A 57671-nucleotide genomic window follows, 5' to 3' on the forward strand; every position below is an offset into this window, starting at 1 on the left:
GACCAGGGCAGTGACGGCCACGTAGTGGACGGGCAACAACGGATGCGAAGCACCAAGCAAAGACCCCGGCCCCGGAGGGGACGTGCAACGACGAGGCGGTGACAGCCGCCACGACCCGGCCCCGCCGACCAGACCCAGGACCAACCACCCACCAGCCCAACAGCACGACGCCCACCGGCCACCGGCCACCCCCACGACCCCGCCCCGCCGACCTGACCCAGGACCAACCCCACACCAACCCCACACCACCACGCCAAGCGGCCAACCACCCCCACCCCGCACCCCACCCCGCACCCCACCCCGCCCCCACCCCACACCCCCGCCGCCCCCACCCGCGGCGCCGCCTTCCGCGTGCATCGAAGCCTTGGGGAATCCTCGGTACGGATCGAGTGATTGGCCGGGTTGTGACATGGGGCCGGCGCAATTGGCCGCCGGGTGCGGCGTTCGGTTCGTACCATGTGGCGCGCGGGGTCCTTCGAACCGCTCCCGGACCGGCGCCGGGGAATCGGTTGTCGCGAAGACGACAGCAGGAGGGGGGTCCGTCACATGGTGGTCCGGGTGCGTGTTCTCGGCCATGTCTGCGTGGACGGCCCCGCGGGCCGCGCCGCGGAGGATCTCCTGGGCGGACCGCAGGCCCAACTCGTCTTCGCGGCGCTCGCGCTCGGTCGCCGGCATCCGGTGCCGCGCGAGGAGTTGGCCGCGTTGTTGTGGCCCGAGCAGGCGCCCAAGTCGTGGGAGGGCGCGCTGCGCGGCGTACTCAGCCGGGTGCGCGGGTTCCTGGGGCAGGCCGGCTACGACGCGTCGTCGGTGTTGCGGCATCGGGCCGGCTGTTACGTACTGTCCCTGCCCGAAGGCACCGAGGTCGACGTCGAGGCGGCGGAGAGCGCGCTGATCGAGGCCGAGGCGCTGGCCGTGCACGGCGAGTTCGCGCAGGCCCGGACCCGGGCGCACGACGCGCACGAGATTCTCGCGCTGCCGTTCCTGCCCGGACTGGACGGCGACTGGGTCAACGAACGGCGTACCCGCTGGCGCTCGGCCCGACTGCGCGCCCTCGCGGTGAGCGTGACCACCGAGCTGCACCTGGGTCGGGCCGACGCGGCGGTGACCCGCGCCGCGCAACTGGTCGACCTGGACCCGTTCCGGGAGAGCAGCCACCGACTGCTGATGACCGCGCACGCCGCCGGCGGCGACCGGGCGGCGGCACTGCGGGCCTATGAGCGATGTCGACGGCTGCTCAACTCCGAGTTGGGGGTGGGCCCGTCGCCGGAGACCGAGTCGGCCTTCCTGCGCCTGCTCGGCGACGCCACCCCGCAGCCGCTGCCGGTGCCCGCCCCCGCCGCCCGGTTCGCCTCGCCCACGCCCGGCCGCGACGCGCCGCCCGCGCCGGTGCCCACCCGCTCGGCGCACGACGTGTTCCCGCACGGCGCGCCGGGCCCGATCGTGGGCCGCTCGGCCGAGTTGCGCCTGTTGGAGGAGTCCACCCGGGCCGAGGTCGGTTCGCGGGTGATCCTGGTCAGCGGCGATGCCGGGATCGGCAAGTCGTTCCTGCTCAGCGAGTTCGCCACCCGCGCCGGCCCCGACGCGCTGGTGCTGACCGGGCGCAGCGACGAGGGCGTGGCCGCGCCGTTCCAGCCGTTCGTGACCATGCTGCGCGCGCACCTGGGCGACGTGGCGGCCGAGGAGTTGCGCGAGCGAGTCGGCGATCTGGGCGGCGAGTTGCACCGGTTGCTCCCGGAACTTCCGCTGGAGCCGGCTGGCTTGACGCAGCCTCAGGGACCGCCGGACTCGGACACCGAGCGCTACCGGCTGTTCGAGGCGGTGGCCGGGGTATTTCGGCACGCGGCGACCAAGCGCGATCTGGTGCTGCTCCTGGACGACGTGCACTGGTCGTCCACGTCGACCATGCTGATGCTGCGTCATGTCGCGCGCGCGTTGGTGGGGACGCGGGCGGTGTTGGTGATCGCCTACCGGGACACCGGACTCGGTTCGGTACACCCGATGACCAAGCTGATCGCCGACCTGTACCGCGACCTGCACCCCCTGCACCTCCCGCTCGGCGGCCTGGACGTGGCCGCCCTGGTCGAACTCGCCCATGTACTGGCCGGTCCGCTGCCGCCGCGCGCCGAGGGCGTGCGGGCGCACGTCCTGCGCGAACTCAGCGACGGCAACCCACTGCTCGCCACCGAACTGCTGCGCCAGTGGGCCGATGTCAGCGACTGGTCCGCGCTGGGGAAGAGCGTGCCCGCCGACGTCCCGCGCCGGGTGCGCAATGTGCTGCGCCAGCGGCTCCTGGGCCTGCCGCAGTCCACCCTGGAGGCACTCACCGTGGCTGCCGTGGTCGGCCCGGCGTTCGACATCGACCTGGTCGCGGCCGTGCATCCGGGCGGCTTCGACACCGTCGTGGACGCGCTCGACGACGCCGAACGGGCCCACGTGGTGCGCGCCGAGGAGACCGACCGCCCGGGCCGGTTCACCTTCGTCCACGCGCTGGTCCGCTCCACGCTCTACCAGGAGCTGCCCACCGCGCGCCGCCTGCAACTGCACCGCAAGGTCGGCCTGGCCCTGGAGGCGCGCGGCGACCGGGACGCGCATCTGCCCGAGCTGGCCCACCACTTCCGGCTCGCCTGCCGGTTCGGCGAGGCCCGTCGGGCGCTGGACTACGCCTGGCGGGCGGGGGACGAGGCGCGCGACGGCGGCGCGTTCGAGGTCGCCGCCGAGCACTACCGGCAGGCGCTCGAGGTGCTGCCGATGGTCACCGACCCGGCCCCGGAGACCCGTTGCGATCTGCTGCTCTCGCGCGGCGCCGCGCTGGATCGGTGCGGCGACCGGCGCTGCCGCGAGGTGTTGCGCCGAGCCGCCGAGGAGGCCCGCGCGCTGGCCGATCCCCGCCGGCTGGGCCGGGTCGTGCTGGCCATGGTCCGGCTCGGGCAGGTCTATCAGGTGGGCGTGGACCTGGAGTTGGTGGCGCTGCTCAAGGAGGCGCTGGCCGCGTTGCCGATCGCCTCCGGGCTGCCCGCGGACATCGCGCTGCGGTCGTTGCTCCTTGCCGCGCTCGCGGTGGCGTTGACCTTCGGGCACGACCGCGAGGCCCGGCTGACCATGCTCTACGAAGCGCTCGACGCGGCCCGCGAATCGGGCTCGCACGATGCGCTGGCCCAGGGCCTGGAGGCACACCATCTGGCCGCGTCCGGGCCGGATCTGGTCGAGGAGCGGCTGCGGATGAGCAGCGAGCTGACCGTGCTCTCCGGGCTGACCGGGGATCAGGAGTCGCTGTTTCGCAGCCACTTGAACCAGGCGTACGACCTGGTGGTGCGCGGCGCGATACCGGCCGCCGAACGCGAGTACGCGCAGGCCCAGCGAGTCGCCCGGCGGCTGCGCCACCCATGGTTCACGTGGGAGGTACTGATCTACCGCTGCGGCCTGGAACTGCTGCGCGGGCGCACCGCGCGCGCCGCCGACGTGCTGGCCGACGCGCTGCGTCTGGCCCGGCGTTCGGGCCTGCCGGGCGAGGCGGTGCGCTCGTTCAACCTGTCCCAGATCCTCGCGGTGCGCTGGGAGCAGGGACGCCTGGGCATGATGGCGCGCCGCGCCGGGGTGGCGGCGGGCTGGTCGCGGGAGTTGTCCTGGTGGCGGGTGCAGGCCTGCTGGGCGGCGTCCGCGTCGGCCGATCCGAAGTCCGCGCGCGAGGAGTTCCACGCGTTGTGCGTGCCGGGTTTCGCGACGATCCCGGTGGACCTGCTGTGGACCGGGTCGCTGATGCGACTGGGCGAGGTGGCGATCGAACTGGGCGACGTCGAGCGCGGGTTGTTGGTCGCCGAGGCACTCGCGCCGTACGCGGACCATCTGGACTGGACCGGTTCCTCGCTCGGGCCGGTCCGCCGGGTGCTCGGTGGGTTGGCCGCGATCCTGGGCGAACAGGCTCAGGCCCGGGCGCACTTCGACGCCGCGTACGCGCGCTGTATGGAACTGGGCCTGCCCGGACACGCTGAGCGTACGCTCGGAGACGCGGTGCGATGGCTCGACGATCCGCCCGCCGCCGGCGCGGTCCGGCCGGGCTGACTGGCTGTCACCTTGCGCTTTCGCGCTGCTCTGACGCTGTTCTGACGCTGTTTGCCTACCGTTGGTGACGACCCGGTCGGCGTGCCGGGTGCACGACGGGGAGGACGGGGCAATGGGGATATCGGGCGCCGGATCGACGGTGGCGCACGACGCCGATCGTGGCACGTTCAGTGTGCTGGGTTGGCCGGTGGTGTGCTTCGAATCATTCCATCGGGTGGAGCTGCCGCGGCGGTTGGCGGGTGGACTGGGTGAGCGCGTCGCGTGGGACGTGGCCGGGAAGGCGCCGATCGCCCTGTGTATGCCGGACGGTTCGGCGTACAGCTATGTCGAGGACCGGGGCGAGGTGCGGATCGTGCCGGGGGTGAGTGCGGACGCCGAGCTGGTGGTCGAACTCGAATCCGGCGCGTGGCAGGACTACCTCTACGAACTGCGCACCAGCCACGGCCTGGTCGAGTCGAACGCGGTGCGCTTCGTGCGCGGCGGGTTCGCCGACTGGGACACCTGGGAGCCGGCGATCCGCTGCATGTACTCGGGCACCCCCATCTACCGCCCGCAGACGCTCGACCTGCGCGATCTGGCCGATCGGCCGATCGATCTGCATCGCGACTTCACCACCCACGACGAGCCCGACGACATGGCGCATTTCCTGCGTACCACCGGCTATCTGGTGGTACGTCAGGTCTTCGACGCGGACCGGGTCGAGGAGTTGGCGGGCGAGGTGGACCGGATCCGCGGCCTGTGCCGCGAGGGGGACCGGGGTTCGTTGTGGGCCGAGGGGCCGGGCGGGCGGCGTTCGCCGTACCGGTTGACGTACCTGGGCATGCGCTCGCCGCGGATCGCGGCGCTTGCGGACGACCCCACCGTACGGATGTTGTGCGGCCTGGCCGGGCAGGACGTGGTCGCGGTCACCGACCGCGACTCCGGACAGATCGCCGTGCTCAAGGAGTTCGGCACCGCACCCGAACCGCTGTCCATCCCGGACCTGCCCTGGCACAAGGACTGCGCGCTGGGCGGCTGTCCGATCACGTGCCCGCGCGTACACGTCGGCATCCGGCTCGACGCGGTCACCCAGGACAGCTCGCAACTGTACGCGCTGGCCGGCTCCTGGGGCACGGTCGCCCACGAACGCTTCACCCCGGCCGAGTGGGCGGACCTGCCGGTGGTCGGCCTCACCACCGAACCGGGCGACGTCACGGTCCACATGGGCTGCGGAATGCACGCAGGCCCGGCAGCCACGGGCACCGCCCGCCGCCGAACGCTCTACGTCCAGTTCGACAACCCAAGAATCTTCGACGTCACCAACCCATACGAAACCTACGAAAGCATCATCCCCGGCTTCGGCAGCGGAGATCTGGTGACGATGTCCCGCATCTGAGCGGCTCGTGGCGTGGGGTTGGTGTGTCGGGAGGCTCCGACGTCGGATCGGCTGCGGTGTGCACGGGAGGCTTGTTCCGTCGCTGGGCGCTCCGGGCTCGTTGCGTTCGGGTACGCCCGTTCACAACACCGCGCCCGCCGCCGTCAGGGCCTCCGTTGCCCTTGGTACGTGGGCCAGGCGCGCGGCGAAGGCGCGGTAGGCGGCGGCCAAGGCTTCGGTGGGGACTCGGCGGTGGGCGAGGACTTCGGCGAACCAGCGGGTGAAGTCGACGAACAGGGTGTGGTCGTCGAGGAAGAGGGAGACCGCCAGTGCGTCGACGGCGGTGACCAGGCCGTCGCGCATGGTGGTGTCGCTGCGTTCGCCCTCGATCGGGACCAGGGCCGCCATTCCCGCCGCGACCAGCGGGGCCCGGAGCAGGCCGACGCCGTCGTGCGCGGCGTCCGGGAGGTGGCGCAGCCGAGGGGCCGGCGTGCTGACCGCCGGCCAGTCCGGGCCGGTCAAGGTGCCGGCGGCCTGCTCGGCGTCCGCCGCCCAGCCGTTCGCGCCGACCACGCGCGCCCAGCGGCCGTCCGGGCCGAAGCCGGGCCCGCCGACCAGGACCGGTACGCCCACCCGCCGAGCCACCTCCACCATCGCCCGCGCGCCCGGCAGCGCGGTGGAGACCGTACAGCTCAGCGCGACCGAGGTGGCACCCGAATCGGGCAGCACGCGAGCCAGTTCGCCCGCACCCGTACCCGGCGGCAGCACCATCGTGTCGATCCCGCGCAGCCGCAACAGCGCGGCCAGGATCGTCGAGGCCAGCCCGTGCCAGTCGCCCTGCGCGCAACACACCACGATCCGGGTCGCGGAGCGGGCCGGCCGCGGCGTCGCGTCCGCGACCAGGTGCACCACCCGTCCGGTGACATGCGACGCGGCGTGCTCGCGCGCCACCGTCCACTCGCCGGTGGCCCAGCGCTCGCCCACCACCCGCAGCGCCGGCAGTACCAGGTCGGTCAACACCTGCTCGCCCGGCACCCCCTTGGCCAGCAGATTGCGGACCAGGGTCAGCGCCTCGACCTCGTCCGCACGGCCCAAATGCACAAGGAACAGGTCGAGTTCGTCGGAGACCAGGTGCGTCATGCGCCGTCCGGAGGCTCGTCGGATGCCGGGCGACCCGGCTCGGTCAGGAACGGCAGCGTCTCGCTGTCGTCCCGATAGGGGATGTGGATGGCGAGCAGTACCACGTCGTCCACGACCGGCGCATCGCCCAGATGGGTAAGCAGGCGCTGCTCCAGGCGGGCCACCAGCGCGTCCACCGGCATGCCCGCGCAGGACGCCAGGTCGTGCCGCAACGCCCGTACGCCGTAGGCGTCTCCGTACGTGTCGCGCGCCTCGGTCACCGCGTCGCTGTACAGGAGCAGCGTCGAACCCGGCGGCAGCGCCAACGAGCGCTCGGTGAACACGGTGCCCGGGATGCCCGCGACCAGTGGATCGCCGAACTCCAACACCTGCACCCGACCGGCCGGATCCATCCACAGCGGCGGCGGATGCCCGGCGCAGGTCATCCGCACCCGGGCGGACCCGTCGGGCCGCACCGAGCAGTCCCCGGTGATCGCGGTCAGCACCAACGACGGGTCGCCCAGCGTCAGTTCCGCGTCCAACAGGCCCATCCGCCGGGCCGGTGGGCAACCGGCGCTCGCCGCGGTGCGCAGGATCAGCAGCGAGCGGGAGCTGAACATGCCCACCGGGGTGCCGCGTCCGCATACGTCGCCGACCGAGAAGGCCCATGTGCCGTCGACGGGGGTGGGATGTACGGCGTAGAAGTCGCCGCCCAGGCCGTCGGTCATCGAGACCGGTCGATAGCGCGCGGCGATCCGCGCGCCGGGTACCTCCGGCAGCGGCCCCGGCACCAACGCCTGGGACAGCAACATCGTGCGCCGATCCTGCTCGACGTAGATCCGCGACGTGCGCAGCGCCACGCCCACCCGCTCGGCGTAGTCGACGATCAGCGCGATCTCCTCCTCCCGGAACGGCTCCGAGGTCGCCGAGCGCACGAACGTCAGTACGGAGGGCGCGTCGTCGTCGGTGGGCACCGGGACCACCAGGGCGCATCGGGCGTCCAGCGCGATCAGGTCCATCACCGCCTGGTCCGGGACCAGCCGGGCGAGCAGCGCGTGGTCCATCAGCGGATGCAACTCCTGCCGCCGGGTGCGCAGCACGCGGCCGACGCCGGCCGGTGCGGTCCAGGCCGCGCCCAGGCCGGTGGTCACCCGGCCGATCGGCGCGTCGGCGGCGGGCGCGTAGGTGGTGCGCAGCCGGCCGTCCTCCATGCTGGGCACGGACAGCGCGACCCAGTCCCCGAGTCCGGGCACGGGCAGGGTGGTGACCAGGTCGGTCAACCGGCTCGGGTTGGTGGTCGCGGACAATATCCGGCCCGCCTCGGCGAGGAAGACCTTGCGTCGGCGCTCGGCCAACAGCGCGTCCTCGCGCCGCCGTTCGGCGGTGGTGTCGAGCACATACCAGGCGTAGTGGCCAGCGCCGAGCAGCGCCCGTCGACCGCGCACGCGCCGATCGTCCACCTCGCCGTGCCAGTTGGTCCCGGTCGCGGGCAACGTCGGGTAGGCGGTGCCCACGGCGCAGTCGGGCAGCAGGCGCTCGGCCGCGCGGTTGACGTAGCGCACCGTGCCCTCGGGGGTGAACACCACCACGCCGGTGTCGCTTTCGTCGAGCACCTCGGCCGGAGACCACGCGGCGGGCGCGGGTTCGTCCGGCGCACGCGGCGGCTTGCAGCCGTTGGTCCGCCGCTGGGCGGCCGGCTCCTGGGTGTTGCTGCCCCACTCGTCGCCGGCGGGGCGTGCTCCGGTCATGGCTACGGAATCCCTTGCGTCCGTGCGGTTCGAGCCGGCTCGCGCCGGCGCTCGCGCAAGCTCTACGGTACGGCCGCGCAGGCTGCCGGTGTGCCGGTTACGACGGAATCACACCGATAGGGGAAGACGGTCACGAGTGACCGATCCGGCGAGTAGGGTGCCGATACGATGGTGCGTTCCGGGATGGATGCGTAGGTTCGTCCGGGGATGCGCGGATCGTACCGAGCGGTCGCGTGCTGCGCGATCGAACCGACACTTGATCAGGTGGAGTGCTCCGCATGAGCCTTGACGATCTCCCACCGGACGACGTCGATCACACATCGTTCTCGGCCAGACCCTGCGTCGTGCACACCGCGCTCGAACCCGACCTGGGCGGCACGGTATCGGTGCACGGCGACATGGACATGACGGCGGCGCCGGTGTTCCGCCAGGCGATCGACCGGCTGGTCGACGAGGGCGCGCGCAGCCTGCGGATCGACCTGTCGGGTGTGCCGTTCATCGACTCGTCCGGGCTCGGCAGCCTGGTGTACGGCTACCGCCGACTGCGCGACCGGGACGGCGACATCGTGGTCTCCGGGGTCGGTCCGCAGCCCGCGCGGGTGTTGCGAATCACCCATTTGGACCGCATCTTGAAGGTGGAACCGACGATCGTGCCGGTGGTGCGGAACCACTGAACGGGGGCCGGTGGTCGCGGGTTCGCGGCTCTCGAATATCGATAGCTCGAACGCACGTTCCCGGTGGGTGAGTTCACCGATACCCCGGCCTCGACGGCTGGTTGGCCGACACCCCGGGTGTGCCGTCGAGTTGGCCGACACCCCGGGCGCGTCGCCGAGGTCGCCGACACTCCGGGCGTGCCGCCGAGTTCGCCGCCCCCGAGGCGCGTGGCCGCCGGGTTCACCGGCCCAGGCCGGCGTCCACCTCGCCCGCGGTACGGCTGCGGATCAGGTCGTTGATCGCCTCGCCCGGTCCGACCTGCTCGAACAGGGTCGGCGGGTGGAAGGTGACGTACATCGTGCGCCGCCCGCCCACCCCGGCGGGCGCCGGCGACGCGTGCAGCACGTCGGCGACGTGCACCGTCACATCGCCCGGATCGGTGGGGACCGCGACATAGGGCACGTTCGCCAGGTCCTCGCGGGTGGGCTGCGGGCAGGTCCGGCCGTGCGAGCCGGGGATCGCCTCCAGGTAGCCGGTCTCCGCCGAGGAGCCGGTGAGTTGGATGCCGATCGCCACCGACGGGCACATGATGTGATGGCCGCCCAGGCCGCAGTCCGTATGCCAGGGGATGTTCGCCAGGCCCTTGAGCCGACCGGGTGGCTTGAGCAGTACGGAGATCCCCTCCATCCGATCGGTGGACGCCGCGAGATCGTCGTGCAGCAGCCCGGCCAGGCGGACCAGGCGCGGGTCGTGGGCCAGCGCGGCGATCGGCGCCGAGTGCTCGCTCGCGTACACCAGCCGGCACAACACCTGCTCGCCCGCCTCGTTCTCCGCCCACCAGGATCGGTCGTCGTCGGGGCGGGCGGCGGCGGCCAGTCGGTCGACCTCCGCCTCCAAGGCGGCGATCTCGGCGGCGGTGAACACCCCGCGTACCCGCATCACCCCGGTCGCCTCGAACCGGTCGGCGAGTTCGCCATCCGGGTGATCGAGCGTCAGTTCGGCCGCCGGGTCCACGAGTTCGCCGTGCCGGTCGTATACCTGAGGGCCGTGCGGGAGGTAGATCTCGATGCCCTGGTAGAGCGCGCGCAACACCGGCTCCCAGCGGAACAGGTCGGCCACGGACCCGTGTTCGGTGTGCACGTCGCCCGCGATGGCCAGTGCCGCGGCGGTCCGCAGCAGGGTGACCAGGTCGGTCCACGCGTCGGGGGACAGCCGCACCACACAGCCGGCGTCCGCGGCGATCCCCTCCTCGATCCGCAACCGGTCGCGGTGCGCGCGGTACGTCCACGCGCCCTCGCCGATCCGCAGACCGAGCGGGTCGAGCCCGGTCAGGCCCGCCTCGGCCCGGCGGCCGGGTGCGCCGATGAGCAATCCGGGGACGATGTCCCGGTGGTACGTTTCCGCGTCGATCCGGTCGTGCCCGAGCATCCTGGCGACCTCCTGCGCTGTACGATGCCGCGCAGTATGCCGGGCGAACGCGGTGGGTTACCAGAGCGTTCGGCGGATTGTCGCAATGGATCGGCGCAATCGGGGCGGAAGTTCCGCCGGTTCGTCCGTCGCCGCGCCGATCTCCTTACCCGACAAGGCTGATGACGGGTCGTCAGCTCTCCGGCGCGTCCGGCTCGGACTGCACACGGGCCACGTTCGGATAGGCGCGGCGCAGGTGTGTCGCCACCGCGTCGGCCGCCGCGTCCGGGTCGTGGGCCTCGATCGCGGCCAGGATGGCCCGGTGGTCCGCGCGCAACGCGGCGGTGTCCGGGCCCAGTTCGGCCACCGCGCGCCGCTGGTGCCGGCGTACCGTGTCGCGCAGCGCGTGCATGAACGTGGCCACCAGCGCATTGCCGGACAACTCGGCGATCGCGGTGTGGAACTCGGTGTCCTGCTCGTTGAAGCGCGCCTGCGACACGTCCGGCTCGTCCATCGCCGCCACGATCGTGCGCAGTCGGGCCAGGTCGGCTTCGCCGGCGTGGTGCGCGGCGGATCGCACCGCCCACGACTCGATCAGCAGCCGGGTCTCCACCACGTCGTCGACGGCAAAGTTGGCCAGGCCCAGATGCAGGCCCAGTACGCCGGTCAGCGCCGGACCCGCCGAGCCGGCCAGGATCGCCCCCGCCTCCGGGCCGCTGCCCGGGTTGGCGACCAGCACACCCATCGCCTCGAGGACCCGCATCGCCTCGCGCACCGACGGGCGGCTGACCCCGAGCGCACCGGCCAGCGCCCGCTCGCCCGGGAGCTTGTCGCCCGCGCGCAGCCGGCCGGACGCGATCTGCTCCTCGATCTGCGCGACGACCTCCTCGAACGCGCGTACGCGCCGGACCGGGCGCCAGTCGGGGCCGTCTGTCACCGGGGGCTCCTGGGGGTTCGGGGGTTGCGGGGGTTTCGAGTGCGGGGCGGTCCACGTCCTGTCCCGCTCTTGTGGCACAGCATGCCATGCCCTTAGCGTGTGCATGCCACAGTGTGGTCTGACCACACGATCACTCAGCCCATCGAGCCGCGAGGAGGCCGCCCGCATGCGCGTCGGGCTGTTCATCACCTGCGTGAACGACACCCTCTACCCCCGCACCGGGCAGGCCGTCGTGCGCCTCCTGGAGCGGCTCGGCTGCACCGTGGACTTCCCCGTCGAGCAGACCTGCTGCGGGCAGATGCACTGGAACACCGGCTACGGCAAGCGGATCGAGCCGATGGTCGAGCGCTTCGCGGACACCTTCGCCGGCTACGACGCGGTGGTCACCCCGTCCGGCTCGTGCGGCGCGATGATCCGGGACAACCACCCCCGCGCCGCCGCGCGCGCCACCGATCCCACCCTCGCGGCCCGGGTCGCGGCGGTGGTCCCGAAGGTGTACGACCTCACCGAGTTCATCGTCGACGTGCTCGGCCGCACGGACGTCGGCGCGTACTTCCCGCACAAGGTCGCCTACCACCCCACCTGCCACTCCCGCCGGCTGCTCGGGCTCGGCGACCGGCCGACCGCCCTGCTTCGCGAGGTGCGCGGCCTGGAACTGCTCGGCCTGCCCGGCGAGGAGGAGTGTTGCGGCTTCGGCGGCACGTTCGCCGTGAAGAACCCGGACGTGTCCACCGCGATGGGCGCCGACAAGGTCCGGCACGCGGCCGGCACCGGCGCCGAGGTGTTGTGCGCGGCGGACAATTCGTGCCTGATGCACATCGGTGGCCTGATGGACCGTCAGCGCACCGGGATGCGCGTCCTGCACCTCGCGGAAATCCTCGCCTCCACCGAGCAGGAGCCCGCATGAGCGCCCGAGAAGGAGGCTCCTTGCCCGCCGCCATACCGCCGACGAGCGCCACGTTCGTCGGGATGCCGCCGTTCCCGCAGGCCGCCGGGGCCGCCGTCGGCAATGCCCAGTTGCGGCACAACCTGCGTAAGGCCACCCATACGATCCGGGACAAGCGGGCCCTGGTGGTGGGCGAACTCGACGACTGGGCCGAGCTGCGCGCGGCCGGCGCGGCGATCAAGGACCGCACGCTGCGCCGGCTCGACGAGCACCTGCTCGCGGTCGAGGCGGCGGTCACCGCCGCCGGCGGGACGGTGCACTGGGCGGCCGACGCGGCCGAGGCGAACCGGATCGTCGCCGACCTGGTCCGGGCCACCGGCGAGACCGAGGTGGTCAAGGTCAAGTCGATGGTCACCCAGGAGATCGGGCTGAACGAGGCGCTCGCGGCCGAGGGGATCCGGGCCTACGAGACCGATCTGGCCGAGCTGATCGTGCAGTTGGGCGACGACCTGCCCTCGCACATCCTGGTCCCGGCGATCCACCGCAACCGGGCCGAGATCCGGGAGATCTTCGTCCGCGAGATGGCCGAGTGGGGCGTCCCGGCACCGGCCGGGCTGACCGACGAGCCGGCCGCGCTCGCCGAGGCCGCCCGGCGGCATCTGCGCGAGCGTTTCCTGTCCGCGAAGGTCGCGGTGTCCGGGGCGAACTTCCTGGTGGCCGAGACCGGCACGCTGGTGGTGGTCGAGTCGGAGGGCAACGGGCGGATGTGCCTGACCCTGCCGGACACGCTGATCTCGGTGGTCGGGATCGAGAAGGTGGTGCCGACCTGGGCCGACCTCGAGGTGTTCCTGCAACTGCTGCCCAGGAGTTCGACGGGCGAGCGGATGAACCCGTACACCTCGATGTGGACCGGCGTCACCCCCGGCGACGGCCCGCAGGACTTCCACCTGGTCCTGCTCGACAACGGCCGAACCGACGTGCTCGCGGATCGCACGGGTCGGCAGGCGCTGCGCTGCATCCGGTGTTCGGCCTGCCTGAACGTGTGCCCGGTGTACGAGCGCACCGGTGGGCATGCGTACGGGTCGGTGTACCCGGGCCCGATCGGCGCGATCCTGGTGCCGCAGCTCAAGGGCGTCGCGACGGGGAAGGTGGACGCGCAGACGGCCTCGCTGCCGTACGCCTCCTCCCTGTGCGGCGCGTGCTACGAGGTGTGCCCGGTCGCGATCGACATCCCCGAGGTGCTGGTACATCTGCGCGAGCAGGTGGTCGAGGGCGGCGGGCATCGGGCCGAGCGGGCCGCGATGCGCGCGGCCGAGTGGGTGCTGGACAAGCCGAAGCGGCTGCGCCGGGTGCAGCGGGTGGCGGCGCGGTCGCGGCGGCTGATGCCCAAGCGGGCGCCGGGGGTGGGGGCGGGCTGGACGGACAGCCGGTCGTTGCCACAGGTGCCGGCGGAGTCGTTTCGGGACTGGTGGGTTCGGGAGCGCGGCGGTCGGTTGGACAGGTTGGACCAGCGGGCGGGCGAGGGGGACGGGCGATGAGTTCGCGTGAGCTGATCCTGGGCCGGGTGCGGCGGGCGCTGGCGGACGTACCGCGAGACGAGGTGTTCGCGGTGCCTCGGGACTATGCGCGGGCGCATGTCACGCAGGGTGTCCTCGAGTTGTTCGTCGAGCATCTGCGTGACTATCGGGCGGTGGTGCACGAGGTTGCCCCGGGGGAGTTGGCCGGGGCGATCGCCGAGGCGGTCGAGCGGCGTGCGGCCCGGCGCGTGGTGACGCCGGCCGGGGTGCCGGCGGCGTGGACGGCCGGGCTGGGGCAGGGGGTGTGCCTCGCCGATGGCTGGTCGTACGACGTATGCGATCCGTACGACAATCCTATTAATAACAGGCCTGCGCTGACGATCGCCGAACTGGACGCCGCCGACGGCGTGCTCACCGGCTGCGCCGTCGCGATCGCCGAGACCGGCACGATCGTGCTCGACGCCGGACCGGAGCAGGGCCGGCGGGCGCTGACCCTGGTGCCGGACTGGCATCTGTGCGTGGTGCGGGCCGAGGACGTGGTCGCCTCGGTGCCGCAGGCGATCGCCCGGCTGACCCCGGGCCGACCGCTGACCTGGATCTCCGGCCCGTCCGCGACCAGCGACATCGAGCTGGACCGGGTCGAGGGGGTGCACGGGCCGAGGACGTTGGAAGTACTCGTCGTGCGCTGAACGGGCGCCGGCGGGGGCGGTGGGCGGGAGCGTTCGTGCGGTGAGCCGGCCCGGATCATTTACAGTCCATAGGCGTGGCATCCGATACGAAGGCACTCGTCCGCTCGACCAAGAACCTGATGGAGATGGTCGACCACCTGGAGAACACCAGCCCGCAGGAGGCGTACGACGCGATCGCCGAGCAACTGGCGAATACGCGTCGCCTGCTGGGGCAGTTGACCGCGCCCATGCCGACCACGCTGTGCAACGAGCATCCGTACGGTCCGGTCGACGAGGACGCCCGGGACAAGTGCCTGTTCTGCGAGAACCGGCGGCGGCGCGGCCGGGCCCGGGACGCGGCGGACGCGCGTCCGCGTTCGGCGCCGTGTCCGCGTCACCCCGAGCGTGGGCTGCTCGCGCTCGGCGAGGCGTGTCCGCTGTGCGGCGGGTCCGACGGTACGCCGACGCCGCGTGGCGCGGTGCCCGGCGTGCGCGATCCGCGGCCCGCTCCGCTGTCCGGTGTCCGGGGCGTGGACATGCGGCTGACCGTACTCACCCGGCAATTGGCCACGATGGCGGCCGAGGCCGGGCAGGATCCGCGCGGCGAGGCGCTGCTTGCGGCGGCGGCCGATGTGCTGCGGGGCGCGCAGGGGCTGATCCAGGCCGCCAACGCGTTCACCGAGGGGCGTGGCGACGAGGCGTACAACACGGCGACGCGGGTGGCGCGGGCGTTGCGCAGCACGGCCGCCGAGGTGTTGGAAGAGCTGTAGGGCGGCGGGTCGGGATGCGTGCCGGCGCGGGCCTCGGCCACCGTCGTCCGGCAGGGCCGCTCTCGGGCGCCTTGGTCAACCCTCGTACGTCGACGCGATCGGGTCGTGGCCGTTCCAGACCACGAAGACGGACGAGGTGTGGCCGTCGCTGCTGAAGTCCACCCGGATCCACTGGTCGCCGGGCCAGACCTTGACCGCCCAGCCGGAGTTGGGGGTTGCCGCGATCAGCGTCGCGGTCGTCGCCTGGTAGCGAAACGAGGCCCGCCCGCCGCGTACCTCGAAGCTTTGTACGGCGGCGGCCGGCGGATCCTCGCGCAGCTGCGCGGGCGTCGGCGGCGCCGGCGTGGTGGGCGGCTTCGGGCTCGGCGGCGCGGAGGACGCGGGCGTGGCCGGCGGCGCGGAGGTCGGCGGGAGCGTCCGGTTGGTGGCGGAGATCAGGTCCGGTGCGGCACTGGTCGGCGGCGCCGACGGCGGTGGCGAGGTCACCGGGGGCGGCGGCTGGTCGCCGGCGACCAGGGTCGGCGGCCGGGGTGGCTCGAACACGGTGTCGCGCAGCACGCTGCGTACGCCCCACCAGGACAGCGCGACGGCCACCGCGGTCACCGCGAGCCACACCGAGATCGACGTGATGGTTCTGCGCACGGGCGCCATCCTCCCGCGTTCGGGTTTCCCCTCCCGGACGGGGTGGGCCGGGGAGTACGGGTACGGTTCCGAACCATGGCACAGGTGCTCGTGGTCGAGGACGACCAATTCGTACGTTCGGCGTTGATCCGGTACCTCACCTCTTCCGCACACGCCGTACGGAGCGTGGGAACGGCCCTCGAAGCGCTGCGCGAGGTGGCCCAATATCCGTTCGATGTGGTCATCCTGGACCTCGGGTTGCCGGATTTGGACGGATCCGAGGCGTTGAAGATGTTGCGCGGCATATCCGATGTCCCGGTGATCATCGCGACCGCCCGGGACGACGAGGCCGAGGTGGTCCGGCTGTTGAACGCGGGCGCCGACGACTATGTGACCAAGCCGTTCTCCGGAGAGCATCTGGGCGCACGGTTGTCGGCGGTGTTGCGCCGGGCGCGCGGGCGCAGTACGCCGGACGTGTTCGGCATCGGCGGGCTGCGGATCGACACCCGGCGCCGCGAGGCGCACCTGGACGGGCGCGAACTGGAGCTGACCCGGCGCGAGTTCGACCTCTTGGCGTTCCTGGCCGCGCGGGCGGGCACGGTGGTGCCGAGGCGGGAGATCCTGGCCGAGGTGTGGGGGCAGGCGTACGGGGACGATCAGACGATCGACGTGCATCTGTCCTGGTTGCGGCGGAAGTTGGGGGAGAAGGCTCGGGAGCCTCGGTATCTGCATACCGTGCGCGGGGTCGGGGTGAAACTGGAGCCGCCGGCGTGAGGGTCGGCTCGGGTACGGGTGACTCGGGAAGGAGTGCGGATTCCGGGCGGACGCCGCGGGGGTTGCGCGGGACGCTGGTTCGGGTGGCGATGGCGGTGACCACGATGGTCGCGCTCGCGTTCTTGATTCCGTTGGTGTTGGTGATTCGGGAGATCGCGGCGGACCGGACCTTCACCGACGCGGAGCGCCAGGCCGCGGCTTTGCAGCCGGCGCTGGTGATCACCACCGATCGGGCCGCGTTGGAGCCGGCGATCGCGAGTGTGCCGGCCGGGTCGAGTGGGCGGATCGCGATCCATCTGCCGGACGGGTCGGTACTGGGCCGCCCGCGCGCGAGCGAGCACAGCGTGGCCACGGCACGCGAGTCGGCGCGGGCGTTTCGGGTCCGGGCGGGCGGCGGCTGGGTGCTGTTGCAACCGCTGGTGCTCGACCAGGGCCGGGTCACGGTGATCGAGGTCTATGTGCCGGACGGTGATCTCGACCATGGCGTGGGTACCGCCTGGCTGGTGCTGACCGGGGTGGCGGTGGTCCTGGTCGGCGGCTCGGTGGTGCTCGCGGACCGGCTCGGCGCGCAGGTGGTGCGGTCGGCGCGGAGCCTGGCCGCGGCGGCTCGGGCGTTGGGTACGGGGGACCTGGAGGTGCGGATCACCCCGCAGGGGCCGTCCGAACTCCAGGAGGCCGCCACGTCGTTCAACACGATGGCCGACCGGGTCGAGCAACTCCTGGCCAACGAGCGGGAGATGGCCGCGGACCTGTCGCACCGGCTGCGGACGCCGCTGACCGCGTTGCGGCTGAACGCGGCGGCGCTCGGCGACGATCCGGTGGCCGAGCAGACCCGGAACGCGGTGGCCCAGTTGGAACGTGAGGTCGACGAGCTGATCCGGACCGCCCGCCGGTCCAGTGCGAGCATCGAACGGGTGGGCTGCGACGCGGCCGAAGTGGTCCGGGAGCGGATGGCCTTCTGGTCGGCGCTGGCCGAGGACGAGGACCGGCCGTGGCAACTGGTGGGCGCGGACGGGCCGGTACGGGTGCCGGTGTCCCGGGTCGAATTGGCGGCCGGACTGGACGCGATGCTCGGCAACGTGTTCCGGCACACCGAGGAGGGTGTGCCGTTCTCGGTCACCCTGCATTCGGGACGGGACGCGGTGATCCTGCTCGTGGCCGACGGGGGAGGCGGGATCGCCGACCCGGAGACGGCGCTGCGCCGGGGGCACGGCCAGGGCGGGGACGGGTCGACGGGGCTCGGCTTGGACATCGTGCGGCGGCTCGCGGAGGCGACGGGGGGAGAGGTGGGATTGGGCCGCTCGGTGCTGGGCGGCGCGGAGGTCAGCGTGCGGTTGGGCGGCGGCCGGACGGGGGCCGGACCGGGCCGGCGGAGTCGGCGGGCGGGGAAGAGCGGCCGGGGCCGGCGGCGGATGGGGGTGTGAGCGGGATCCGAGTCGGGTCCGGGCCGGGTCCGGTCCGAGTCGGGTCCGGGCCGGGTCTTGGTCGGGCCTGCGCCGCCTTCGGGCCGCCTTCGGGCCGCGTTCGGACCGGGGATCTTCTCACCCTGAGTCACGGTGTGTGCGCCACCCGGCATCTGAACCTTGATCAACCCTTAAGAGGGCCTTAAACCCTTCCTTCCGGCCGAATCCGGATGGGTGGGAGGTGTTCTTCGGCCACGGATTTCACTAGCCTTCAGACTGACGGTCCGTTCGGAACCAACGGGACTCCCCCCTTTCCGAGCGGGCCAGGCGCAGCCCAATCCCCCCCAGGGTCTGTAGCCATTGGGGATCTCGAATCCCCAGCCGCCCGTGTCCCCACCCCCACCCGGGGCGCGGCGGCCCCCGGCCCGAGAGCCAAAGCTCTCGGGCCGGGGTTTTTCTGCTCTATTTGGGCGGCTCCGCCGCTCTCCGCGCTTCGCGCGCCAAGCGAGGGTGACTAAGCGGGGAATGGTCTGAGAGAGCCCCGCCCGGCATTGGGTGGCCGGACGGGGCGAGGGTGAGCTAGACCGCGAGGGTTACAGGCGGCAGCGGGTCACGCTCGGGCAGGAAGCGCGCGTCCGGCTGCGGAAGCGGCGGGAATGCCGGGGCGTGCTCGGTGCAGGCGTAGAGGGTCCAGCCGGAGAGGGTGGCGGATTCGAGCACGGCCACCGGTACGCACCCGTGGCGCCCCTGCTTGCAGCGGCAGCAATAGCGGTAGGCCGGGGCGGGTATCACGCCATCACCCCCGCCGCACGTGCCGCGACGGTCCAGTCACGGGCGGGTCGGGTCGTGGCGTCGGCGAGTTCGGCGAGCCGTGCTCGTGCCTGCTGCCGGGCGTACTCGGCTTCGCTGTCAGCGCGTTGCTTCTCAAGCGCTTCGAAGTGGCGTGTGACGTATGGGCGGACGGCGTCGGCGGGATCGGCGTCAATGGTGATGTCGGCCGCGTGGAACGAGCGCCACTGGGGGCGCACCTGGGGCTTCGGGTTGGTCGGTCGACTCGGCCGGGGGCGCTTCGGCTCGGCAGGGCAGGCGTGCTTTCCGGTCGACTTCGGCGGGGTGGGCAGTCCGAATGCCCACGCGATGAAGCGGGCAATAAGCTCTGTCACGTCGTCTCAGCTCCTACAGGCTGTTTCGGCGAGCCCCGGCGGACCGGTCCTAAGCGGTTCGTCGGGGCGTTGTCTTTGCATGACGGTAGACCTTGACGTCAACACACGTAAAGGCCCGTAAAGACACGTGACCTTACGTCCTCTTATGTGCGCTGATGTGACCTGCGCGCTAACGTCGTGGCGTGGAATACGACCCGGACGCAGTGATCATTCGCGACGCACCCGAAGCCCCGTTTGAACAGTTGGCGGGCATCCTGCGCGCTCGTGTTCGGCGCGGGGACTGGAAGTCCCGTCGCCCGATCCCGGCAGAGTCCCGACTGTGCGACGAGTACGAACTTTCGCGTCCGACCGTTCGCCGGGCAATTGCGGTCTTGGTGGCCGATGGAGTGCTGTTCGTCGTTCAGGGGCGCGGCACGTACGTACAGGGCGCAGAACCCACGGGTGCCGAGGTCGAAGCGTCGAAGTGACCCGTGGTTGCCGTCCCGGGCACGGCGACCACTCTTGTTGCCGTCAGAACGGGAGATCGGAAACGGGCCGGGACTCCGGGACGGGTACGACCGTCTCCAGGTATGGCACCGAGTAGACAGAGGGGTGTGCGATCCCGTGACCGTGGTGCCCGTCCTCGCCGAACGCGTCCCCATGGTCGGAGCAGACGACGACCAACCAGGGAGGATGGGCGCGCAGGCCGGCGAAGAGTCGGCCCAAGTGGGCGTCCGCGTAAGCGAGGGCCGCGAGTTGGCTTTCCCAGGTGTCGTGCCTCGGCCCGCCGTCAAGGTAGGCGTGATGGGGCACGTGCGTGGCGGACACGTTCAAGAAGAGGAACAGCGGCCGTTGCCGCGTGCGTTCGGCAACGATGCCCAGTGCGCACGCCACTTGCTGTTCTGTGCTGTCGAGATGCGCCGCTGCGAACTCGGATGACCAGTACGACTCGGTGAACAGTGACGGGAGCACTCGCCCGAGTTCGGTCTGTCCCGAGAAGAAGCCCACCCCGCCGACACATGCCGTGGCGTACCCGAGGTTCGCCAAGCCGACCACGATGTTGGGCGCGTCGAAGACGTACGTTCGATCGGTGATGGTGGTCCCGGCCCCGGGCATCGACTTGCACGCCAGTAGGCGAGGGTGTCGACCGGGGCCGGACGGGGAGGGCAGGAAGCCCGCGAACATCGCACAGTGCGAGGGGAACGTGAAGGTGCCGGCGCTGCGCCGGTCTTCCCATGTTCCCCCGCCGAGCAGACCGGCCAGGTTCGGTGTGCGCCCCGCCGCGAGTGCCGCTCGCGCGACGTCGAAGCGGAGCGAATCCAGGGTGATCAACAGGACGTGATGTGTGCCGATGATCCGGTTCGCATCGAGCATGTGCCCTCCCCGAGGGCCCGCCGTGAGGTCAGGCCCCTGTGACGCGGAATTCTGCGGACAGTTCGTATCCCTGCTCGGTCAGTTCGGTCGTCGCCTCCTTGACGTCCTTGACGGTGTCGATGCCGCGCCAATAGCCGTCGATCCGGTACGCCCTCATGCGCCCCTGCTCGGCCAGAAGCGGGAACGTCGAATCTTCGTGATCACCCTTGTCGGGAAGCATCGCCACGATGTCGGGCGCCATCGCGTAGATGCCCGAGTTGATCCAATAGGGCAGCACAGGCGACTGAACGAAGCCGCGTACGACGTCACCCTCGATGTCGACCACTCCCCAGTTCGAGCGGTAGGGCGAGAGCGCGATAGTCACACCGACGTTCGTGCGCGCGTGCTGCTCGACCAGTTCACCTAGGTCGAAGTGCGTGATGACGTCGCCGTTGAGCGCGAGGAAATGCCCCGCCGGGTCGCCGAGTTCGCGTGCCGCAAGCTTCATGCCGCCGCCACGCCCGAGCGGTTCGTCTTCGTAGGCGTACACCGCCGTCAGGCCGAATCGCGACCCATCGCCCACGTACGCGCGGATCATGTCGGCCCGGTAGCCGACGGACAACACAGCCTGCTTGACGCCGTGCCGTGCCAACCACAGGAGTTGGTACCCCAGGATCGGCGAACCGGCCACCGGCACCATGGCCTTCGGCGCGTCGTCGGTATACGGGCGCATCCGGGTTGCCTGCCCGCCTGCCAGAATCACCGCTTGCTCGATCACCACGGTTTGGCTCCCATCCTCGCGAACGTGACCCCGTTGTCACGCTGAGAAATCATGGCATCGACTCGATCCCCCCTGCCCGCGATCCCGGCTGTGGGTTGAGACCCCGCCCGGATGCGCTTCCCCGAGCATCCGGGCGGGGCGAATCTGGGGTCAGCCCGGAGGCTTGACCTTGTGAACCTCGGACGCCTTGACCATGTGCGGCACCCCGCCGGCGATGACGATCAACACCCGGTCGTTGTCGAGCCCGGCGCAGTCCTCGGCCCGTTCCACCCGGCCGGGCGGGAAGTCGTGACCTCGGCCCGGCAGCGACGCCACCCATTCACCCACGCCGATCCGCTCGGGTACTCGACGGGGTTCCTCGCGGGGCGGCACGGTGCGCGGGGCGACGACGGGAACGACCACGCCGGACGCGCTCACCACGAAGTCGGGGCGGGTCATGACGTCGTACCGGGTCGACGGGTCCGGAACCGGGTATCGGCGCGCGCCAGGTACCACCGGCGCGCCCGCCGGAGAATGACCCCACGTTGGGCAACTTCCTGCGGGGTCAGCGGCATCCGCTCGTTGCGACGCCCTGCGGTGGGAGGTTTCGGTGACATCGGATCCTTCCTCGTTGGACGTTCCACATCCCCGTGGCTCGATCGATCGGTGCCCGGCGCGGTCCGTGCCGTTGGGCACGCGTCGGCGTCGACCGAACCCACTTAGGCACCGGGCGCGACCACGAGGGTCGATCCACTCCGTGTCCACATGTTTGCGGTGTGTGGTGATTCCTCGCGGCGCCGGAAAGGGCGTCATTCCGGGGTCACAAGGGGCGTCAAATCGGTGTCGTAAGCGTGTTCGCGCGTCTACCGTGATCCGTATGACGCAACCCAACAGCACGCTGCGCGCGGTCCGTATGGGACTGCTGCTGAGTCAGGACGACATGGCCCGAGCCCTTCGCGAAGCCGGCGAACGGGCGGGGGAACCCAACGGATGCAACAAGCGGCTCGTCCAGCGCTGGGAGTCCGGCGACGTCGCGGCACCTCGGCCCGTCTATGCCCGTGCGCTGGAGTCCGTCACCGGTCTTCCCATCAGTGCGCTCGGGTTCGCGCTGCCGGTCCCGATGGCGCGCGTCGCGGAGGACGGTTCGGGCGGGCACGACGTGGAGCCGTCGATCGCCGGCGTGGGTCCGGCGCGCGGAGGTCTTGCCGCCGACCCGCGCGGGGCCGCCGGGGGGACGTACAACGGTGTCTGGCTGAGCCGCTACGAGTACTTCTCCAGCGGCCGGTCCGGCTCGTTCGTGGGGCAACACTTCGTCGTCGTGCTCCAGCACGGCAACAGGCTCACCGTGCGCAGCCTGCCCGGTTCGTCGGACTCGCCGCTGACCATGGATCTCGTCGTGGACCGCAATATCGTGACGGGCACCTGGATCGAACAGACGGCGCAGGACGGCTATTACCAGGGAGCCCGCTACCACGGGGCGATCCAACTACTGATCGAACCCACCGGGCGTCGCATGTCCGGGAAGTGGGTCGGGTTCGGCAAGGAGTTCGACGTGAACACCGGACCGTGGGAACTCGTCTTCAAGGACGCGTCCACAACCAGGGCGACACTGGCGCAGTACAACCGACGACCCTGACACGGCATCGATGTCCGAGAACGCCAAAGAGCCCCGACCCGCCGGCGGGTGGCCAACGAGTCGGGGCGGGTGTTCAGTCCCAGATATCGGAATGGTCGCTCTGCTCAGGCGGGACCAGGCCGGTGCGTGCGCTCGGCGAGAGACCCAACTCCCGTACATATCGTGCGAGTTGGGCGCGATACTGCGTGGCGATCGTGGCAGCGCCGTTCTTCTGCCACCCGCGCTCGCCCCGCACGAGTAGGCCGGTCTCGGAGATCTCCCGCTCGCACTGGTCGATGCGCGCCATGGCGACGCAGTAGTCCGTGAGAACCACCGTGTCCACGTCGGCGAGACCGACCGTGAGTTCGAGGACGGGCACGATCCTGCGCCACTCACGAGAGGCCACCTTGCGACAACGGGCGTTCACGGCGCGGCGTGTCGGGTCGTCCGGGCTCTTGAACGTGTCGTGCCAGTTCGGCTCGACCAGCTCGGCGCGCGGCAGGGTGACGGTGTTCGGCACGGCTCGCCTGCCCGGGTTGCCTTCACGGATAACTTGCAGGGCCGGTCTCTTGCGTCTCGGGTCGGCCAATGCGGGCTCCTCTCTGTGGTTCGGTCGGTCGGCCGGCCCCGCGCAAACGGGTCCAGTTGCGGCGCTGAAGTTCCCGCTCCCTGTCGCTCAAGGTGAGGCGGGGCGGGGGGTCACTGCCTGGTCGGCGGGCTCAGCTCAGCCCGGATTCACGCTCTGAGCGACGCTCGGCCGCCCAACCGCCGGGCTGCCGCTTTGCGGTCTCTCCGTTGTGGCAGCGCACGCACAGCGGACGTAGCCGCTCCCACGCGTCCGGGTCGGTCACGCCCTGGTCGATGAGCTGCCGCCGGCTGATCGGGTGATGGTCGGCGACAACGGCGGCTTGAGCACACAGCACGCACCACGGATGCGCGTACAGGTAGGCGCGGCGGGTGCGCTGCCAACGCACGTCATAGCTCTTGCCGTTGCTCACGCGGGACTTGTTCGCCTCTCGTCTGTGCTTGGCGCATTGGCCGCCCGAGGTCAACTCGGGGCACCCGGGGATCGGGCAAGGGGGGCGGGGTCTTCGGGGCATGGGGGTCCAATCCCGGGCCGGGGGTATTCGTTGAACCCCCGGCTTGTTGTGGTTACTTGGCTGCGTTCTGAATGCGGACGTGCGCCGCTTCGACGGGGAAAGCGAACCCGATGCGCATGGTGCCCTTCACGGCGACGCGGTCACTGGTGAAGTACACGGACTTGTCGACGTCGAGCTTTGTTCCGTCGCGAATGATGGTCAGCATGTCGGCGCGGCTGACGCCGTAGACCACATCCGCCGGGGCGTACGGCGATACGAATACGGGCCGTCCGAGAATCTGCCGCCGGCCCTCGGCGGTCATGTCGGAGTTGAGTAGGCCACGGTTCGAGTTCGCCTGATCCTTCAGCTTGGCGATTTCCAGCGCGGTGGCCGCGTCCATGACCCACGCGGTGATGTTGCCGCCCGCGGCTTCGGACAGCGACAGTGCCTCTTCCAGCGGGTCAAGATCCTTGTAGGTCACCGGTGCCGCGACCTTCGATATCCCGGCGAGCGAGCCAAGGCCGGAAGGGTTCGGCGCGGTGAGCGTGTTCAACAGCGCGTTGTCGACGCTGTTGGCGATCTGCCGCGCGATCGAGCGGCCAATCTGGTCGCCGGCGGACGGGGAACTGTCCTCTGCCATTTCCCGGCTGATCACGGTGAGTCCCGCGAACTTGGCGGGGGTCACGATGATCTCGTCGAACTTGACATCGGACGGGGTGATCTCGGCACCTTCGGCCACGGCGCCAACCGTGACGTCAGAGGTGAGGAGCGGAACACGGTAGTGCGTGCTGCCGGTCTTCACGGGCGTCCCGATCTGCATCGCGAGGGAGAGTTCCCGGACGGGCTTCTCGACCAGTTCCCCGTACTCGTCGGGCAGAATGCCTTGCGTGCCGGGCGTGTTGGTGTAGATGGAGATGCTTTCCTCGGCTCTCTTCGGCGTGTCGTGCGGGTGGCGTGTCCGGTGTGTCAGCGGCCTCGCAGCGCGGACTTCCAATCGGGCGTGTCGTAGGGGTCGTCATCGCTGCTGATCGATCCCGGCCCGGGTCCCACAACGCCCCACCCCCGGTTGATGGAGAACAGATAGGGGCGCGCCTTCGACAGCGCGTCCAACGCGGCACCGACCTTCGCGTCATCGACGCACCCGGATTCGTCAAGGAGTCCGGAAAGTTCCTGTCCTCCGAGGTCGAATAGGTCGGCCCCGCAAACAAGGCGCTCCCCGGCCCGCCGCTCGACTTCTCGCCGCAACATTGCGTCGATGCGCTTGTTCGCCGCGCCCAAACGGTCGCGTGCCTCTTCCAGCGCCCGGCGCTCCGCTTCGGGTGCCGAAGCCTCCTCGGCGGCAAGGGGGCTGGTGGGTGCTGCGGGCTTTTGCTCGGGCAATTCCTGGTCGACGGCGTTCTCGGTGTCGTTCATGGCGGGGTTGCCGCCCGAGCCGGCTGTTCCGGCGAATCGGGGCGACGCTCCTTCCTGAAGGCTTCGGGCATGCGGAAAGCCCCGGGCCGGTTGACCAGGGGCGGCGGGGCTACGCACGTCGTGAAGCTGTGCGCAGCCCCCGCGGAGAGCTTCGGTACTCGGTCCGCCGGTCCGTCGTGCGGGTGGGAGCGCGGTAACCGGTCTCTCAATCTGGTGTGGGGGTCAGTGATGGCCTCGGGTGGCCGAGAGGTGGTGAGGTGACGTTCGGGACCCACTTTTGGATATGTCTTAGAGATCTCTAAGGCATTCCAGAAATAGGGTCTCGAACGTCACCTCACCACCACACCGACCGCCGACTGTGCCGTTTAGGCCGGTATGGGCGCCCGCTGTCGGCCGGCGCCGGTCGGTGCGGGGTCGGGAACGGTCAGTCCGTCCCGGGGTCGGGTGATCGCTGGCCACCCGTCGACCGTGCGCGCGTCGTTGCGGGGCTTGCCCGCCGGGGTCGACTCGGGCAGCACGACCGACACGTTGCGGCGCTCTCCGACCGGCGTAGCGCTGTTGTGGAGCTTGTCCGCGGCGGCGGTGCCGTCCTGGTCGACGGTCTCGTTCAACCGCACGCGTGTTCCCGCCGGTGTCGGCAGGGTCGGCCGGTCGGTCTCGGCATCGGCGAGCGCGTCGGACTCCTCAACGATGGAGTCGAGTTCGCCGGTCAGCGTGAACTCAACGAGGGATTCGTCAAGCTCTCGTGGTGCCCTCGGTCCCTTGCGCACGGTGAGCTTCGCGCCGGCCTCCAAGAGCATGGCGCGCTTGCCTTCCGTGTCGGCTTCGTGCCAGTCGTCGGCGTAGGTGCGGCCGGTCGGGACGACCTCTCGGCGTTCGGGTCGGGCGGGGGTGGCTTCGAGTTCGGCGAGTCGGGCGTCAAGTGCGTCGGCGCGCGCCTGCCACGACTCCCGGCCGGCTCGCGACTTCTGCCGCCCCTCCTGCTCCTGGTGGGCGTCGAACTCGGCTCGGGTGGCTGCGATCTCGGGCGCGGGGTCGTACCCGGGGATCACGGTCACCTTGTGGTAGGGGATGTGCCCGACGCGCTTCAGGAACTCGCGTTCCACGTAGTCGTGGACCCACTCGGCGCGGATGCTCGCGGTGCCGTTGCAGTCCATCCCGCGGCTTCGCGGGTTGCAGTGGTAGAGGTCGTGTGCGCGCCGGTCCGACTTCCGGGACAGGTACATGCGCTCGGTGCAGGCGTGGCAGTGGATGACCCGGAGCAGCATCGCGGGGGCGGAGTCGCGGCGGATGGTGCCGGTGAACTTGTCCGCCCGCACGGCAAGGATCGCGTTGATCGCGTCGTACTCCTCCCGGGTCAGGAGAGGGGTCTCCGTGAACAGCACGGGGGCGCCCTGTGCGTCCCGGACCGGTTGACCCTTGTGCAGCTTCCACCCGAGTAGTGCGGGGCTGCGGAGGATCCCGGTCACGGTGTCGCCGCACCACGACCAGCGCTTGAACACGCGCCCCTTCTCGCCGTGCTTGGACTTGGGCGACTTCCCGCCGAGGGGCTTGCTGGCCTTGTGGTTGAGGTAGTCGCGCCACGTGAGGGCGCCCTCGGCGTTGAGTGCGGCGGCAATGGCGGACGCGGAGAGCCCGGCGAGGATGTCCCGGATGATGCGGGTCAGGAGCTTGACCGCGTGGGGGTCCGGGACCAGGGTCACCCCGGAGCCGTGCTCGGCGGGCATGGGGGCGGTCGTGTAGCCGAACGGCAGCTTCCCGCCCGGCCACCGGTAGGGCATGGTCCGCATGGCTGCGTGCGCGCCGATGACGCGTTCCCGGATGGACGTTGCTTCGACCTGAGCGGCGAACGCGAACATCATCATCATGAGTTCGCTGATCGGGTCCATCGGGTTGCGGAAGTCGAAGACGAGTCGCCCGGTCCCGCCGATTCCCTCGGCGAACACGAGCATCTTGCGGTGCAGCCGGGCCCACGTGGCGAGCGCGTGCATGTCCGCCATGGACCGAATGGCACGGTCGAAGCGCCAGAAGATCAGCGCGTCGAAGTCGTCCGGTCGGCGCAGCCACTCGCCCAGCTCGGGACGGTCGAACGGGCCGAGCTTCGACGCGGACACGTCAAGGTCGTTCGCGATCCGGTCGGCTATGTCGATGCTCAGCGCGCCGGCGACGTTGTGGCACCCGTCAAGCTGCCGGGCGGGGCTGGTGGTTTCGTCGGTCAGTACGGATAGGCGGATGGCGGCTACGCCGCGAAGGTATGCACACACTCCGGTGTGGGGCTCAGCAATGGCCCTGGGAGTGCTGACCTGCACTGTTGCGGACACTGGGGTACTCCCTGGTGTTCCGCTTAGTCAGCCTTCATTGGCGCGTCGATCACGTGGGGCGGCCGGGGTCGCGGGCGCTGACGCGCCAGGCCGCAGCGTCCGTCGGGAAATTGGGGGAACGCCCGCCTCGCATCGGCAGCCGATCCACCAAATCTCGGCCGGCCACCCCGGGGGCTGCGGGGCCGGACCAGGTTGCCCCGGAGCCTCTGGAACCGCAGCCGTCGAGGTGAGCGCACCGGGTGGAGCGGGTGGGCACACCCTCCCGAGCCAAGTGCCACGTGAGCGTAGCCTGCCCCGAAGGTGACCTGGACGAAAACGTCGGTGGAATACCCGAAGACGGGCCCGGCCCGACCCACGCGTCGCCGGTAGCGTCGTCCGGTCGCCCCCGGCGACGGCCGATTGCGCGCCGGTGGATGCCGCGCCCAGAGGATGCGGTGGCGTGCCGAGAATGCAGTGGTCCGGGACCTGGTACCGATACGTGTCGGCGTTGGTGATCGGCATCGGATTCCTGGCCGTGGGCGGCACCCACGAATCGCCCGCGTACGCCGACGAGTTGCTGAGCCACGCGAAGTGGACAGCGGTATCCGACACCGAACTGACGTACAGCACCACCTATGCGTATCCTCCCGTCGCCATCACGCTGCCGGACCGTCCAGGCACCCTGTCGATTCGGCTGGCGGCCCGAGAGCGCGGGACCGCCGGGCCACTCGGGGGGCCGGCCGACGGGCCCCGACCCGGCATGCTGATCGAGGCGAGTGTGCCGGTGACCGCCGGTAACGCGCTGCACCCGGGCCTCGATCTGGTCATGAACTCCGTCTCTCTGGTGGTGACGTTGGGCCCGGACGCCGAGGGCGCGCCGATTTGGCTCGCGGTTGAGGACGGGGGCCAAAATGCGGTGGAGGAACGGGTGTTCCCGGGTGTCAAGGCGCGGCAGGGGTCGTGGGCGGGACCGGCCGTGACCCTCGTGTACCGGATCGCCGGCCCCGCCCACCTGACCGCCCCCAAGGGCGTGGACTTCGGAGCGCACGCGGTCCGCTCCGGATGGCGTTGGCTTCCCGTGCGCATCGAGAACACCGGCGGACTTCCGCTCGTGGTGCGGGACTTCAAGCTGCCGACCGGCGACTTCACGTTGCACGACCCCGGCACCACGTGCCGCCGAGGGGCGACCCTGGCGCCGGGCTCCGGGTGTGATGTGGCGGTGATGTTCCGGCCCGGCTCGGCGGGCGCTCGTGCGGCCTCGTTGACCGTACTGGGCGACGGTTTGCTCGTGGTGCCGCTCACGGGTACGGGCACGGGTACAGGAGGCGACGGCGGCGGACCGAGTCCGGTGCCGCCGCCCCCGGCCGGGACGGCCTCCACCAGCGCCGCGCCCGGCGGTTCGGCCGCCGGCTCCGACCCGCCGACCTCGGTCGAGCCGCCGGCGGTCGGTGCTGATCGCCCCGCGCGGAACCGGGCCGCCGGCGGAATGTCGGCGTCCGAGTTCCTGCTGGAGTGGGCGCTGCCGATGGGGATCGGCCTTGCGGTCGGTCTGTACATCCGACGCCGACTCCGGCTGCGCCGCGCCCGGTCGTAGCGGGTGGTGGCCGGTGGCGGCCGGGTCGTGGGGTCCCGTCGCTCGACCGAAGACCCCACGACGCGAGCCGGCTCGCGACCTACAGCGCGCCGACCTTTTGCAGGAACGCCGTCGTCTTGGCCGGGTCGTAGAAGAACTCCTCGAACTCCGCCGGGTTGTCGAACGCGCTCATGATCGCGTCGCAGACGGCCGGACACGTATTGCCCGCGCCCATCAGCATCTGGATGTGCTCCGGGGGTACGCCGAGCAGCGTCGTGGAGAACTTGACGCCGTGTCGGGCGCGGGACCAGAACGCGTCGAAGACCGATTGCATCCACTGGGCGTCGAACGGGCGATCGCCGTGCGCCAGGATCGAGTTCAGGTACAGGTCGGCGGCGCGCGCGGCGTTGTTGGAACCCTGGCCGCTGAGCGGGTCGTTGGTGACCAATACGTCGCCGATGCCCAAGGCCAGCCCGCCGGAGGGGAGTTGGGCGATCGGCTTGCGCACGATGGGGGCGAAGCCGCCGCTGAGCACGCACATCGGGTCGGTGAGTTCGGCGCGGCTGATCCGGTCGTAATCCCACGGCGCGAACTGCCGGACCAGGTCGCGCATCAGCGCCCAGTGCGCGTCGGGGTCGCGGACGCCGCCGAACACGTCGAGCGGGCCGCCGGGGACGGCTTCGAGCAGGATGATGTCGCACGCGCCGGACAGGGTCAGGCCCGGGAACATGATGATCTCGCCGGCCTCGGGTATCGCGTTGACGTGCAGCGCGTCGTGGCCGACCGCCGGGCGCGGGGTCGCGCCGTGGAAGTAGGCGACCGCCAACCGGCGTTGCGGCGTGGTGAATTCGGACCGGTCGTGGTCCCGGTCGAACATCGACACCAACTCGCCCTTGCCGGCGGCGACCACGACCAGGTCGTAGTTGCGGGTGTACCAGTCGATGTCGGACACCGCGACCGGGTGTACGACCAGATTGCCGCCGCGCGTCACGAACAGGTCCATCCACGCGGGCATCTTCATCCGCTGGTCGACCGACTGGGCGCCGCCGAGGTCGCCCAGCCAGTTCACCGCGGGCGTGCCGTCCGGGCCGGGAATGGTGAACCCGGCCCGGTCGATCGGCGGCACCTGGTCGGCCCACAGGTCGAGGGCGTACGGCTGCTCCAGGGCGATCGTGGCGGGCATCATGATCTGCGTCGAGGTCACCCGCCCGGCGCGGACCTCGTCCGGCGTCCGCTCGGTCATCACGGTCACGTCGTAGCCGTGGGCCAGCAACCCCAGGCCGAGCTGGAGCCCGGATTGGCCGGCACCGACGATGAGGATCCTGCGCATGGGTGAAGTCCCTTCCCCTGATCAAGGTCGGAAGCATCGTATGGCTCGCGTTGCGTGTTCAACGGAGTACCGAGCGAGAAAGCCGGCCGGCCCGGTTGTGTACCGATGGGCCCAACCGTCCCGTCCGTCATCCCGGCCGCACACGTACCTTCTCGGACCGCCTCGATGTGACGCGCGTCACCGGAGGATTTCGGGCCGGGGTGGCCGGGATTCGGGTCGCGTCCGGGTGTGGGCCCGCGAGCAGGCAGGATAGACGGGTGACTCTCATCGATCTGCTCCCCGCCGAGGCCGACCCCGACGCCCTGTACGAGGCATTCGCCGCGTACGCGGAGGAGCGCGGCCTCACCCTGTACCCCGCGCAGGAAGAGGCGCTGATCGAGCTGGTCTCGGGGAACAACGTCATCCTCAACACGCCCACCGGCTCCGGGAAGAGTCTGGTCGCCGCGGGTGGCCACTTCGCCGCGATGGCGCGCAAGGAGCGCAGCTTCTACACCGCGCCGATCAAGGCCCTGGTCTCGGAGAAGTTCTTCGACCTGGTCGCCCAGTTCGGCACGGAGAACGTCGGCATGATGACCGGCGACGCGTCGGTCAACGCGACCGCGCCGATCATCTGCTGTACCGCCGAGGTGCTGGCCAACATCGCGCTGCGGGACGGCGCGGACGCCGATGTCGGCTTCGTGGTGATGGACGAGTTCCACTACTACGGCGACCCCGACCGGGGCTGGGCCTGGCAGATTCCGCTGATCGAGCTGCCGAGGGCGCAGTTCCTGCTGATGTCCGCGACGCTCGGCGACATGGACCGCTTCCAGACCGAGCTGAAGCGGCGTACCGGCCGGCCCACCGCGATCGTCAAGTCGGCGACCCGGCCGGTCCCGCTCTACTTCTCCTACCGGGTCACCCCGCTGCACGAGACCATCGAGGAACTCCTGACCACGCGTGAGGCGCCCGTCTACATCGTGCACTTCACCCAGGCGTCGGCGGTCGAGCGGGCCCAGTCGCTGATGAGCATCAACATGTGCACGCGCGCGGAGAAGGACCAGATCGCGTCGGTGATCGGCGGCTTCCGGTTCACCACCAAGTTCGGCCGGCAGCTCTCCCGCTGGGTGCGGCACGGGATCGGCGTCCATCACGCGGGCATGTTGCCCAAGTATCGCCGGCTGGTCGAGCGGCTGGCCCAGGCCGGGCTGCTCAAGGTGATCTGCGGTACCGACACGCTCGGCGTCGGGGTGAATGTACCGATTCGTACCGTGCTGTTCACCGCGCTGTCCAAGTACGACGGCCAGCGGGTGCGCCGGCTGCGGGCGCGCGAGTTCCACCAGATCGCCGGGCGGGCCGGGCGGGCCGGGTTCGACACCGTGGGCAACGTGGTGGCGCAGGCGCCGGAGTACGAGATCGAGAACATCAAGGCGCTGGCCAAGGCCGGCGACGACCCGAAGAAGCGCCGCAAGGTGGTGCGCAAGAAGGCCCCCGAGGGTTTCGTCGGCTGGAACGAGGAGACGTACACCAGGCTCCAGGAGGCCGAGCCCGAGCCGCTGGCCTCGCGCTTCCGGGTCACCCACGCGATGCTGCTCGCGGTGATCAACCGGCCCGGCAACGCGTTCGAGGCGATGCGGCACCTGCTCACCGACAACGACGAGCCGCGCCCGCAGCAGTTGCGGCACATCCGGCAGGCGATCGCGATCTACCGCTCGTTGCTCGACGGCGGCGTGGTGGAAAAGCTCGCCGAGCCGGACGAGGAGGGCCGGATCGTCCGGCTGACCGTGGACCTGCAGGCCGACTTCGCGCTCAACCAGCCGCTGTCCACGTTCGCGCTGGCCGCGTTCGACCTGCTCGACCCGGAGGCGCCGACCTACGCGCTGGACGTGCTCTCCGTGGTCGAGGCCACCCTCGACGACCCGCGCCAGATCCTCGCCGCGCAGCTGAACAAGGCCAAGGGCGAGGCGGTCGGGCAGATGAAGGCGGACGGGATCGAGTACGAGGAGCGGATGGAGCGGCTCGCCGACATCCAATACCCGCGCCCGCTCGAGGAGTTGCTCGAACACGCCTATGCGATCTACATGCGCAGCCACCCGTGGGTCGGGGACCATCCGCTGTCGCCCAAGTCGATCGTGCGGGACATGTACGAGCGGGCGATGACGTTCGGGGACTACGTCGGCTGGTACGAACTGGCCCGCACCGAGGGCATCGTGCTGCGGTATCTGGCGAGCGCGTACAAGGCGCTGAACCAGACCGTGCCGGACGACGCCAAGAACGAGGACCTGCACGATCTGATCGCGTGGCTGGGCGAGTTGGTCCGCCAGGTCGACTCCAGCCTGCTCGACGAGTGGGAGAAGCTGGCCAACCCGGACGCGACCCAGGAGGAACTCGACGACATCGAGGGGCGGACCACGCCGGTCACCGCCAACGAGCGGGCGTTTCGGGTCCTGGTTCGCAACGCGCTGTTTCGTCGGGTGGAACTGGCGGCGTTGCGGCGCTACTTCCAGCTGGGCGAGTTGTCCGAGCAGGAGGGCGACGGCAATTGGGACGCGGAGCGCTGGCAGGACGCGTTGGTGGACTACTGGGACGAGCACGACTCGATCGGCACCGGTCCCGACGCGCGCGGCCCCAAGCTGATGCAGATCACCAAGGAGGACTCCGCGTGGCGGGTCCGCCAGGTGTTCGACGACCCGGCCCAGGACCACGACTGGGGGATCACCGCCGAGGTCGACCTGACCGAGTCCGACGAGACGGGCCGCGCGGTGTTGCGAGTGGTCGCGGTGGACCGGATGTAATCGGGCAGACTGTGGCCATGACCAAGAAGCGGCCCGGGGTCGACGCGAACGGTTCGATCCTGTCCAGGCACTCACACAACTCGGTGCTCTCGATCGGGTCGGAGGGCTCGGTCCTGTCCATCGGTTCGGTCGGCTCGGTGTTGTCGATCGGCTCGGTCGGTTCGGCCCTGTCCTTCGGCTCGATCGGCTCCGCGCTGTCCGCCGCGTCGGTCGGCTCCTACCTGGGCGTGGCCTCGGCCTTCTCGACCCAGTCGGTCTGGTCCGCCTTCTCCATCCAATCCACCGGCGGCATCCTGGCGAACCGAAACCAAAGCCGACTCGCCCGCCGCGCAGCCGTCCCGGCCACCATCGCCGCAGCCACCCTGGCCACGACGGCGATCCTCACCCGCCGCCGCACGCGCTGACGCACTCGGTCGGCCTCAAACGCCGGCCGGGCTGTAGGGGGTGCCGCCCTTCTCAGCCCGGCCGGCGTTCCAGATCGGGGCGGCCAGGGCGCGGAAGGTCGTAGGCGATCGTCAGCTCCGCGTCGGCATCCAACCCGAGCGTGGCCAGCCCGTCCCGCACCATGGCCTCGGTCCCGTCCAGGCTCCTGACCTGGCTGAACAGCCCGACCTCGGGAACCAACAGAGCCCACCAGTCGCCCGACCGCCGCACGGTCATCGTGTATGTGGTCACGACCATGCAGGGTGGCACGTCGGATTCGGGCCGTCCGGGTCTGCGGCGATCTCCACCCGTAAGGGTGACGCGGCGTCGGCGCGGGCACCGCCCTTTCAGCCCGGCCGGCGTTTGAGGCCACAAAGCCGACGGGGCGCCTGACGGTCAGCCCAGGTCCAGGTCGTCTGCCGGTCGTGGGGTGGGGCGATGCAGCGGAGCGGGTGTGCGTTTGGTGCCGGCGAAGGCGGTGAGGTCGTAGGCGGTTTCGGCGTGTACTGCCAGGTCGAGGCCCTGTTGTTCGTGGTCGGCCGGGGCGCGGAAGCCGATGGTGCGGTCGATCGCCTTCGCGATGGCGTACGTGACGCCGAAGGAGAATGCGGAGACGACCACGATCGCCACCAACTGCTTGCCGAGGAGCGCCGCGCCGCCGCCGTGGAGCAGGCCCGTCGGGCCGCCGGTGACGTCCTTGGCGGCGAACAGGCCGATCAGCAGCGTGCCGACCACGCCGCCGACGTAGTGGACGCCGACCACGTCCAGCGAGTCGTCGTAGCCGAACCGGTGCTTCCAGCCCACCGCGAAGCTGCACAGGACCCCCGCCACCAGCCCGATCGCCAGCGCCCCCGGCAGGTCCACCACGCCGCACGCCGGGGTGATCGCGACCAGCCCGGCGACCGCACCCGAGGCCGCGCCGAGCGTGGTGGCGTGCCCGTCCCGCCGCTTCTCCACCGCCAGCCAGCCCAGCAGCGCGGTACACCCCGCCGCCTGCGTGTTCACCAGCGCCTGCGCGGCCAACCCGTTCGCGCCGAGCGCCGAGCCGCCGTTGAAGCCGAACCAGCCGAACCACAACAGCCCCGCGCCCAGGACCACCAGCGGCAGGTTGTGCGGCCGCATCGGATCCCGCTTGAAGCCGATCCGGGGCCCGAGGACCAGAGCCACCGCCATCCCCGCCGCGCCGCAGTTGATCTCGACCACCAGCCCACCCGCGAAGTCGAGCGCGCCGAGCCGATGCGCGATCCACCCGTCCGGCCCCCACACCCAGTGCGCCAGCGGGACGTACACACACGTGACCCACACCCCACAGAAGACCACCCACGCCTTGAACCGGGTGCGGTCCGCGATCGCCCCGGAGATCAGCGCCACGGTCAGGATCGCGAAGGTCAACTGGAAGGCCATGAAGAGGAGTTCGGGCACCGTGCCGTGCAGGTCCGTCGGCTTGGTGCCGGCCATGAACAGGCCGTCGAGATCGCCGAGCAGCCCGCCGCCCAGATCGCCGCCGAAGGCCAGGCGATAGCCGAAGGCGAGCCAGACCACGGTAACCACCGCGATCGCCACGAAGCTCATCATCAGCATGTTCAGCACGCTCTTGGCCCGGACCATGCCGCCGTAGAAGATCGCCAGCGCGGGGGTCATCAGCAGCACGAGCGCCGTGGCCACGAGCAGCCAGGCGGTGTCTCCGGCGTTCGGCGCGTCGGTCGCGAGCGTCATGCGGCTCCCTCATGGGCCTGATGGGGTCTCAGGTCAGGGTGCGCAGGTCGGGTTTCCTGACGTATACCTCGGTGTTACGCGCCGGTTAAGGAACCGGCCGCGTGTTACGCGGGCATTGCCCGGCGATGAGCGGGTACGCACGCGGTGAACGCCCCGACACACCCACGAAACACCCCGCCCGCGAACATCCTCGGTAAAAGATAAAGAGGTCATCCCGGAACCGGAGCGATACGGGCCAAACAAATAGTGGGCAGGGTCGGTCGGTTGCTGATAGTTCTTGGCGTCGTGACCACCTCGATCTCCATAGTCGCGTCGCGCGCTCGACGCATCATCCCGGCCGGCGTCGTGCTGGCCCTGGCCGTCGGCTGCGGCGGATCCGGCAGCGGCACCGAACCCAGGGCCAAGCAGCCGGCCACCGCGGCGCCCGCACCGGCCGGATCCACCCCGCCGAGCGCGAACCCCCCTGCGGCCAAGCCGATCGGTGCGGACGACCCGGCGCTCAAGGAGTTCTACGCTCAGCAGCCCGCCTGGGCGCAGTGCCCGGACGACAAGCTCACCAAAGCGGACGAGAGCCTGCTCGACTGCGCGAAGTTGCGCGTACCGCTGGACTACGCGAACCCCGCCGTCGAGACGATCGAGCTACAGGCGTACCGCAAGAAGGCCACCGGCGAGCGCCTTGGCATCCTCGCCGTCGACCCCGGCGGCCCGGGCTCTGGCGTGCAGGGGACGACCCTGGGGTTCGCCAAGCGCCCGGCCCTGGCCGAGCGTTACGACATCGTGGGGATCGACCCGCGCGGGACCGGCGGAAGCGGCTCGGTCAAGTGCGTCGACGACGCGGGCCTGGACCGGTTGCACGGCCTGGATCCGACGCCGGACGACCCGGCCGAGCTGTCCCGAATCACCGCGTTCTACCAGGAGTTCGCCGAGGGCTGCACCGCGCACAGCGGCAAGCTGCTCGCCCACCTGGGCAGCGAGGACGTGGTGCGGGACCTCGACGTCCTGCGCGTCGCGTTGGGCGAGGACAAGCTCAACTACTTCGGCTACTCCTACGGCACCTTCCTCGGCGCCCTGTACCTGGAGAAGTTCCCCACGCACAGCGGCCGGTTGGTCCTGGACGCGCCGATGGACCCGGCCCTGGACCGGGTCGCGGGGGCGCGCAGCCAGGCCCAGGGCTTCGAGCGCACCTTCCGGGCATTCCTCACCGATTGCCTCAAGCAGCAGGACTGCCCACTCGAGGGCACGGTGGACGAAGCGACGAAGACCCTCGCGGACCGCCTGCACAAGCTGAGCCAGGCACCCCTCAAGACCGCCCGGGGTCGCACGATCGGCGAGGGCGAGGTCGCCTACCTGATCGCGCAGGGCGTCTACGTCGAACAGTCCTGGAAGGACCTGCGCATCGCGCTGCGCACCTACCTGCGCGACGACGCGGCGCAGGCCGCCACGGAGACCGACCTGTGGCTGGGGCGGGACAAGAACGGCGCCTATCCCCGGGACCACACCGCGGCCAACATCACCATCAACTGCGCCGACGGGCGGTCGTTGACCGTCGCCGAGGCCGACAAACTGGCCCGGGAGGTGGCGGGCACGATGCCGATCACCGGGCCCGGCGTGGTCTGGTCGTTCGCCGCCGACTGCCGACCCAACGGGGTCGATCGGGCTCGGGCGATCAACGCCCCGGGGGCCCCGCCCGTGCTGGTGATCGGCTCCACCGGGGACCCGGCGACGCCGTACGAGCAGGCGCAGTCGCTGACTCCGCAACTGCCCGGCGCGGTACTGCTCACCCGGGTGGCCAACGGACACGGGTCGTACAACCACGGCAACGCGTGCATCGACGGCGCGGTGGAGACGTACCTGGTCAAGGGCGAACTGCCCGCGCCCGGCACCCGCTGCGGCTGACCGCCGGCCGGCTCGGGGACGGGATCCAGATCACGATTGTGGATCCCGTCCGCCCCCTTCCCGCCGGTGCGTTGTACGGTCCGGGAGTGACAGTCACACCACTCGCGACCTGGCCCGCCGACTATCCGAGCGACTACGCCGTGGTCGATGTGGAGACGACCGGGTTGCGGGGTTCGGATCGGGTCGTCTCGGTCGCCGTCGAGGTGTTGGACCGGGCGGGCGAGGTGACCGATCGGTGGTCCACGCTGGTGGATCCGGGGCGGGATCCCGGACCCGTGCACATTCACGGGCTCACCGCCGAAATGCCGGCCGGGGCGCCCACGTTCGAGCGGGTCGCGGACGAGTTGGCCGAGTATCTGACCGGGCGTGTGTTCGTCGCGCACAACGCGCCGTTCGACTGGAAGATGCTGGCCGCCGAGTACGCCCGCCTGGACGTCGGGTTGCCGATGGAGCGCCGGTTGTGCACGATGGCGCTCGCCAGGCATCTGGAACTGCCGGTCGACGACTACCGGTTGGCCACCCTCGCCGCGCACTACCGGGTCCGCCAACTGCACGCGCACGACGCGGTGGACGACGCCCGGGTGCTCGCCGAGGTCTTCCGGTACAGCCTGCACGAGGCGGCCGGCGCGGGCCTGCCGCTGCCGCTGACCGCGCCCGGGAGCGGCCCCGGACAACGCCGCGCGGCCGGCGCCCGGCGGCCGACCGAGGCCGGGCCGGCCAAGTCGCCCTCCCCGTGGCGCAATCCGGGCCGGCTCGACCTCGCGACCGGCCTGGTCCAGGGGATGCGGGTGGCGTTCACCGGCGAAAGCCGGGAGTCGCGCGAGGAGTTGGCCCGCCGCGCGACCGAGGCCGGGCTGTACCCGACGACCTCCGTCAGCGGGCAGACCTCGCTCCTGGTCACCAACGACCCCACCAGCGGCAGCGGCAAGAACCGCAAGGCCGCCCACCTCGGCACGCCGGTGATCGACGAGACCACGTACGTACGGCTGTTGGCCCGGGTCCGACCGGGGACGCCGCGCGCCGCGTCGGCTCCACCGGCAGTGCCCCCGCCGCGTGCGGAGCCCGCCCCACCGCCCGCCGTCCCCGCTGCCGACCCCACGGTCCGTCAGGTCCTGGTCCTCCAGGGCCGTGACGAGCACCTGGACGGCGGCCGGGTCCGCCAACTCGTCCTCGACTCCGGCGCCCGCCTGCGGATCAACCTCACCTCGACGGTGGACACCGTCGTGGTCCTGCCCGGTGCGGCGAACGATCCCCGGATCGCCCGGGCCGAGGGGTTCGGCGCGACCTGCCTGACCGAAGCCGAGTGGCGCGCGTCACTCGCCGAGGCACCGCCGACCCCCGGCGCCGGCCACCTGCCACGCGGCGGCACCGTCGAACTACCCGGCGGTGCCGCCCCCGGCCGCTGGACGCTCAACGCGTCCTGGGCCTGGGACCGCCCGGACGAGGACCTCGACCTGGTGGCCTTCCTCCTCGACGGGAACGAACGGGTACGCGGCGATGCCGACTTCGTCTTCTGGAACCAGCCGGCCAGCCCGCTGGAGACGGTCGTCCTGGACGCGTCCGGCCCCGCCGAGCAGACCGTCACGCTGGAATTGCCCGCGCTGCCGAGTGAGATACATCGCGTCGTGATCGCCGCCGCCGTCGACGGGGAGAGCACTTTCGCGGCGGTCGGGCCGATCGAACTCGACGTCGCGCCGTTCCAGGCCACCTCGTTCGTCCGCTCGGTGCTCGACGCCGCCACGGTCGAACGGGTGTTGCTGCTCGGCACGTTCTACCGCCGGGGCGCGGGCTGGAAGTTTCGGACCGAGGGCCAGGGCTACGAGTTCGACCTGGCCGGCCTGGCCGAGTCGTACGGCGTGGAGATCGCCTGAGACATGTCGCCGACCGGCGGGTAACCGGGGCGCGATTCGGTACGCGGGCGGCGGAGTGGTTTGCTTGACCCGGCCGACAGCAATCGAGGGCAAGGAGTGGTCATGGCGCAGGTCAGGGCAACCGCACAGACGACCGTGGCGGCGGAACCGGAAGCGGTTTTCGCGGCCGTGGCGGACTACGCGGACGTGCGGCCCAAGCTGCTCACCGAGCACTTCTCGGAATTCGACGTCCGCGAGGGCGGCAAGGGCGCCGGTACGGTCGCCCACTGGCGGCTCCAGGCCACCAGCAAGCGCTCGCGCGACTGCCTGGTGACGGTCACCCAGCCGGCCGCGCTGACCCTGGTGGAGACCGACGCCAACTCGTCGATGGTCACCACCTGGACGGTGTCGTCGGCCGGTACGGGCAGCCGGGTCGAGATCGTCACGGTGTGGAACGGGGCGGGCGGCATCGGCGGCTTCTTCGAGAAGACGTTCGCGCCGGCGGGCCTCAAGCGGATCTACGACGGTGTACTCGCGAAGCTGCCCGACGCGCTCTGACCGTACGCCGCACACCGCCGGGCGGCCGCCACCACGAGGTGGGGCCGCCCGGCGGCGCCCGGGTGCCCGATCGCCCCGCCGCTCAGGTGAGCAACGACCCGGCCCCGATGCCCAGCGCGGCGGCCGAGACGAGCCCGAAGAACGCGACCCACACGGCCCCCGGCACCCGGGTCAACTCGGCCAACTGGTCCGCGTCCGACCAGGGCGCGCGCCCGCGGCTGCGCATCTGCTGAAGCTCGAAGACCGGCCGCACCCCGGCGACCAACAGGAACCACACCAACAGGTAGGCGAACGCCGCCTGGGTCCGGGCACTGGTCAGCCACGAGATCGCGAAGATCACGCCACCGGTCACCAGCAGCACCAGTGCGCCGAACCAGTTGCGTATCGCGATGAACATCAGCGCGAGCAACACCAACGCCACCCACAACACCATGGTGATGTGCGCCCCCGCGAGCAGCGCCGCGCCACCCGCGCCCAGGAGCGAGGGCGTGATGTAGCCGGCCATCGCGGTGAACACCATCCCGAGACCGGTCGGTTTGCCCACCGAGACGGTCACCCCCGAGGTATCCGAGTGCAGCCGGATCCCCGACAACCGCCGCCCCATGAGCAACGCCACCATCGCGTGCCCACCCTCGTGCGCGATCGTCACAACGGTCCGCAACGGCCGCCAGGTGGGCCGATACAGCACCACCACGACCGCGACCGCCCCGGTCACCAGCGCGAGCCAACTCGGCGGATCCGGCTGAGTCCCGACCACCCGGCCCCACAGATCCCGCAACGACACCGCGTCGACACTGCTCACGCCGCCCCTCTCGTCCCTGACCCAAACCCCGACCCCCCACCTCGAACGCTACCGCCCACGAAGACCCCCGGGCCGCCCGCAAACCTTCCCGTGACGCGACTGTCGCTTCGTGACCACTTCCGCGCTGCACGACCACTCCCGCGCTTCGCGACCATTCCCGCGCTGCGCCGCCCGACCGCCCGCGACACCGCCCGCCCCCAAACGGTTCGAACCACGCCCACCCGCCCGGTACGCTCCGGGGGCATGGTCGCCCTCTCCGGTTCCCCCCGCATGCCCGACAAGCCCACCCTCGACGGGCTGGAAGCAAAATGGTCGCGCGTCTGGGACGAGACGGGCGTATACCGCTTCGACCGCAGCAGGCCCCGCGCGGACGTCTATTCGATCGACACCCCGCCGCCCACGGTCAGCGGATCCCTCCATGTCGGCCACGTGTTCTCGTACACCCACACGGACACGATCGCCCGCTACCGCCGCATGCGCGGACGTGAAGTCTTCTACCCGATGGGTTGGGACGACAACGGCCTGCCCACCGAACGCCGCGTCCAGAACCACTTCGGCGTGCGCTGCGATCCGGCTCTGCCGTACGACGAGCATTTCGTCCCACCGGGCGAACCCACCGAATCCACCGGACCCGGCAAGCCCGGTAAGTCCGGTAAATCCGGCAAGGTCGCCGGCTCGCAAATCCCGGTCTCCCGGCGCAACTTCATCGAACTCTGCGAGCAGCTCACCCGGCAGGACGAGAAGGCGTTCGAGGAGCTGTGGCGCCTGCTCGGCCTCTCCGTCGACTGGACGCTGACCTACCAGACCATCGACGCGGTCTCCCGTACCGCGTCCCAACGCGCCTTCCTCCGCAACCTCGACCGCGGAGAGGCCTATCTCGCCGAGGCCCCCACCCTCTGGGACGTCACCTTCCGCACCGCGGTCGCCCAGGCCGAACTCGAGGACCGCGAACGCCCCGGCGCCTTCCACCGCCTGGTGTTCCGCGCGCCCGGCGGCGACGCCCTCGAAATCGCCACCACCCGGCCCGAGTTGTTGCCCGCCTGTGTGGCCCTGGTCGCGCATCCCGACGACCCGCGCTACGCCCACCTGTTCGGGTGCAAGGTGCGGACACCGCTGTTCCACGTGGCCGTTCCGGTGTACGCCCACCCGCTGGCCGACCCGGACAAGGGCTCGGGGCTGGCCATGGTGTGCACGTTCGGCGACACCACCGACGTCACCTGGTGGCGCGAACTGCACCTGGACACCCGGGCCGTGCTCGGCTGGGACGGCCGCTTCCGGGCCGAACCGCCCGCCGGGATCGACGCCCCCGAGGCGGTCGAGGCCTACGCGCGCCTGGCCGGCGCGACCGTGTTCACCGCGCGGGAGCGAATCGTCGCGATGTTGCGCGAGAGCGGCGAACTCGTCGGCGAGCCCAAGCCGATCACACACGCCGTCAAGTTCTACGAGAAGGGCGACAAGCCGCTCGAAATCGTCACCACCCGGCAGTGGTACCTGCGCAACGGCGGACGCGACGGCGGGCTTCGGGCCCGACTCCTGGCCAGGGGCGCCGAGTTGACCTGGCATCCCGCACACATGAAGATCCGCTACGACAACTGGGTGGAGGGCCTCAACGGCGACTGGCTGATCAGCCGACAGCGCTACTTCGGCGTCCCGGTGCCGGTGTGGTATCCGCTCGACGCGGACGGTCTGCCACGGTACGACGCGCCGCTGCGCCCGGCCGAGGCGGACCTCCCGATCGACCCGTACACCGACGTGCCGGCCGGTTACACGGCCGAACAACGCGGCGTGCCGGGCGGGTTCGTCGGCGACCCGGACGTGATGGACACGTGGGCCACCTCCTCGCTGACCCCGCAGATCGCCGGCGGTTGGGGTCGGGACGAGGACCTGTTCGCCCGGGTGTTCCCGATGGATCTACGCCCCCAGGCGCACGAGATCATCCGTACCTGGCTGTTCTCCTCCGTCGTCCGCGCCGACCGCGAGCAGGAGAGTCTGCCGTTCGGGCACGTGGCGATCTCCGGGTGGATCCTGGATCCGGACCGCAAGAAGATGTCCAAGTCCAAGGGCAACGTGGTCACTCCGATCGACCTGTTGGCGCAACACGGTTCGGACGCGTTGCGCTACTGGGCGGCGAGCGGTCGGCCGGGCGTGGACACCGCGTTCGACGTCGGTCAGATGAAGGTCGGCCGACGGCTGGCGATCAAGCTGCTCAACGTGGGCCGGTTCGTGCTCTCGATCGGCGCGGCCGAGCAGCCCGACGCGGTCACCGAGCCGCTCGACCTCGCGCTCCTCGCCGAGTTGGCCGAGGTGGCCCGGGCGGCGGGCGAGGCGTTCGAGGACTACGACTACGCGCGCGCCCTGGAGCGGACCGAGCGGTTCTTCTGGTACTTCTGCGACGACTACGTGGAACTGGTCAAGGCCCGCGCGTACGGCGAGGCCGGCACCGAGGCCGGGGCCGCCTCGGCCCGGGCCACCCTGGCCGGTGCGCTGTCCGTGCTGCTGCGGTTGTTGGCGCCGGTACTGCCGTTCGCGACCGAGGAGGTCTGGTCGTGGTGGCAGCCCGGTTCGGTGCATCGGGCGAGCTGGCCCACCCCCGAGGCGGCGCCGGCCGACCGGGCGCTGCTCGGCGCCGCGTCCGAGGTGATCGCCGGGGTGCGCAAGGCCAAGTCCGCCGCCCGGGTGTCGATGCGCGCCGAGGTGGCCGCCGTCACGGTGACCGGTGATCCGGCCGCGCTGGCCCGACTCGCGCCGATCGAGTCCGACCTGCGTGCGGCCGGGCACATCGCCCGGATCGACACGGTGCCGGCGACCGGACCGCTTACCGTCGACGTCACCCTCGCGGAGTCGTCGAGCTGACCGGCCATCAGAGTGGCACCGGGTGCCCATGTGACGTTGTCCACCCGACGCGGGCTTGAAGTTAGGCAAGCCTCACCTTTATGTTGCGGAGTAGGACAAGGCAAGGCTTGCCTAATATTACGAGTCTGGCGAGCCCTCTGTCCGCTCACTCCACAGCTCGAAAGGCCGCCGGATGCGTCTGCGTCGTACCAGTCTGAAGGTGGCCGCGGCCGTCCTCTCCCTCACCGCGTTCGCCACGGCGTGCGGTGGCGACGACGACAAGAAGTCCGACGGCAAGGCGGGCGGCTCCGACCGGGCGGCGTCGGCGCTGCCCGCCACCGTGGACACCACGATGGGCAAGGTCACGGTCAAGGACGCAAGCCGGGTCGTGCCGCTCGGCGGCGACATCGCGCAGACGGTCTACGCCCTCGGGCTCGCCTCGAACGTGGTCGGCGTGGACTCCTCGGGCGCGGTGTTGCCGGAGAGCAAGGGCAAACCGACCTTCGGCAACTCGCGCTCCCTCAACCCCGAGGGCATCCTCGCCCAGCGGCCCACGGTCGCGATCGGCAGCGCCTCGGTCGGCCCGCGTACCGCGATCGACCAGCTCAAGGCCGCCGGCGTGCCGATCGTGCTGATCCCGGACAGCAGCAAGCCCGAGGACGCGATCACCCGGATCACCACGATCGCCACCGCGCTCGGCGTGCCGGACAAGGGCCGGGAAATGGCCGACAAGACCGCCGGCGAACTCGCCGCCGCCAAGGCGAAGGGCGCCCAGGCGACCACCAAGCCGCGGGTGGCGTTCCTCTACATCCGCGGCCAGGCCAACCTGTACCAGATCGGCGGCAAGGGTCTCGGCCCGGACAGCATGATCACCGCCGCCGGCGGTATCGACACCGGCACCGAACTGGGCGTGCAGATGTCCGCCGCGCTGACCCCCGAGTCGATGGTGGCGGCCAAGCCCGACGTGATCCTGGTCTTCCAGAAGGGCCTGGACTCGGTCGGCGGCATCGACGGCGTACTCAAACTGCCCGGCGTCGCGCAGACCCCGGCCGGCCAACACCGCAAGGTCGTCGCGATGGACGACCTGGAACTGGGCGGCGGCGGCCCGACCGCCGGGGTCGCCCTGAACAAGCTCGTCGACCTGTTGCACGGTTAGCCCGTGGCCACGGTGACGGGACGTCAAGAGCCCACCGGAGAAGCGAAACCGAGCGCAACGGCGGCCGAACTCGAGGCAACCACACCCCTGGTGACGGCGAAGCCACGCGCACACGGGCGTTGGCTGATGCCGACCCTCATCCTGCTCCTGGTCGCGGTCAGCGTCGTCTCGGCCGGGATGGGTGCCTACGACATCCCCTCCGACCAGGTGCTCTCCTCGGCGCTGCAACACCTCGGCCTGGACGTCGGCCAGGTGTCGCAGGCCAACGAGGCCGTGTTGTGGAACATCCGCTTCCCGCGCATCGTGCTCGGCATCATGGTCGGCGCGTGTCTGGGCTGCGCCGGGGCGGCGATGCAGGGGGTGTTCGGCAATCCGCTCGCCGAACCCGGCGTGATCGGTGTGTCCTCGGGCGCGGCACTGGGCGCGGTCGGCGCGATCGTGCTGGGCGTGTCCACGTTCGGCTCCTGGACGGTGACCGCGTTCGCCTTCGCCGGCGGCCTGCTCACCACACTCTTCGTCTATCTGCTCTCCCGCTCGGACGGCCGTACCGAGGTGGTCACCCTCGTGCTCACCGGCATCGCGATCAACGCCCTCGCGGGCGCGGCGATCGGGCTGTTCACGTTCGTCGCCGACGATGCCGAACTGCGCAGCATCACCTTCTGGAACCTGGGCAGTGTCGGTGGCGCGAGCTGGCCGATCATCGGCGCCCTGGCGCCCTTCGCGCTGGTCGGCCTGCTGGTACTGCCCAGGTACGCCCGGGCGTTGGACATCATGGCGCTCGGCGAACGCGGCGCCCGACACCTGGGCGTGGACACCGAGCGGGTCCGGGTCGTGGTGGTCGTGCTCAGCGCGACCCTGGTCGGCGCCGCCGTGGCCGCCGCCGGCGTGATCACCTTCGTGGGCCTGGTCGTTCCGCACATCATCCGGTTGATCGCCGGTCCCCGGCATCGCCTGCTGCTGCCCGCGAGTGCCGTGCTCGGCGCGCTGGTCACCGTCGGCGCCGACCTGGCGGCGCGTACCATCGCGATGCCCAAGGAGGTTCCGCTCGGCGTGCTCACCGCGCTGATCGGGGCGCCCTTCTTCCTGTGGTTGTTGCGCAGGACCCGTTCCCGGCAAGGAGGTTGGGCCTGATGAGGCTGCTCGCCCGGAACCGGATCACGGCGCCGCGGACCGCGCCCGAGGCCGGCACGATCGGCGTCGAGGCCGAGGACGTCACCTTCGCCATCGCCGGCCGCAAGTTGGTCGACGGCGTCTCGCTGACCGTGCGACACGGCGAGATCGTCGCCGTACTCGGCCCCAACGGCGCCGGCAAATCCACCCTCCTCGGCCTGCTCACCGGCGATCTGACCCCGCATCACGGCACCGTACGGATCGCCGATCGGCCGTTGACCGACTACTCGCAGCGCGAACTCGCGCTGCGCCGCGGAGTGTTGCCGCAGAGCGTGACATTGTCCTTCCCCTTCACGGTGGACGAGGTGGTCCGGATGGGCCGCGCGCCGCACGCGGGGTTGCCGAACGACGGGTCCGGGTCCGAGTCCGAGTCCGAGGACACGATCGTGGCCCGCTGCCTGGCGGAGACGGACGTGGCGCATCTGGCCGATCGGGTCTACCCGTCGTTGTCCGGCGGCGAGCGGGCCCGGGTCTCGCTCGCCCGCGTATTGGCGCAGGGTGCGCCCGTACTGTTCCTGGACGAGCCCACCGCCGCGCTCGACCTCAAGCACACCGAGGACGTATTGCGGCTGGCCCGGGCGCGGGCCCGACGCGGCGACGCGGTGGTGATCGTGCTGCACGACCTCAACCTGGCCGCCGCGTACGCGGATCGCATCGCGCTGCTGGCCAACGGCCGTCTGGTGGCGTGCGGTCGGCCGGACGACGTATGCACCGCGCCGGTGCTCTCCGAGCTGTACGGCCACCCGGTCGAGGTACTGCGGCGTCCGGGGACGGACGAGTTGCTGATCCTGCCGTCGCGCTAGTGCGGCACTAGCTGCGCAGACCCCGGAACTCCCCGGTGGCTATGCGTGCAAAGCCTTGTGCAGTGCCGCGAAGGATCCCGCCGCGCACTCCTCGCAGCGTGGGATCAGGTCCACGAAGCTCATGAAGCCGTGCACCATGTCCTCGAACAGCTCGCAGTGGACCGGGTTGCCCGCCGCGCGCAACCGGACGGCGTAGTCCGCGCCTTCGTCGCGCAGCGGATCGTGGCCGGCGAGCACCACGTGTGCCGGGGCCAGGCCGGACAGGTCCACGATCGTGCCGATCGCCGCGTATGGGCCGTACGGGCCGAGTTCGGCGCCCTCGCGTCCGCCGAAGTAGTGGCCCATGAACCACACGATCGAGTCGGCGGTGAGCAGCGGCGCGTGGGCGTTCTCGGCCCGGGACGGGGTGTCCTCGATGCCGGTCGTGGGATACCAGAGCAGTTGCAATGCCGGTTGTGGCAGGCCGTGTTCGCGGGCGAGCAGGCAGATCGTCGCGGACAGCGTGGCGCCGGCGCTGTCCCCGGCGAGGGCGATCCGGGTGGGGTCGCCGCCGAGTTCGGTGGCATGTTCGCGGATCCACCGGTAGGCGGCGAAGGCGTCCTCGATCGCGGCCGGGAAGGGGAATTCCGGGGCGAGTCGATAGTCCACGGAGACCACGATGCTCTCCGCGTGCCGGGCGATCCGCCGGGCGAGTGCGTCATGGCTGCTCAGCCCGCCGATCACGAAGCCGCCGCCGTGGAAGAACAGGGTTACCGGCAGCCCGGGTTCGGTCGACGGCCGATACACACGCGCGGGTCGTGCGTCGACGGCGCCGGGGATGGTGCGGTCCTCGACCCGGGCCAACTCGGTCATCACCGGCAACAACCCGATGCCGGCGTCGATGGTCGCGCGGGCGGTCGCCGCGTCACCGACGAACAGGTCCTCCGGCATGACCGTGAGCAATTCCGCGAGCTGCGGGTCGATGGACACCACGTTCCCCCTTCGTCGACGACATCCGTACCGGGCGGTACGGAATGTACGACGCTTCTCCGGAAGGGGGAACCCACCTCGGGCCCGGACCGCGACCATCGGTCTCGGACCGCGACGGCCGCAACTCACGCCGCGCGCACCGGCGGTCGCCACGACAGCACCGAGTCCAACGGCCGCAGCGGCGCGTCCGGGGCCAGCCGACCGGCCACCCGCAGCAGCGTGTCGCGCAGCGCGACCGCGCCGCGGTTCTCCCACTGGGCCATCGCGCCGAGCTTGCGCGACTTGCGGACCACCTCGGCGGTCCGGGCCGCCCGGCGCGCGGTGTGCGTCGGCAGCGCGTCGACCACCTGATCGGCGGTCAACCCCGCGAGTACGTCGGCCAGTTCGATCGCGTCCTCCAACGCCTGGTTGCCGCCCTGGCCGAGGTTGGGCGTCATCGGGTGCGCGGCGTCGCCGATCAGTACGACCCGGCCGGCATGGTGGGCCGGCAGCGGTTCGGCCATCTCGTGCACGTCCAGGTGCAGGATCCGGTCGGTGGGCGTGGCGGCGATCAGTTGCGCGATGGGCGCGTGGAAGTCCCGGTACAGCCGCAGCAGTTCGGCCCGTTCGTCGTGGTGCTCGGTACCCTCCGGGCGGTTGGCCGTTGCGTACCAGTAGGTCCGGCCGTCGGCCAACGGCATCGTGCCGAAGACCAGGCCGCGCCCCCACGTCTCGCCCGGGACGCCGCCCGGTTCGGACACGATCGCCCGCCACGTGGTGAACCCGGCGTACCGAGGTCCCGGGTGCGCGGGGAAGAGCGCGCCGCGGATCGGCGATCGGATCCCGTCGGCGCCGACCACCAGATCGGCGGTCAGCGTGCCGGTGGTCGTGGTCACCTCGGCCCGCCGATTCCGATCGCCAGGCTCGACGCCGAGTACGGTCGTCCCGGTACGCAGGGTGTCCGCCGGCAGCCCCGCGAGCAGCACCCGCATCAGGTCGGCCCGCGCCGCGACCACCATCGGCTCGCCGAACCGGGCGACGAACGCCTCACTGCTGGTGGGCGCGAGTACCCGACCGTCGGGCCGGCGCAACTCCGCCGCACCCTTGATGGCGGCCAGCCCACGCAGCGGCCCGCCCGCCCCGATCCGGTCGAGGGCGCGCAGCCCGTTCGGCGCGACGACGATCGCGGCGCCGATCGGTTCGAGGGTGGCGCTGCGTTCCAGGACCCGGACGGACCAGCCGGCCCGGTGGAGCGCGGTGGCGGCGGCGAGCCCGCCGGGGCCGGCGCCGACGACGATCGCTTCGGGGGCGGTGGGCTCGGTGGGCGTGGTGCCCTCGGTGGGCTTGGCGCTCTCGGTGGGCTCGGTGGGCTTGGTGGGCTTGGTGACGGACATGGCTCTCCCCAAGGTTTCGAATCCTGCCGATTCCGACTTCCACTCCTGCCGACGTCCACTACAGATGTAGAGGTCGGCCGAACGATCGTGACTCTACACCTGTAGTGGCTGTCCGCTCTACAGGTGTAGCGAGATCGCTAGGCTGCTCCCATGACCACCGCCAACCGCAACACCAGTCCCGGCGTCGGCTCCGGCCCCGGCGTCGGTCCCCGCAGCAGCCGTAGCAATCCCGATCGCCTGCTCCTGATCGGCGACACCGCGATCCGTCTGCTCGTCGAGCGCGGCATGCGTGGCCTGACCCATCGCGCCGTGGACGAGGCCGCCGGGCTGCCGCCCGGGTCGACCTCCTACTACGCGCGCACGCGCGTCGCGCTCCTGGAGGTCGCGCTGGCCCGGATGACCGCACTGGAGGCGGGGGAGTTCGGACCCGTGTTGGCCGAGGGCGGCGAGCCGGCCGCCGTACTGCCGGGGGCTGCGGCCGACCTGGCGGACCTGGGCGACTTGGATGACCTGGCCGATCTGATCGCGGAGATCGTGAGCGTTGCGATCAGGGACGGGCGTGACCAGAAGATCGCCCGCTACGAACTGGCCCTGGAGGCGACCCGGCGTCCCGAGCTGCGCGGGGTGTACGACGGGGCCGGTGTCGCGTTCCGCTCGGCGGCGGTCGCGATGTTGGCCGGGCTCGGCTCGCCCGAGCCCGAGCGGCACGGGCGTTTCCTGATCGCGTGGTGCGAGGGGGTGATGTTCGACTCGATCGCCGGCGCGGGGTGGGCGACGCCGCCCTCGCGTGCGGAGATCCGTACCGGGGTGGCCGAACTCCTGGCCGGCATGCTGGGCGATTCGGCCCTACGGCCCTCCGGGAAAAGCCCCAACGAGTGACATGGGCGACTCACCCGATCGTTCCCGACCCCCTTGGTCAAAAGTCGTTTCATCCTGACTTAGTCTGTTCGCTTGTGAGTAATGAGCACGTGCGCCAAAGGGGCGATAGGCACCACCGGGTCGGGGAGTCGCACTACCTGCCGGAGCCCGATCTCAAGGACAAGGGGCTGAACCGAAATTCCATCGGTCTGCTGGGGAGTGTGGTCGTCGCCATCTCCACGGTGGCGCCGGTGTACACCCTCACCGGTGCGCTGGGCCCCACGGTCAACAAGGTCGGCACGCACGCTCCGGCGATCTTCCTGGTCGGCTTCATCCCGATGTTGCTCGTCGCCTTCGCGTACCGCGAGCTCAGCAAGGCCGTGCCGGACGCCGGTACCTCGTTCACCTGGACGGTCAAGGCCTTCGGCCCGCGCGTGGGTTGGATGTGTGGCTGGGGCCTGGTGATGGCCACGGTCATCGTGCTGTCCAACCTGGCCGGGATCGGCACGTCGTTCTTCTATCTCGCGCTCGGCGAGGGGTTCAGCAGCGACTGGGTGAAGAACCTGGACGACAACAAGTGGGTGCACGTCCCCACGTGTCTCGTCTTCATCGCGATCGCCACCGCGATCAGCTATCGCGGGATGACGGTGACCAAGCGGGTCCAGTACGTGCTGGTCGCGCTCCAACTCGCGGTGCTCGCACTGTTCATCGTGATGGCGATCGGCAAGGCCTCGGCCGGCGATGTGCCGACCTCGATCTCGTTCTCGCTGGATTGGTTCAACCCGTTCGCGATCGGCAGTTTCGCCGCGCTGACGGCGGGATTGTCGTTGTCCATCTTCATGTATTGGGGTTGGGACACCGCACTGAGCATCAACGAGGAGACCGCCGGCGGGCCCAAGGTCCCCGGGCGGGCCGCGATCATCTCGGTTCTGTTCATCGTGGTGGCCTACCTGATGACCGGCGTGGCCACGCTGATGTACGCGGGCACCGGGACCACCGGACTCGGCCTGAACAACGAGGAAGAGGACAACATCTTCGCGAAGTTGGCCAATCCGGTGATGGGTTCGCACCTGGGCATCCTGATGTTCATCGCGGTACTGGCCAGTTCGGTGGCCAGCTTGCAGACCACGTTCATCCCGGTGGCGCGGACGTTGTTGTCGATGAGCGCGTACGAGGCGGTGCCGAAGGTGTTCTCGCGCGTACATCCGCGGTTCAAGACACCGGGCTTCGCGACTGTTACGGCGGGTGTCGCGACCGGCGTGTTCTATACGGTGATGACGATCCTCTCGCAGAACGTGCTCACCGACACGATCTACGCGCTCGGCCTGATGATCTGCTTCTACTACTCGCTGACCGCGTTTTCCTGCGTGTGGTATTTCCGCAAGGATCTCTCGCGTGATTTCCGCGAGTTGCTGGTGAAGGGCATCATGCCGGCGCTCGGCGGGCTGATGCTGGGGACCATCTTCATAAAGACGCTGATCGACGTGGCCGACCCGAACTACGGCGCCGGCAACAAGGTCGCGGGGGTGGGCAGCGTGTTCATCATCGGCGTGGGGTTGTTGGTGCTGGGCGCGGTGTTGATGGAGATCCGCCGGATCGTGAGCCCGGCGTTCTTCCGCGGCGAGATCCTCAAGCGGGACACGCCGGTGCTGGTGCCGGAGGAGGACTGAGCGAGCGAGTCGGAGATGGAACGGGACCGGGTGAGCGGGTGACCTGGGGTGACCCGGGTGACCCGGTGACCCGGTGAGCGGGTGGGCCGGTAAGCGGGTGGGCCGGTTCGGCCCACCCGCTCTTTTCGCGCGCACGTCAGCGCGTCGGCGGCACCGGAATGCCGGAGGCCCGAAACCCGCACTCTCCGCACTGAAACAGATCCGGGCCTTCCGCCTTCCAGTCGTGCGGAGTGTCGTCCCAGTGCTCGAAGGAATTCTTCCAGTCCTTGCGAGGCGGATTGCTTCGCCGCCGAGGTTCCCGCGTGTCGCCCCTCGACGCCACCGGCTTCTCGCCCATCACATCTCCACCTTCCGCGTGCTGTGCCCGATTCCGATTATCGAGGCGAAAGCGCAGCTTGACGCCGACATCACGCCAACTTCGCCCGGTTGACGCCGAATCGGCTTCTCCGGCGGCGGCGGCGGCGGTGGCGGTGGCAGCGGCGGCGGGCGGGCCGGCCGGCACCGGCTCGGGAGGGAAGACCTGCGGGGCGAGCCGGCGGTCTATCGCTGGAGTTGCAGCGGCCGGCCCCGGTACCGCGGGAGTTGAGGCCGTAGTGCCACCGCCGGGTTGAGGCTCGTCGCGGCCAAGCATTCTAGGTTGGTGGCCACGCCGGGTCGGACGACCGGCACCGGCACCGACACCGGCACCGGCAACCGGCCCAGCGCGACAGGGAGTCGGCCGAGGTCGGGCATCACGGGGCTGCGGTTCGCGATCGAACCGACGGTCAGGCGTGCTCGGCAATCTCGCAACGTTGACCAGGGCTCACAAAACGCTTGCACCCGGCGCCACCGGTTCATCAACAACGACCGGCGGAAGCGCCGTCACCATCCGAGTCACTCTCGTATTGGGGGAGAACGCACATGGCATCGAAGACACTCACGAAAGCGCTGTTGGGAACCCTCACAGCCGCCGCCCTCAGCATCGGCACCCTCGCCGGCGCGACCACGGCCGGCGCCGCACCTGCCGCCGAGCAGGTCCCCACCGCCCGGAGCGTCAGCATCCAGGCCGTCAACAACCTCGGCCTGAACACCGGCGAAGGCAAGCGCGTTCAGTGCTTCGTGCGTAGCGCCGGATACGACCCCGGCACGATCGACGGCCGGCTCGGCTCCAACAGCTGGAAGGCATGGCAGAGTTTCCTCAACGATGGCGGCTACGGCGCCGGAGCCGTCGACGGTTCTGTCGGCCCCAACACCATCCGCGCCCTCCAGCGCTACCTCGTCGCCCTCGGCTCCGACACGGGCGGCATCGACGGCGTCGCGGGACGCAAGACCAGGGCCGCCTGGAAGGGGCTTGCCAACGCCCGCGACTGGTGCAACCAGTAGTTCGCTTTTGACGGCTCAGGGCTTGAGCCACCGGAGGATGGCCACGACGCGGAGTGCCGCCTGGTAGTGGTCGGTGGCGGGTTTGTCGGCCCGCGTGGTGATGCCGCGCGAGTGTTCGAGCCCGGTTGGATGCAGTTGCGCTTGACCGTGTCGCGTGACGGGTGGGCGTCGCGGTCCGGGCGGCGCGGCCGGCCTCCGTGCCGGTTGCGCCGCCTCCGGCGCGGGTGCCGGTTGGCGAGGACGGTGTCGGGGCGTGCCTGCGGTTTGCCGACCGCACACGGGACCCGGATGGCGGGCGTCACGGGGGCGTCCGGCGTCGGTGCGGGCCTGGGCAGCGCTCGCGCCCCGGCTCCGCCTGGCGGGACCCAGCCTTGTTCGACGCGGGGTGTTCATACGGTGGCGCCGAGTTGTTCGGGGTCGAGGCCGGCGGCGAGCAGTGAGTCCCGGAGCATGCGGTACAGGGTCGCGGCCTGGGGGAGTGTCAGGTGCCAGGTCTCGGCGGCGAGTTGGGGTCGGCCGGTCGGGTCGCCGAAGCTGTACAGGGCTCGCAGGGTGATCGGCCGGGTGGGGTCGGCCGGTTCGTGGTCGGCGTCCAGCGTGTGGGTGTGCGGTACGAACGGGCGGAACGTCGGATGTGGTCGGAACGGCGGGTGCTGCGGGGTGAGTTGGGGGAGACTCACGACGGCTCCCCGGTGGCGGACATGTGCTTGAGGCCCAACGGGACCAGGATTTCGAACTCGTACGGTCGTACGACGGCCCAGTGCGCCGTCTCGCCGGCCTCGGAGCCGACGGGGCCGGTGGCGGCGGCCTCCAGGAGTACGGCGAACTTGGCCGGGCTCAGGTGGGGTGCGGCGTCGCCGAGTACGGTCGTCAGGCCCCGGTTGTAGTGGGTGACCGCTTCGCGGAGTGCGGGGTAGGTGAGCCGATGGTGCCCGAGTCGGGAGACCACGTCGGCCAGGTTCGCCCCGAACGGCCCGTGGGAGGGGGCGACTCCGCAGCCGAGCAGCCATGGGTCGCCGGTTTCGGCGTCGATGCGGACATGGCCCGGTTCCATCGACCACACCACCGTTGCCGCCGGCGAGGAGATGGCTGCGTCGACGCGGCTCGCGGGGATCAACGACCGGTACGGATGCCCGCCCGGGAGGCGCGCGGCCCGGTCGAGGCCGGCGCGGCGCTGATCGGCGAACACCGCCAACTCCTCGACGAATTCGCCCGATTGACCGAGAACGGCGGTCCTTCCTCCGGCAGCCGCGATCGGCTCGAACTCGAACGCGCGGTGAAAGGCGCCATCGAGGCGACCGATGCCCTCGGCGGTCAGGTTGAGGGTGGTGGGGCCCACGGGCAGGGTGGGCGCGGCGGTTTCCCACGCCAAAGGCGCCAGGCTGCCCAACCAGTCCTCGCCGTACGCGGAGGACACCTTCGCCACGTTCACCCCTTCGGGGTGGGCGACCCGGGCCCAGTCACGAAGTCGGGGGAGTAGGGCGATGGTTCGGGCCAGCGGCGACTTCCTCGCCGCCGGGACGTTGCTTCGGCCGGACGTCTGCGGTGAGTCGGGTTGGTGCATCACTTACTCCAGGCGGTTCGGTGGTCGAGAGAAGGGGCGAACGCCACGGCCTTGCTCATGGGTCGTGGCGCTCGCCTTTGCCGCCCACCTCTAGCGAAGGCGGACGACCACCCCGGCCCGCGCGTGGTCGACGCCACGGGAGGGGCCGGGTGGTGGGCGGTGCGTCCCCTCCCGGGTCGATCGCACCGCCCACGCTCAGAAGTGACGTACAGTCAGGACAGGTACGGGGAGCGGGAGTTGGGGTTCACCAGGTACTCCACCGGCGGAGCTGCCCGCTCCACGGTGACCTTGGCCGTCACCGCGTTCCACGTGGGACAGCCGCAAGGGCTTCGTTCATCCGATATCGGGCGAAGGAGAACCTCGTTCCCCCGAAACCCCTCCACATACCCGGACTGCCCGGCATCCGGATCGAACACCCGGGCGCCATAGTCCACTTGCCTGCTCTTTGACGAACGGGTCATGCCGCATCCAGGACGGCTCTGAACACCTGTTGTCCCGGAGTGCGTTCCTCGCACGAGAACGTCCGGACGAGGTTCCGCACGATCACCAGACCGCGCCCGCTCTCGGCATCCGGGTCCACGTCGCCGAACTCGGGTAGCACGAACCCGGTTTGGGGGACGACGACTTCCAGCTCAAGTTCGGCCAAGTGCCTGCGCCAACAGATCCGCACCAGCACACGCTGCTCGCCGACAAGCCCCGCGTGCTCGAACGCGTTGGTGAGGAGCTCGGCTATCACGAGGACAAGATCGCCACCGTCCACCCGCCAGTTCCGACAGGCCACCAGGGCGCAGGCGCGAGCCCGCTCCACCGGGCGATATTCCCCCGGGGCCAGGTTCAGGAGGCACGCCGTCCACGCGTAGAGGGTGGGGCGAACGAGACAAACGGAAGCGTCGGAAGGCACAGCTATCCCCTTGAGGTTGGGGGCGTGGCTCAACGATCTTGCTTGCGTTCCGTGATGAAACCGGAGCGCACCGTGCTGGTAGAAGTTATGACAGAGGACTCACCGCAATGCAAGTCCTCGATGCGAAACTCTCCCGTTTCTAGGCAAGGGGTCGCCCGAACCGCCAAACTGTGCGCGGGAACCCAACTCTGGGAGGTACGAGTCTTGGCAGTGCGAACGCTCCGCAGGCTGCGCGTCGGGAGGGAACTCCGGGCCCTACGCCGAGCTTGCGGGCTCAACCTCGAAGAGGCAGCGAAGTTGTTCGGCCGCAGCGACGGCAGTCTGAGCAAGATCGAGAACGGGCAACAACGGGTCTTCCCTCGGGACTTGCACGCCTTCTTCGCCGTGTACAACGTCACGGACGAGGATCGCAAGAATGAACTCATGGAGCTGGCGAGCCGAAGCCTGCAACCGGCGTATCCGGCCCAGTACGGAGAGGTCGTACGCCCCTCGTTCGCCGACTACTTGGCCCTGGAACAGGACGCGGTCTCGATCATGTACTGGGGCGAGACCATCCCGGGCTTGTTCCAGACCCGGGACTATGCCATCCAGGTCGTGGAGTCGGGCCAGATCTGGCAAGAACGCAAGCAGGTCGAGAAGTTCGTTGATCTGAGGCTCGAACGCCAAACGGTCCTTACCCGCGTGGATCCTGCGCCTCCGAAGATTCACATCGTGATGGGTGAACGGGCCCTGCTACAGCGGCAGGGCAACGAACCGGCGGTTCACCGCAAGCAACTCGAACACCTCGTAACCACAGCCGGGTTGCCCAACGTTTCCCTTCAGGTCCTGCCGTTCACAGCGGGGCCGCATCCCGGCGACAATGGGCCCTTCACCACGATGACGTTTGCTCAGGACGAACCCCCTGTCGCCGTGGTTGGCATGCTGATGTCGGCGATCTTCTTCGAGGAGCCGTCGTCGTACCAGCGCTATGAGGCCGCCGGAGAACAGCTCCGGATGGCAGCGCTCTCTCCACGGGAGTCGCTGGCAAAAATCACAACGATCATTGAGGAACTGGCATGACCACCATCCCCCAGGCAACATCAGGCTGGACCAAGAGCACTCGGAGCGACAACGCGGACAACTGTGTCGAGACGCGGTGGCACGGCGACGCGGCCATGGCTGTCCGCGACAGCAAGCGGGGCGAGGGCAGTCCCGTCCACATGTTCGGCGCCTCTGCTTGGACTGCGCTGCTGACGTCGCTCAAGGGCTGACGGGTTCATCGACTCGCAAGCGAGGACGCCCCCGAGTCGCGGTGGGCGTCCTCGCTACGCCGCCATGGTCGTGGGTTGGTACTCATCCCGATGCGCCACATGGGCATCATCCGTCGCTGTACGTCGTAGACGTGGAGACTGGTGAGGCCGACCCGATCGCCGGCTTCGACCAGGGTGCGTGGGCCGCGTTCGTCGAGGCCGTCAAGTCCTGACGTCACCAGCGCGGGTTCCCAAGGGGAATCGAAGGAAGGGTGAGATTTGTGAAGGCACGCGACATCGAACTGCACTGGCGTAAGGCCACTGCCAGCGAGGGAACGAACAACTGCGTCGAGAGCGCATCTCGCGCCGGGCAGGCTCTCGTTCGCGACACCAAGGACCGCGATCGTGGCATGCTCACGTTCGGTTCGGCCTCTTGGGCGGCCATGGCTGCCGCGCTTCAGGGCTGAGTTGTTGCTGACTCTCTGAAGCCAGAGGCCGCCCTTCGGGATGTGAGGGGCGGCCTCTTGCATCCCCGGAGCGGCGGCAGGCGAAGGATCCGGCCGTTCGCTGCGGCTTCGTGAACACCTGCTGGTCACAGATGAGTTGACCGACTACTCGTTGTTGAACCCCATCGGGGGCAGCGTCGATGCGGGAAGGCTTCCGAATGTCGCCCTCCAAGTCCTACCGTTCACTGCTGGTCCGCACGTCGGAGACAAGGGCCAGTTCACCTGCATGGACTTCAGCGGTGAGCCCCCCGTCGTGGTCATCGAATCGTTGCACTCGGCGTTGTGCCTCGAAGGTCCCGACGTTGCTGCCCAGTACGCGGAGGGCGGAGAACAACTGCGCATGACGGCACTCTCACCACGTCAAACGGCAGTCACGATCCGCAGCATCATGGAATCAGAGTGGACAACATGAACAAGACCAAGGCATCTGACGAATGGACCACCAGCTCCTACAGCAACAACGGCGCGAACTGCGTTGAGACGCGCCGATCGGCGAGCGTCGCAATGGCCGTGCGCGACAGCAAGCTGGGCGAGGCTGGCTCGATCGCCGGCTTCGATCAGGGCGCGTGGGCCGCGTTCATCGAGACCGTCAAGTCCTGACGTCAAACCAGCGCGGTGCCCCAAGGGGAATCGAAGGAAGGGTGAGCTTGTGAAGGCACACGACACCGAACTGCACTGGCGCAAGGCCATTGCCAGCGAGGGATCCAACAACTGCGTCGAGAGCGCATCTCGCGCTGGGCAGGCTCTCGTTCGCGACACCAAGGACCGCGATCGTGGCAT

55 protein-coding genes (1 of these 55 running past the window's edge) are annotated in these 57671 nt (G+C 70.4%); 30 read left to right on the plus strand and 25 right to left on the minus strand.

What is annotated here, in order from left to right:
- Positions 1–558: 558 nt before the first annotated feature.
- Positions 559–4059 carry an ATP-binding protein gene (locus tag ABIA38_RS20015; protein WP_424640073.1) on the plus strand — a complete coding sequence of 1167 codons (3501 nt, stop codon included), beginning with the start codon at positions 559–561 and terminating at the stop codon, positions 4057–4059.
- 112 nt (positions 4060–4171) lie between these two features.
- Positions 4172–5434, plus strand: coding sequence for a phytanoyl-CoA dioxygenase family protein (locus tag ABIA38_RS20020; RefSeq protein WP_424640074.1), 1263 nt, complete (start codon positions 4172–4174; stop codon positions 5432–5434).
- Positions 5435–5554: 120 nt separating this feature from the next.
- Here ABIA38_RS20020 and ABIA38_RS20025 read toward each other — a convergent pair whose 3' ends face one another.
- The gene (locus ABIA38_RS20025; protein WP_424640075.1) at positions 5555–6553 is read right to left on the minus strand and encodes a cobalamin B12-binding domain-containing protein; all 999 of its coding nucleotides are present in this window, start codon (positions 6551–6553) and stop codon (positions 5555–5557) included.
- The gene (locus ABIA38_RS20030; RefSeq protein ID WP_424640076.1) at positions 6550–8280 is read right to left on the minus strand and encodes a SpoIIE family protein phosphatase; all 1731 of its coding nucleotides are present in this window, start codon (positions 8278–8280) and stop codon (positions 6550–6552) included. Before ABIA38_RS20030 ends, ABIA38_RS20025 begins: the two co-directional genes overlap by 4 nt.
- A gap of 278 nt (positions 8281–8558) precedes the next feature.
- Here ABIA38_RS20030 and ABIA38_RS20035 point away from each other — a divergent pair, with 278 nt between their 5' ends.
- On the plus strand, positions 8559–8954 hold the full coding sequence (locus tag ABIA38_RS20035) for an STAS domain-containing protein (RefSeq protein WP_424640077.1): 396 nt from the start codon (positions 8559–8561) through the stop codon (positions 8952–8954).
- A 220-nt stretch (positions 8955–9174) separates the two neighbouring features.
- Here the strand turns inward: ABIA38_RS20035 and ABIA38_RS20040 are convergent, their stop codons facing one another.
- Positions 9175–10362, minus strand: a complete 1188-nt coding sequence (locus ABIA38_RS20040; RefSeq protein ID WP_424640078.1) for a phytanoyl-CoA dioxygenase family protein — start codon at positions 10360–10362, stop codon at positions 9175–9177.
- A gap of 172 nt (positions 10363–10534) precedes the next feature.
- The gene (locus ABIA38_RS20045) at positions 10535–11278 is read right to left on the minus strand and encodes a FadR/GntR family transcriptional regulator (protein WP_424640079.1); all 744 of its coding nucleotides are present in this window, start codon (positions 11276–11278) and stop codon (positions 10535–10537) included.
- A gap of 166 nt (positions 11279–11444) precedes the next feature.
- Here ABIA38_RS20045 and ABIA38_RS20050 point away from each other — a divergent pair, with 166 nt between their 5' ends.
- The 4 genes from ABIA38_RS20050 (at position 11445) to ABIA38_RS20065 (ending at position 15119) form a co-directional block, all read left to right on the plus strand.
- Positions 11445–12185 carry a (Fe-S)-binding protein gene (locus ABIA38_RS20050; RefSeq protein ID WP_424640080.1) on the plus strand — a complete coding sequence of 247 codons (741 nt, stop codon included), beginning with the start codon at positions 11445–11447 and terminating at the stop codon, positions 12183–12185.
- 62 nt (positions 12186–12247) lie between these two features.
- Positions 12248–13702 carry a lactate utilization protein B gene (locus tag ABIA38_RS20055; protein WP_424640328.1) on the plus strand — a complete coding sequence of 485 codons (1455 nt, stop codon included), beginning with the start codon at positions 12248–12250 and terminating at the stop codon, positions 13700–13702.
- Positions 13699–14370 (plus strand): LutC/YkgG family protein, encoded by a 672-nt coding sequence (locus tag ABIA38_RS20060; protein ID WP_424640081.1) that lies wholly within the window; start codon positions 13699–13701, stop codon positions 14368–14370. Before ABIA38_RS20055 ends, ABIA38_RS20060 begins: the two co-directional genes overlap by 4 nt.
- Before the next feature lie 74 nt (positions 14371–14444).
- Positions 14445–15119 (plus strand): hypothetical protein, encoded by a 675-nt coding sequence (locus ABIA38_RS20065; RefSeq protein ID WP_424640082.1) that lies wholly within the window; start codon positions 14445–14447, stop codon positions 15117–15119.
- Between the two features lie 75 nt (positions 15120–15194).
- Here the strand turns inward: ABIA38_RS20065 and ABIA38_RS20070 are convergent, their stop codons facing one another.
- On the minus strand, positions 15195–15761 hold the full coding sequence (locus tag ABIA38_RS20070; RefSeq protein ID WP_424640083.1) for a hypothetical protein: 567 nt from the start codon (positions 15759–15761) through the stop codon (positions 15195–15197).
- A 75-nt stretch (positions 15762–15836) separates the two neighbouring features.
- On the opposite strand from ABIA38_RS20070, the gene ABIA38_RS20075 reads away from it, so the two are divergent.
- On the plus strand, positions 15837–16514 hold the full coding sequence (locus tag ABIA38_RS20075; RefSeq protein WP_424640084.1) for a response regulator transcription factor: 678 nt from the start codon (positions 15837–15839) through the stop codon (positions 16512–16514).
- A 62-nt stretch (positions 16515–16576) separates the two neighbouring features.
- Entirely contained in the window at positions 16577–17938 is a 1362-nt protein-coding gene (locus tag ABIA38_RS20080) for a sensor histidine kinase (RefSeq protein WP_424640085.1), read from the plus strand.
- 558 nt (positions 17939–18496) lie between these two features.
- Here ABIA38_RS20080 and ABIA38_RS20085 read toward each other — a convergent pair.
- Together ABIA38_RS20085 and ABIA38_RS20090 are read right to left on the minus strand one after the other, a co-directional pair.
- A complete protein-coding gene (locus ABIA38_RS20085; protein WP_424640086.1) occupies positions 18497–18709 on the minus strand; it encodes a hypothetical protein in 213 nt (70 codons plus the stop codon).
- Entirely contained in the window at positions 18706–19080 is a 375-nt protein-coding gene (locus ABIA38_RS20090; protein WP_424640087.1) for a hypothetical protein, read from the minus strand. Before ABIA38_RS20090 ends, ABIA38_RS20085 begins: the two co-directional genes overlap by 4 nt.
- Before the next feature lie 182 nt (positions 19081–19262).
- Here ABIA38_RS20090 and ABIA38_RS20095 point away from each other — a divergent pair, with 182 nt between their 5' ends.
- Entirely contained in the window at positions 19263–19547 is a 285-nt protein-coding gene (locus tag ABIA38_RS20095; RefSeq protein WP_424640088.1) for a GntR family transcriptional regulator, read from the plus strand.
- Positions 19548–19590: 43 nt separating this feature from the next.
- Here ABIA38_RS20095 and ABIA38_RS20100 read toward each other — a convergent pair whose 3' ends face one another.
- The 3 genes from ABIA38_RS20100 to ABIA38_RS20110 form a co-directional block, all read right to left on the minus strand.
- Positions 19591–20433, minus strand: coding sequence for an STM4013/SEN3800 family hydrolase (locus tag ABIA38_RS20100; RefSeq protein WP_424640089.1), 843 nt, complete (start codon positions 20431–20433; stop codon positions 19591–19593).
- 28 nt (positions 20434–20461) lie between these two features.
- A complete protein-coding gene (locus tag ABIA38_RS20105) occupies positions 20462–21193 on the minus strand; it encodes a nucleotidyltransferase family protein (protein WP_424640090.1) in 732 nt (243 codons plus the stop codon).
- Between the two features lie 150 nt (positions 21194–21343).
- The gene (locus ABIA38_RS20110; protein WP_424640091.1) at positions 21344–21631 is read right to left on the minus strand and encodes a hypothetical protein; all 288 of its coding nucleotides are present in this window, start codon (positions 21629–21631) and stop codon (positions 21344–21346) included.
- 418 nt (positions 21632–22049) lie between these two features.
- Between ABIA38_RS20110 and ABIA38_RS20115 the strand changes: the two genes are divergently transcribed.
- Positions 22050–22808, plus strand: coding sequence for an XRE family transcriptional regulator (locus ABIA38_RS20115; RefSeq protein ID WP_424640092.1), 759 nt, complete (start codon positions 22050–22052; stop codon positions 22806–22808).
- A gap of 73 nt (positions 22809–22881) precedes the next feature.
- Here the strand turns inward: ABIA38_RS20115 and ABIA38_RS20120 are convergent, their stop codons facing one another.
- The 5 genes from ABIA38_RS20120 to ABIA38_RS20140 all read right to left on the minus strand — a co-directional run bounded on the left by ABIA38_RS20120 (position 22882) and on the right by ABIA38_RS20140 (position 27588).
- Positions 22882–23376: a phage terminase small subunit P27 family gene (locus ABIA38_RS20120; protein ID WP_424640093.1), complete on the minus strand. Its 495-nt coding sequence runs from the start codon at positions 23374–23376 to the stop codon at positions 22882–22884.
- A gap of 130 nt (positions 23377–23506) precedes the next feature.
- A complete protein-coding gene (locus ABIA38_RS20125) occupies positions 23507–23785 on the minus strand; it encodes a hypothetical protein (RefSeq protein WP_424640094.1) in 279 nt (92 codons plus the stop codon).
- Positions 23786–23939: 154 nt separating this feature from the next.
- Positions 23940–24860 carry a phage major capsid protein gene (locus ABIA38_RS20130; RefSeq protein WP_424640095.1) on the minus strand — a complete coding sequence of 307 codons (921 nt, stop codon included), beginning with the start codon at positions 24858–24860 and terminating at the stop codon, positions 23940–23942.
- Complete coding sequence (locus ABIA38_RS20135; protein ID WP_424640096.1) at positions 24833–25279, minus strand: hypothetical protein; 447 nt, start codon at positions 25277–25279, stop codon at positions 24833–24835. Before ABIA38_RS20135 ends, ABIA38_RS20130 begins: the two co-directional genes overlap by 28 nt.
- A 365-nt stretch (positions 25280–25644) precedes the next feature.
- Positions 25645–27588, minus strand: a complete 1944-nt coding sequence (locus ABIA38_RS20140; RefSeq protein WP_424640329.1) for a recombinase family protein — start codon at positions 27586–27588, stop codon at positions 25645–25647.
- 451 nt (positions 27589–28039) lie between these two features.
- Between ABIA38_RS20140 and ABIA38_RS20145 the strand changes: the two genes are divergently transcribed.
- Positions 28040–29173 carry a hypothetical protein gene (locus ABIA38_RS20145; protein WP_424640097.1) on the plus strand — a complete coding sequence of 378 codons (1134 nt, stop codon included), beginning with the start codon at positions 28040–28042 and terminating at the stop codon, positions 29171–29173.
- 79 nt (positions 29174–29252) lie between these two features.
- Here the strand turns inward: ABIA38_RS20145 and ABIA38_RS20150 are convergent, their stop codons facing one another.
- Positions 29253–30482: a styrene monooxygenase/indole monooxygenase family protein gene (locus ABIA38_RS20150; RefSeq protein ID WP_424640098.1), complete on the minus strand. Its 1230-nt coding sequence runs from the start codon at positions 30480–30482 to the stop codon at positions 29253–29255.
- Between the two features lie 257 nt (positions 30483–30739).
- On the opposite strand from ABIA38_RS20150, the gene ABIA38_RS20155 reads away from it, so the two are divergent.
- Both ABIA38_RS20155 and ABIA38_RS20160 read left to right on the plus strand, forming a co-directional pair.
- Positions 30740–33253: a DEAD/DEAH box helicase gene (locus ABIA38_RS20155; protein WP_424640099.1), complete on the plus strand. Its 2514-nt coding sequence runs from the start codon at positions 30740–30742 to the stop codon at positions 33251–33253.
- A 17-nt stretch (positions 33254–33270) separates the two neighbouring features.
- Positions 33271–33657 (plus strand): hypothetical protein, encoded by a 387-nt coding sequence (locus ABIA38_RS20160; protein WP_424640100.1) that lies wholly within the window; start codon positions 33271–33273, stop codon positions 33655–33657.
- 52 nt (positions 33658–33709) lie between these two features.
- On the opposite strand, the gene ABIA38_RS20165 is transcribed toward ABIA38_RS20160, so the two are convergent.
- Positions 33710–33928, minus strand: a complete 219-nt coding sequence (locus ABIA38_RS20165; RefSeq protein WP_424640101.1) for a hypothetical protein — start codon at positions 33926–33928, stop codon at positions 33710–33712.
- Between the two features lie 144 nt (positions 33929–34072).
- Positions 34073–35392 (minus strand): ammonium transporter, encoded by a 1320-nt coding sequence (locus ABIA38_RS20170; RefSeq protein ID WP_424640102.1) that lies wholly within the window; start codon positions 35390–35392, stop codon positions 34073–34075.
- 285 nt (positions 35393–35677) lie between these two features.
- Between ABIA38_RS20170 and ABIA38_RS20175 the strand changes: the two genes are divergently transcribed.
- From ABIA38_RS20175 to ABIA38_RS20185, 3 genes are all read left to right on the plus strand, one after another.
- The gene (locus tag ABIA38_RS20175) at positions 35678–37288 is read left to right on the plus strand and encodes an alpha/beta hydrolase (RefSeq protein WP_424640103.1); all 1611 of its coding nucleotides are present in this window, start codon (positions 35678–35680) and stop codon (positions 37286–37288) included.
- Between the two features lie 86 nt (positions 37289–37374).
- Complete coding sequence (locus ABIA38_RS20180; RefSeq protein WP_424640104.1) at positions 37375–39159, plus strand: TerD family protein; 1785 nt, start codon at positions 37375–37377, stop codon at positions 39157–39159.
- Positions 39160–39261: 102 nt separating this feature from the next.
- Positions 39262–39696, plus strand: coding sequence for an SRPBCC family protein (locus ABIA38_RS20185; protein ID WP_424640105.1), 435 nt, complete (start codon positions 39262–39264; stop codon positions 39694–39696).
- Positions 39697–39778: 82 nt separating this feature from the next.
- On the opposite strand, the gene ABIA38_RS20190 is transcribed toward ABIA38_RS20185, so the two are convergent.
- Positions 39779–40498 (minus strand): M50 family metallopeptidase, encoded by a 720-nt coding sequence (locus ABIA38_RS20190; RefSeq protein WP_424640106.1) that lies wholly within the window; start codon positions 40496–40498, stop codon positions 39779–39781.
- A 243-nt stretch (positions 40499–40741) separates the two neighbouring features.
- Between ABIA38_RS20190 and valS the strand changes: the two genes are divergently transcribed.
- From valS to ABIA38_RS20210, 4 genes are all read left to right on the plus strand, one after another.
- Entirely contained in the window at positions 40742–43351 is a 2610-nt protein-coding gene (valS, locus tag ABIA38_RS20195; protein WP_424640107.1) for a valine--tRNA ligase, read from the plus strand.
- 172 nt (positions 43352–43523) lie between these two features.
- Positions 43524–44486 carry a heme/hemin ABC transporter substrate-binding protein gene (locus tag ABIA38_RS20200; protein WP_424640108.1) on the plus strand — a complete coding sequence of 321 codons (963 nt, stop codon included), beginning with the start codon at positions 43524–43526 and terminating at the stop codon, positions 44484–44486.
- An 87-nt stretch (positions 44487–44573) separates the two neighbouring features.
- Entirely contained in the window at positions 44574–45617 is a 1044-nt protein-coding gene (locus ABIA38_RS20205) for a FecCD family ABC transporter permease (protein ID WP_424640330.1), read from the plus strand.
- A complete protein-coding gene (locus ABIA38_RS20210; RefSeq protein WP_424640109.1) occupies positions 45617–46459 on the plus strand; it encodes a heme ABC transporter ATP-binding protein in 843 nt (280 codons plus the stop codon). Before ABIA38_RS20205 ends, ABIA38_RS20210 begins: the two co-directional genes overlap by 1 nt.
- Positions 46460–46498: 39 nt before the next feature.
- Here the strand turns inward: ABIA38_RS20210 and ABIA38_RS20215 are convergent, their stop codons facing one another.
- Together ABIA38_RS20215 and ABIA38_RS20220 are read right to left on the minus strand one after the other, a co-directional pair.
- Positions 46499–47428 (minus strand): alpha/beta hydrolase, encoded by a 930-nt coding sequence (locus tag ABIA38_RS20215; RefSeq protein WP_424640110.1) that lies wholly within the window; start codon positions 47426–47428, stop codon positions 46499–46501.
- 125 nt (positions 47429–47553) lie between these two features.
- A complete protein-coding gene (locus ABIA38_RS20220; RefSeq protein ID WP_424640111.1) occupies positions 47554–48801 on the minus strand; it encodes an FAD-dependent monooxygenase in 1248 nt (415 codons plus the stop codon).
- 150 nt (positions 48802–48951) lie between these two features.
- Between ABIA38_RS20220 and ABIA38_RS20225 the strand changes: the two genes are divergently transcribed.
- The 3 genes from ABIA38_RS20225 to ABIA38_RS20235 all read left to right on the plus strand — a co-directional run bounded on the left by ABIA38_RS20225 (position 48952) and on the right by ABIA38_RS20235 (position 52691).
- On the plus strand, positions 48952–49680 hold the full coding sequence (locus tag ABIA38_RS20225) for a TetR/AcrR family transcriptional regulator (RefSeq protein ID WP_424640112.1): 729 nt from the start codon (positions 48952–48954) through the stop codon (positions 49678–49680).
- A 137-nt stretch (positions 49681–49817) separates the two neighbouring features.
- The gene (locus tag ABIA38_RS20230; protein ID WP_424640331.1) at positions 49818–51329 is read left to right on the plus strand and encodes an APC family permease; all 1512 of its coding nucleotides are present in this window, start codon (positions 49818–49820) and stop codon (positions 51327–51329) included.
- A 900-nt stretch (positions 51330–52229) separates the two neighbouring features.
- Positions 52230–52691, plus strand: a complete 462-nt coding sequence (locus ABIA38_RS20235) for a peptidoglycan-binding domain-containing protein (RefSeq protein ID WP_424640113.1) — start codon at positions 52230–52232, stop codon at positions 52689–52691.
- A 389-nt stretch (positions 52692–53080) separates the two neighbouring features.
- Here ABIA38_RS20235 and ABIA38_RS20240 read toward each other — a convergent pair whose 3' ends face one another.
- The 3 genes from ABIA38_RS20240 to ABIA38_RS20250 form a co-directional block, all read right to left on the minus strand.
- Positions 53081–53371, minus strand: a complete 291-nt coding sequence (locus ABIA38_RS20240) for a hypothetical protein (protein ID WP_424640114.1) — start codon at positions 53369–53371, stop codon at positions 53081–53083.
- A complete protein-coding gene (locus tag ABIA38_RS20245; RefSeq protein ID WP_424640115.1) occupies positions 53368–54255 on the minus strand; it encodes a hypothetical protein in 888 nt (295 codons plus the stop codon). The genes ABIA38_RS20240 and ABIA38_RS20245 overlap by 4 nt, the downstream gene beginning before the upstream one ends.
- Before the next feature lie 457 nt (positions 54256–54712).
- On the minus strand, positions 54713–55156 hold the full coding sequence (locus ABIA38_RS20250) for an ATP-binding protein (RefSeq protein WP_424640116.1): 444 nt from the start codon (positions 55154–55156) through the stop codon (positions 54713–54715).
- A gap of 210 nt (positions 55157–55366) precedes the next feature.
- On the opposite strand from ABIA38_RS20250, the gene ABIA38_RS20255 reads away from it, so the two are divergent.
- A complete protein-coding gene (locus ABIA38_RS20255) occupies positions 55367–56215 on the plus strand; it encodes a helix-turn-helix domain-containing protein (protein WP_424640332.1) in 849 nt (282 codons plus the stop codon).
- The gene (locus tag ABIA38_RS20260; RefSeq protein WP_424640117.1) at positions 56212–56406 is read left to right on the plus strand and encodes a DUF397 domain-containing protein; all 195 of its coding nucleotides are present in this window, start codon (positions 56212–56214) and stop codon (positions 56404–56406) included. The genes ABIA38_RS20255 and ABIA38_RS20260 overlap by 4 nt, the downstream gene beginning before the upstream one ends.
- A 5-nt stretch (positions 56407–56411) precedes the next feature.
- On the opposite strand, the gene ABIA38_RS20265 is transcribed toward ABIA38_RS20260, so the two are convergent.
- Complete coding sequence (locus ABIA38_RS20265; RefSeq protein ID WP_424640118.1) at positions 56412–56624, minus strand: hypothetical protein; 213 nt, start codon at positions 56622–56624, stop codon at positions 56412–56414.
- A 42-nt stretch (positions 56625–56666) separates the two neighbouring features.
- Between ABIA38_RS20265 and ABIA38_RS20270 the strand changes: the two genes are divergently transcribed.
- The 4 genes from ABIA38_RS20270 to ABIA38_RS20285 form a co-directional block, all read left to right on the plus strand.
- Positions 56667–56852 carry a DUF397 domain-containing protein gene (locus ABIA38_RS20270; RefSeq protein ID WP_424640119.1) on the plus strand — a complete coding sequence of 62 codons (186 nt, stop codon included), beginning with the start codon at positions 56667–56669 and terminating at the stop codon, positions 56850–56852.
- Between the two features lie 136 nt (positions 56853–56988).
- Positions 56989–57303 (plus strand): Scr1 family TA system antitoxin-like transcriptional regulator, encoded by a 315-nt coding sequence (locus ABIA38_RS20275; protein ID WP_424640120.1) that lies wholly within the window; start codon positions 56989–56991, stop codon positions 57301–57303.
- On the plus strand, positions 57300–57491 hold the full coding sequence (locus tag ABIA38_RS20280) for a DUF397 domain-containing protein (protein ID WP_424640121.1): 192 nt from the start codon (positions 57300–57302) through the stop codon (positions 57489–57491). Before ABIA38_RS20275 ends, ABIA38_RS20280 begins: the two co-directional genes overlap by 4 nt.
- A gap of 49 nt (positions 57492–57540) precedes the next feature.
- Positions 57541–57671, plus strand: partial view of a DUF397 domain-containing protein gene (locus ABIA38_RS20285; RefSeq protein ID WP_424640122.1) — the 5' portion only. Its footprint extends 55 nt past the window's final position; 131 of the gene's 186 nt are visible here — the first part of the coding sequence; it begins with the start codon at positions 57541–57543; its stop codon lies off the right edge, out of view.

This window comes from Embleya sp. AB8 (assembly GCF_049739465.1).
In the GTDB taxonomy this organism is placed as follows: Bacteria; Actinomycetota; Actinomycetes; order Streptomycetales; family Streptomycetaceae; genus Embleya.

Bases quoted from the DNA above. Each gene is read 5' to 3' on its own strand.
- ABIA38_RS20020 (WP_424640074.1), top strand. From the start codon at position 4,172: ATGGGGATATCGGGCGCCGGATCGACGGTGGCGCACGACGCCGATCGT.
- ABIA38_RS20025 (WP_424640075.1), bottom strand. From the start codon at position 6,553: ATGACGCACCTGGTCTCCGACGAACTCGACCTGTTCCTTGTGCATTTG.
- ABIA38_RS20030 (WP_424640076.1), bottom strand. From the start codon at position 8,280: ATGACCGGAGCACGCCCCGCCGGCGACGAGTGGGGCAGCAACACCCAG.
- ABIA38_RS20035 (WP_424640077.1), top strand. From the start codon at position 8,559: ATGAGCCTTGACGATCTCCCACCGGACGACGTCGATCACACATCGTTC.
- ABIA38_RS20040 (WP_424640078.1), bottom strand. From the start codon at position 10,362: ATGCTCGGGCACGACCGGATCGACGCGGAAACGTACCACCGGGACATC.
- ABIA38_RS20050 (WP_424640080.1), top strand. From the start codon at position 11,445: ATGCGCGTCGGGCTGTTCATCACCTGCGTGAACGACACCCTCTACCCC.
- ABIA38_RS20055 (WP_424640328.1), top strand. From the start codon at position 12,248: ATGCCGCCGTTCCCGCAGGCCGCCGGGGCCGCCGTCGGCAATGCCCAG.
- ABIA38_RS20060 (WP_424640081.1), top strand. From the start codon at position 13,699: ATGAGTTCGCGTGAGCTGATCCTGGGCCGGGTGCGGCGGGCGCTGGCG.
- ABIA38_RS20075 (WP_424640084.1), top strand. From the start codon at position 15,837: ATGGCACAGGTGCTCGTGGTCGAGGACGACCAATTCGTACGTTCGGCG.
- ABIA38_RS20100 (WP_424640089.1), bottom strand. From the start codon at position 20,433: ATGCTCGATGCGAACCGGATCATCGGCACACATCACGTCCTGTTGATC.
- ABIA38_RS20110 (WP_424640091.1), bottom strand. From the start codon at position 21,631: ATGACCCGCCCCGACTTCGTGGTGAGCGCGTCCGGCGTGGTCGTTCCC.
- ABIA38_RS20115 (WP_424640092.1), top strand. From the start codon at position 22,050: ATGACGCAACCCAACAGCACGCTGCGCGCGGTCCGTATGGGACTGCTG.
- ABIA38_RS20135 (WP_424640096.1), bottom strand. From the start codon at position 25,279: ATGAACGACACCGAGAACGCCGTCGACCAGGAATTGCCCGAGCAAAAG.
- ABIA38_RS20150 (WP_424640098.1), bottom strand. From the start codon at position 30,482: ATGCGCAGGATCCTCATCGTCGGTGCCGGCCAATCCGGGCTCCAGCTC.
- ABIA38_RS20160 (WP_424640100.1), top strand. From the start codon at position 33,271: ATGACCAAGAAGCGGCCCGGGGTCGACGCGAACGGTTCGATCCTGTCC.
- ABIA38_RS20170 (WP_424640102.1), bottom strand. From the start codon at position 35,392: ATGACGCTCGCGACCGACGCGCCGAACGCCGGAGACACCGCCTGGCTG.
- ABIA38_RS20185 (WP_424640105.1), top strand. From the start codon at position 39,262: ATGGCGCAGGTCAGGGCAACCGCACAGACGACCGTGGCGGCGGAACCG.
- valS (WP_424640107.1), top strand. From the start codon at position 40,742: ATGGTCGCCCTCTCCGGTTCCCCCCGCATGCCCGACAAGCCCACCCTC.
- ABIA38_RS20200 (WP_424640108.1), top strand. From the start codon at position 43,524: ATGCGTCTGCGTCGTACCAGTCTGAAGGTGGCCGCGGCCGTCCTCTCC.
- ABIA38_RS20210 (WP_424640109.1), top strand. From the start codon at position 45,617: ATGAGGCTGCTCGCCCGGAACCGGATCACGGCGCCGCGGACCGCGCCC.
- ABIA38_RS20220 (WP_424640111.1), bottom strand. From the start codon at position 48,801: ATGTCCGTCACCAAGCCCACCAAGCCCACCGAGCCCACCGAGAGCGCC.
- ABIA38_RS20225 (WP_424640112.1), top strand. From the start codon at position 48,952: ATGACCACCGCCAACCGCAACACCAGTCCCGGCGTCGGCTCCGGCCCC.
- ABIA38_RS20235 (WP_424640113.1), top strand. From the start codon at position 52,230: ATGGCATCGAAGACACTCACGAAAGCGCTGTTGGGAACCCTCACAGCC.
- ABIA38_RS20245 (WP_424640115.1), bottom strand. From the start codon at position 54,255: ATGCACCAACCCGACTCACCGCAGACGTCCGGCCGAAGCAACGTCCCG.
- ABIA38_RS20260 (WP_424640117.1), top strand. From the start codon at position 56,212: ATGACCACCATCCCCCAGGCAACATCAGGCTGGACCAAGAGCACTCGG.
- ABIA38_RS20280 (WP_424640121.1), top strand. From the start codon at position 57,300: ATGAACAAGACCAAGGCATCTGACGAATGGACCACCAGCTCCTACAGC.